Source organism: Leuconostoc carnosum, from assembly GCF_014207505.1.
GTDB classification, from domain to species: Bacteria; Bacillota; Bacilli; order Lactobacillales; family Lactobacillaceae; genus Leuconostoc; species Leuconostoc carnosum.
Window position 1 is genome coordinate 108,029 of the sequence record NZ_JACHGL010000005.1, and the last position, 57,671, is coordinate 165,699.

Sequence of the window (57,671 nt, forward strand, 5' to 3'; positions counted from 1 at the left end):
TACCACCAATCATCTGAGCCAATGATTGGTTGGTTAACTTACCAACTGCATCCCACACCGCCATTTCAATACCTGCTTTGGCAAATGAAGCAAATGGTGTGAGCTGCTGTAAGTAACTGGCAAAATCTGGTGCTGAGTTAAAACTATAGGATTTGAGATACGGTAAAATCATCGTTTCGATGACAGTTCGACTCATTTGCTGATTTTCAGGTGCATATGAGAAATCAGCAAATGATTGTACTTCACCAAAACCACTAGCAACTTGATGGGTTTTCTCATCAAATACTTCTAACTTAATAAGCGTCAATGGACGTTCGAATGTCGTACTATGGGCAGTTTTAAAAGGATGTTTTAATTTGAGAGTAACTGGTTGCATGCTAAATTGCTCAACATGATACATGATTTAATACCTCAATGACTTGTTTAGGTGCTTCAAAATGAACATTATGACCTGCCTGAGCCACTGTAACAACTTTAGCATGTGGTAGTAATTGATTCATGTCACTTGCAATACGACGAAATTTAGTATCTAATGAGCCAACAAGTAATAATGTAGGGCATTTTAACATAACTAAATTCGGCCAAAAATTAGGTTGACTACCAGTTCCCATATATCTTAATGAATTGGCAACATTTTTTGGATGTTGCGATAAGCGCTGTTGTCTTATTGCTACTTGTTGTGTCACAGGCAGATGTTTTTGTGTGTTAAACAACGGTAGTTGTTCCCATTGTTTAACAAATGCTGGAAAATCGTATTCAATTTGTTGTGCCTTTTTTTCATCATTCAAAATACGTTGTTGACGTTCAACAGCGTATTGCAAGCCCGCTGTTGAACTTTCTAAATATAAATTTTTAACTAACTTAGGATATTTGACAGCAAAACCCAGCGCTAAACGACCGCCCATTGAGTATCCTAACAAATTAATATGTGTCCAATTTAATTTTTTAAGAATCAACTGTAAATCTGTTATTTGCGCAAACATATCAAAGCGCTTCGGTTCCTCAACATATGGTGCGCTCGAACCAAACCCTAACAAATCAAGCGTTAAAACTGTTCCTGACAAGTGTTCAACAATTGCATTAAAATCGTGATGCGATCCCATAAAACCATGAAGCAACACCCAGTGCTCTGACGCTTGACTATTAACATGACAAAAAATGTGGTAGTTGTAACCATTAATATTTAAAACTTGTTCATTCATGTGTTACACCCATAAATTGTTGATGGTCCACTACATTTTTAACACGATCTGCTTTAAATTCAATCAATCGTGCGCCAACTACTTCAGTTGATAATACCGTCAATAAATCGTTTCGATCTTCTAATTGAACATAAGGGATGTCATATAAATCCGCAATTTTTGATATATCTAATGTGAGCGGCGTGCCAAATAACGTTTCGAAATACTCATCAGCATGAGACTGTGGCAAAAAAGAAAAGATACCGCCACCATTATTATTAATGACAATAATATCCAATGGTAAACTATACTGTTTGGCCATCATCAGTCCGTTCATATCGTGAAAAAGCGTCAAATCACCGACTAATAAAACACTACGCTGAGTTGTTGTTGCACTCATCCCCAGTGCCGTTGAAATAACACCATCAATGCCATTAGCGCCACGATTAGCATAAATTTTTTGTGTCTTGAGTCCAGTGAATACATCATCCATATCTCGAATAGCCATACTATTAGCAACAAAAATCTGCTGATCGGATGCCACAACTTGATCTAATTCATATGGGACTGATATTTCACCAGTTATTCGACGTGGTACACGATTTAAGTTTTGCCATAACTGATAAAATTCAAAGTCGTTGGTCACCACTACTTGTTTCAGAAAAATAGCCGGCGTTACCGCGATTGCACGCGACACATGGCGTGAGTGGTCGGTACCCGCATGGCTATCAACATGCCAGACCGGAATATTTTCTATTTTCAACCACTGAAGTACACGTGCCGAAACTGGGGTTGCACCAAAACGAATGACCAAATCTGGCTGATAGGCTTCTGTCACCAATTCTGCATTAAGTAGTGCATCTATACCATAAATCGTTGTTTTAGAGCGTGCCCGACTCAATACATCAGCAATAACTGGTATATGATTGATACGAGCAAACTGAGACAATATATCTTGATAATCTTCGCCCTCATTTGGACCAGCCAAGATCAATACACGTGATTGATCTAAACGCATCACTGGAAAATCACTACTATAATTATCAAATACTAATGGTGTTACATTAATCGGTACCTGGTTATCTAATTGCGGCATCAATGGTTTTCGTAATGGTAAATTAACTTGCATTGTCCCCCTTGGTACTATCATAATCTCGTGTACCATCTTTTGTATCATAAAATCGATATATTCTGTCATATCTGGATGCTCATCTTGTAAACTAAACGTCACTGATTTTTTTGTTAGTGAGCCAAAAATATTTTGCTGAGGTAGTGTTTGCGGTGCACCATTGCTTTGCAATTCAGCCGGTCGATCCGTGGACAAAATAATCAAAGGTACATGCGATATACTGGCTTCTGCCACAGCTGGTGCATATTCAGTAATTGCTGTACCAGATGTTCCTAATAATACGACTGGCTCTCGCAGTGTTTTAGCAATACCTAGGGCAAAAAAACCTGCCGATCGCTCGTCAACATCCACGTATAGCTCAACATCTTTGTTATTACGTGCTAGTTCACCTAAGAGCAATGCCACCGGAGTACTACGTGATCCTGGTGATACGACAAAGTGATGAACACCACTCATATATAATGATTTTAATAAATGTTTTGTATTTTTTGTCAGTGCATTTACCGTCATATTGAATAATCCTTTAATAGTTGACGCATGGCTTTTAGTTTGAGTGCCGTTTCCTTGAATTCCTGAGCAGCAGTTGAGTCAGAAACTATACCTGCACCAGCAAATAATGTTGCTTGATGTGACCTTTGATTCACGTGCATTGCACGAATACCAACGACCAGCTCACCACCTTGTTCAGCATCTAAATAACCCATAGGAGAAGCAAAAAGTCCTCGTGGTGTGCGTTCATAATCCTGAATATATGCTAGTGCTTCTTTTTGTGGTACACCCCCAAGTGCTGGCGTTGGATGTAACTGGTTCATCAAATGAACTAAGGTATATTGCGAATCAATTTCCCCAATAATAGGCGTATACAAATGCTGAACCTGCTGAGTTTTTAATAAAATAGGGTCGGCCGGAACAGTTAATTTTTCAGTCATAGCTTGCAATTTCTGTTGGATATTCTCTACCACGTACTGATGCTCCTGCCGATTTTTATGGCTGGCTAATAATAATTTACCTAATGACATATCGTCTTGCTCATTATCGCCACGCTGAATCGTGCCAGCAACCGCCCCTGTTGTCAAATGACCATCTGCTACTTTTATTAAACGTTCTGGTGTCGCTGAAATATAAAATTCATCTTGATGCTTTAATATAAAATGGTAGGTGTTACTCTGTGACGATAACCCTCGAATCAATCGTGATAAATACAGTTTATTGGATAGTTTTAATATTTGTTGACGACCAAAAACTACTTTTTTCAACGTTTGCTTAGACTTCAAAGTCGAAATCAGTTTTTCTGTTCGGTCAGCCCAATCAGTTTCATCATCAACGCTGATTACGCGCACCATCTCTGCTTTCATGTTAGGAATCTGTGCCAACCATGTATCAAAATCAAGACTTTCATCTGATGAAAATGTAATCGTAGTCTGCGTCATTGTAACAGCAATACGTGGTACAAACCAAAAACCATTCATCAAGGTAGAGTTTTTGATTTTCTGTTCATCAAAAGAACGACCACCGAATGCAATATCAGCTTGCAGCAACTCCGCAGTATCAGTTGTTACTGTTGCGCCAAAACCAAATCGTGCCTCGCTCGCATCACGTGTCCTAAAATAAGCACTTGTCTCAAAACTGTCCAGTGCTTCATAAAGTTTCTGCTCGTCTTTATCATTTACAAGACGTGTATAATTATATTGCATAAAATTCAACCTCATAACATGAAAAAGCAACAGGCAGATACCTGTCGCTTTTTCATGTTAAATTTTTAAATCTACTTGGGGTATCCGTTTAAATACTGGCACCAAAACCATTGCCACAATCAACCCCATTACTACTTGTGCAAGGTTACCAATAATAGAAGCAAATCCTGCTGGCCAATTGTATAATAGAGCACCCGCTAAAACATAGCCAACTATCATAATAACTGACCCTAAAATTAAACCAACAGTTTGACTCACAATATGTTTTTTGTAACCAAAATATCCAACAATAAGACCTTCCAAGCCATGTATAATGAGCGAGAAAATCATCCATTGCGGATAACCGGCAAGTAAATCAAGTAATAGACCACTTAACCCTCCGACAATAAGCCCACTGCGAGCGCCTCCAAGTATGGCAGCGATAAATATACCAGCTTCAACCAAGTTTACGAAACCATTTGTAGCTGGGACAGGTATTTTTACAATGTAAGACAAAGCAACATTAAAAGCCACAATTAGCGCTAATACTGTTACTTGCTTTGTATGAAATTTTTGTTCCATCATACACTCCTTCGCGCGCCTTGCCAAACATTACCGACATGAAATGCTTTATTTAAAATAATACCATGTTTAATCCCATGCCAAACAAAATCTTTTGCATCAGCGACGGCTTCTTCAATTACTTGTGCTTGTCCTAAATTCGCTGCAATGCTCGCTGCGAAGGTGCATCCTGCCCCGTTGTTATATAAATGATCAGATACAATTTTGTCTTGTTGGAAAATGTCAAACTTTTGACCATCATATAGCACATCGATGGCTTGGTTCCCAGTGATAGCTATACCACCTTTAACAACAACATGATTAGCACCCAAATCGACAATTTTTTGAGCAGCAAGCTTCATATCATCGATATTTTGGATGACTTGATGCGTTAAAATTTGTGCCTCATTAATATTCGGGGTAACCACAGTTGCTAATGGTATCAGATATTTCTTCAATGCGTCAGCGATTTGCTGAGTATCAACATTAGTTGTTTCCTTAAACACCATCACAGGATCCACAATAACTGGTATATCAACTGCTTTTAAATATTTGGCTACTAGCTCAATCACATGGACATTCGGTAATAAACCAACCTTAATCGCAACAATATCATCTAATGCCAATATAGACTTTAATTGTGATTCAATAACATCATTAGATATAGGGAAAATTTTAAAATCATCCGCTGTGACTGTCACAATAGATGTGATAACACTTAACCCGAAGTAACCATATTCAGTGAAAGTTGCCAAATCAGCTTGAATCCCGCCGCCGGCTAATGAATCTGAACCAGCAATCGTTAAAATTTTATGTGGCATATTTGGGTTATCACTCCTTTACTAATTACTGAGCAGATGCGATGAAGTTAATATGACTACCATCATCAGTAACAGAAGTTACCACAGCATCATTACCACCAGAGGTAATTGACCATGAATAGTAGCGTCCATGTGCTTTGGCCCAAGCAATTGCTTCTGAAATTTTTTTACCTTTTAATTGCGCTGATTCTTGAATGCTATCTTTTTTCTTCGAGTCATCACTACTTGAAGATGATGAGGAAGATTTAGATGACGACGTTGACGCATCACTAGATGACTCACTATTTGAGCTTGCACCATTGGATTCAACAGTTTCATCAACCGTTCGATTGGTTACTTTCTTTTCTGATATTGGTTCACTTGGTTTCGCTGATGATGAGTAACCAACATAAATAAACACACCTAGTGCGATAATAATGATTACAGTGAGTGCTATGAAGAAGTTGCGTATCGGGTGCTTCTTCTGATAAAATCTGGGACGTTGATTTTCATTAGGGGATGTCATAATATACCTCTCAATACATATCATTATATCAAATATATACCGACTTCCGCCAATTGATTTTATGGTAAGATAGAAAGAATGAACTCTTGGAGAAAATGCCTATGATGAAAACTAATTTGGAGCGCATTACCATAAAAGATATTATTATGATTGCCCTTGGTACAGGTATTTATGCTTGGGGATTAATCAACATCAATATTCCAAATGAACTTGCTGAAGGTGGTATTTCTGGTATTACTTTAATCTTACGTGCACTATTTAATTGGAACCCTGCTTACACAAACTTAATTTTAAATATTCCATTAATTATTATCGGCTATCGTATTCTTGGACGAAGATCGCTTATTTATACCTTGTGGGGTATCGCTACACTCTCCTTCTGGTTATATGTGTGGCAAGCTTTCCCAACACCACCGGCTTTACACCACGACATGTTAATTTCTGGTTTACTTGCTGGTTTACTTGCTGGTTTTGGACTTGGTTTAGTCTTTCGTTTTGGTGGTACATCAGGTGGTACAGATGTCGTAGCGCGTATATTAGAGCAAAAATTTGGGATCCAAATCGGCCGCTCGATGTTTATCTTAGATGCCATGGTTTTGTTATTGTCCCTGGTCTATGTTGATTTAGTGAATATGATGTATACATTAATCGCTTCATTTGTTTTCGCCCAAGTCGTTGGTGTTGTGCAGCAAGGTAGTTATACAGCCCGTTCATTTATGATATTTACTGATTATCCTGAAGAAATTTCTCATGCTATTATGGATCAGCTGGAACGTGGTACAAGTTTAATCAAATCTGAGGGTGGCTATTCACACCGTGAACAACGCATTGTTTATGCTGTTGTTGACCCTTCGGAAGTTAATACAGTGCAACACATTATTGAAGAAATTGATGCCAAAGCTTTTGTGTCAATTTTCACCGCACAAGAACAACTAGGTGAAGGTTTCTCTTACTTAAGACCTAAAAAAATGTTTTCTTTCGATAAAAAATAACGGACAAACAATATTGTTTGTCCGTTATTTTTTATATACTTTTTTGCAGGTGTGTATAATGATGATTTTCAAGTGTTAAGGCGCCAACAGCACTAAAACCTAAAGATTCATATAGTTTACGTGCTCTCGGATTAACATTATCAACATTGAGTCCTAAAACTTTTTGCCCATCCCGCTTAGCCTTGGCTTCAATATATTTTAACAACTGTGTGCCAATACCCTGTCCACGGGCTGCGCTAGTCACAACGATAGAATCAATATACCATTCATTAGAAAAAGCTTCAGCATCTTCAAACATCCAGCGATGGTAGCTAAACTTATCGGCTAAAATTGATTGAAAAGCATGATCTACCTGTTCTTCTTCACTGTCTGGGAAGCCAAACAATACACCTAAAACTTCGTTATCATCTGATTTTGCAACTACAGCACGACTAAAATGGTAACGACTTTTTTCAGATTTAGCTACTGCTAAAGCCATAGCTTGCTGTACATCATCAACAGATAATTCATCATAAATCGGTAACGCCATATCATCAAAAATTGTTTGTTCTAACTGTAGGATGGCCGATTGATCAGCCTGAGCTGCTGATTCGATTCTCATTATTTTTCCTCCTGTGGCTCAAGCATTGTCAAGCCAATACGTTGTCTCTTTTCATCAATGTCAACTACCCAGACATTCACGATATCACCTACTGCAACTATTTCAGAAGGTGACTTAATTCGGCGTCTTGCTAAACGTGAAATATGCACTAGCCCATCATGTTTGACACCCAAATCAACAAATGCACCAAAGTCAACAACGTTTCGAACTGTTCCCTGTAATTTCATACCTGCTTTTAAATCTTCAATATGCAATACATCTGATTTCAACAAAGCGCCTACCATATCTGAGCGTCCATCACGGCCAGGTTTTTGTAAACTAGTAATCATATCATGTAATGTTTGTCTACCAGTACCTATCTTATCAGCGATTACTTGATTATCTAAGGTACGCAATGCTTGGTTAGCAGTTTCTGTTGCAAGTTTGCTGGCTACAATATCAGCTAATGCTAACAACTTTTTAGCAGCTGAATAACTTTCAGGATGAATGTCCGTATTATCTAAAATATTTTTACCATCCAAAATACGTAGAAAACCGGCAGCTTGTTCATAAGCTTTAGGCCCTAAGCGGGGTACTTTTTTCAGTTGTGCACGTGAACTAAATTCACCTACTGTGTTTCGATAGTCAACAATATTTTGTGCTAAGGTTTTATTCAACCCAGCAATGTGCGTTAACAAAGCCGGACTGGCTGTATTTAAATTAACACCTACTTGGTTAACTGCTGTTTCAACAACATGATCAACCTGTTGATCTAATGCTTTAGCATTCAAATCATGTTGGTATTGACCTACACCAACTGACTTAGGATCAATTTTAATCAACTCCGCCAAAGGATCTTGAATACGTCGCCCAATTGAAATTGCAGAGCGCTCCTCAACATGTAAATTTGGAAATTCTTCGCGTGCTTCATCTGATGCAGAATATACCGATGCCCCGGCTTCATTCACAATACTATATGACACACCTTGTGATAGGTTTTTTGCCACAAATTCTTCTGATTCACGTGAAGCTGTACCATTACCTATAGCAACCAGTTGTACATGATACTCTGCAACCAATGCTTTAAAAATATCAGCTGCTTCTGCACGTTGTTGCGCATTAGCAGGCTTATGTGGGTAAATCACTTGTTTCTTTAAAAATTTACCCTGTGCATCAATAATTGCTAACTTTGATCCCGTACGAAATCCCGGATCAAATCCCATCACAATTTTACCTTTGAGTGGTGCTTGCATCAACAAATGGTATAAATTATCACCAAACACTCGAATAGCTTGTTCTTGTGCTTGTGTCGTTAAATCTTGTCTGAGTTCACGTTCAACAGCTGGTTGTATAAAACGCTTGTATGCGTCTTCGATAGCGCTACGCAACACTTGGTATCCGTCACCGGTAGTTAATTGTCCTTTAGACGCTTTTGTTTGAATAAAATGAATCATTCGTGCGGAAGCAAAGTCAATTTTAACTGATAATACACCATCTTTTTCACCACGATTAACAGCTAAAATACGGAATTTATTATTTAACAACGACTTGATTGATTCGCTATAATCGTAGTATCCAGCGTAAACTTCTTGCTCATCCTTGTCTTTACCACCACGTTTCAGGCTGGACACAAGTACGCCATCTAACGCCATTCGTGTACGTAACCATTGACGATATGCAGCATTTTCACCAATTTGCTCTGCAAGAATTTCGTGCAATCCAGCCAAAACATCCTCTTTTGTGGGTAGTGCTTCATTCACATAGTCAGCTATTGGTATTTTAGCATTGAGATTTGCCATAACAAAATCAGCTAATGGTTGTAGCCCTTGTTCGCGAGCAATCATGGCTTTCGTACGACGCTTTTGCTTGTACGGTAAGTAAAGATCTTCTACAACTGGCAAACTAGCTGCTGACATGATGTGCTGTTGTATTTCTGGTGTTAATTTATCCTGATCATGAATTGCCTTTATGACCGTATTTTTACGATCAGCTAGTTCTTGAGATTTTTTAGCCGTCAGTTGAATATCACGAATCTGTACTTCGTCAAGTTCGCCAGTCATCTCTTTACGGTAACGTGAAATAAAGGGTACTGTAGACCCATCATTGATCAAGGTTAGCGTTGCATCTACTTGTTTCAAACCAATATTAAGCGCTTGAGATACCTGCTTAGCAATTTCAATTTGTGTTGGCTCATTTAAAACTAAATTTGTCATGTGTAATCAATATTTCTCCAATGTATTTAAACCTATTATACCACCTAAACTAAAAACGCCACCTACTCCGAAGAATAGGTGGCGGGTAGGTAGATAGATTCTACCCAGTTGGTCCTCATTAGTATACCTGAAAAAATAATACAAAGCAACTCTTTTTTATAAAGCTCTGGACAAATGTATCAAATTATTACTTGGCCTGTTCTCGCGCCAGTCGCCAAATTGGATATGCGACCCCACTATTGACAATATAATAAATATATTTACCAATATTTGCAAAATTACCCTGAGTTATTGCTTTTGCTAGTTGAACAATATTATAAAATATCCAAAAGAACCATTGATCTTCAATTTTAAAAATATTAAGCATATTTGGTATGAGTGATAGCGTAAACACTGCACTCGCTAACCAAAATAACGGACTCGTATTCCTAAATGCAAGGTAATTGAGTCCTAGACTCAGTATAACCGCGCCACCAATCATCACTGGTAGCCATTTTTTAAAATCTAACGCACGATTAACACGCCCTTCACCGTAATGTTGCCATCCTTTAACAGAAGCTGCGTTAATCAGAAAAGAAACAGGGTAAGTCAACACAGCACCACTGTTACCAAGTATAAAATCAATAGCACCTGATATGACAGTATTGATAGTCCCGATAATATTACCAAATTTATTCAGACGTGCAGTTAATCGCGTTGATAAAATCGATAAACTAGATGATACGACTGAAATTATGCCAAATGGTATATATTTTGCCCAAGACACACCTGAAAATCGTATTGTGCTACCTAAACTATCAAACAAATAACCTGATGTATAGGCGGCTATCATCACCAACAAAACCCCAACTAAATCGAACACCCAAGATTGGTTCAATTTTTTTAAAATCATCAGCATGATCTCATGCCCTCCGTTTGTTTTTTATGAGCCGGTCTTCCGGGAACGCTCGCATGCAATGCGCTTATCAACACTACAATTTATATTCTATCAAATAAACTTACCTCATTTTGATTTAATATAAAAAAGATATTGAATTTTAAGTTATCCAATATCTTTTTAATCTTTAAACAATTAGCGAGTTATAGCTACAAACTGTTTAATTATAGCCGCCCCCTCAGGCGTACCAATGGATTCTGGGTGAAACTGTAATCCAAAAATTGGTAACGTGTCATGTTGCATCGCCATGATTTGATGGTCATCTGCTGCAATACCGGTGATTTTAAAATGTTTAGGAACATTGTTTTTGTCAATAATTAATGAATGATAACGCATGACATCAATGCTTGCTGCTGTCCATAATTGAGAAGCTTTAGCCGTTAACATCTGTGATACTTTACCATGTTTAACTTCTGATGCATGAATTATTTTCCCGCCAAAGACCTCGCCTATTGCTTGATGTCCCAAACAGATACCTAACATCGGTTTACTTTTTGCATAATGTCTCACCATATTTTCCATTTCACCTGCTTTATCAGGTGTTCCGGGACCTGGCGAAAAAATAATACCAGCAGCTTGATCAGCAACTTCATATAATCGCTTATCATCATGTCTTAAAACAACTAAATCGGTGATTTGCCCGATGATTTGCGCTAAATTGTAAGTGAATGAATCGTAGTTATCAACTAATAAAATCATCATACATCCCCCATGTTTAATAAAGCAGCCGCTTTATTAAATGTTTCTTGATATTCATTTTCTGGTATCGAATCATAAACTATTCCTGCACCTGCTTGAACATAGCCCTGCTTATTTTTGACGATCATCGTACGGATAGCAATCGCAAAATCCATTTGATTATCTCGCGATAAGTACCCAATCGCTCCTGCATAGACACCACGTTTAACTGGTTCCATCTCATAAATACGCTGTAAAGCACGCACTTTCGGTGCACCACTCACTGTTCCTGCAGGTAGTGTCGCTTTTAATGCTGCAATAGCCGGTGTATTTGGTCGTAATTTTCCTTGTACTTCTGATACTAAGTGCATAACATAGCGATATCTTTCAACCGCTAGCAATTTAGTGACTTTAACGCTACCATATTCAGATACTTTTCCGATATCATTACGTCCAAGGTCCACTAACATTTTGTGTTCGGCTAATTCCTTTTCGTCATGTGCAAGATCATTTTCATTTTTTAAATCTAATGCTGAATTGGTGCCACGTTTTCGAGTCCCAGCAATTGGGTTTGTTGTCACGATGTCACCGCGGACAGTTACTAGACTCTCTGGGGATGAGCCAACTACCTGTGCCTCGCCAAAATCCATGTAATACATGTAAGGTGACGGATTGGTACGACGTAGTTGACGATAAAAATCAAAGGGATCATCGTTAAAATCAAAATTAAAACGTTGTGATGGCACCATTTGAAACATATCACCGTCTGTAATCAATTGCTTCGTACGATCAACAATCGCTGTAAACTGTGCTTGCGTTAAATTAGATTTAGGTTCAATATGCTGCAATTTTACATGTGCTAATTCAGCATCGACTTGCTGGTGCAATCGTCCTTCTATTTCTGCTAATCTGCGATGTAACTGTACTTCATCACATTGAGAATAGACATTGTTTGCCACCATGGTTATTATTTCTTTTTGATGGTCAAATACAATAAATGTTTCGTACAAAAACATATGAATATCTGGCATATCTAAAGTATCTTTTGGTATTTTACCTAACATTTCATAGGTGGCTATGGTATCAAAACCAACATACCCAATTGCCCCCCCATGAAATGGCAAGTCATCACCAATTGATGCTTCATTAACTACTAAATCGTTCAGTGCCTGCAAAGGATCTTGGTTAGCTTGCACTTGGCCATCAATAACGATTTTTGTCCCGGTTGCTTGAAACTCATGTTCAGGATTCAAGGCAATAATTGAATAACGCGCTTTCTCATTCATGTCAGGCACTGACTCTAGTAGAAAGGTATGCTTCCCTCTCAGACGTAAGTAGGCGCTGATCACACTAATCGTATCTGAATTAATTATTTTAGTATATTGCATGCTTTTATTCAAAATGTATGTTGATTTCAACATACATTTTTCCTCCACTCTTATAGTTACTCGCCTAAATTGACAAATATTGTCACCTTCAGTTCATTGGTGGATATCAAGTATTTTTCATTCTTTTCACAAAATCAAATAATGGCTGCTCAGCATCATAAGGATGTTGTTCAATGATTTTAACGATTGCTGAACCAACAATTACCGCTTCGCTGTCATGAAATTGTGCAACTTGCTCTGGCTGACTAATGCCAAAGCCCACCGCTGTTGGGATATCAGTGTAACGCCTAATTTGTCTAATTACCTCACTAGCTGCTGTCGTAATTTTATGACGCGCCCCTGTAATACCAAGAGAACTCACTACATAAATAAATCCTGACGCCCGTTTCACAATATCGGAGATACGTTCACCAGATTTGAGTGTCACTAATTGAATAAATGAACGGTCATATTTTTCCGCTAGCGTCACAAATTCTGACTGTTCTTCAAGCGGCATGTCTGGCATAATAATACCTTGAACATCCAATGCCTGCATTTTCGTTAAGAAAGCCTCGTAGCCATATTTATACACAGGATTAGTGTAGGTCAGAAAAGCAAGTGGGACTTGTGTCCGTTGACGAACCGCTTCAACTAATGAAAATATTTTTTCAGTAGTTGAGCCAGATTGAGCAGCCCGCAGATCAGCCTGCATAATAGTTGGTCCATCAGCTGATGGATCAGAAAAAGCAATTCCTATTTCTACAACATCAGCCCCAGCTTCTGCTAGAGTCACAATATAATCCACACTTTTATTAAAATCAGGATCACCAGCTACAGTAAATCCTATGAATCCCTTCCCTGATTTTAAAACATCTTCTATTCTTTTTACTGTCATTTTTTTCTCCAACAATGTCTAAATACATTTCTAACAAAGCCTCTCTAGCTCACAACGCCATATTCACACATTCTTATGTGCAATTTGTACCAGCGTACGCATCTTATCTAAATTTTTAATGCCATTGGTTTCATCACCACTTGATATATCAACGACATCAGGATGAGTTTGATCAATGATTGCCTGTAAATTAGCTGGTGTTAAGCCACCAGCTAGGATTAATGGTTGTTGACGAAGAGACTTTGGTGGTACCATTCGCCAATCAAATACTTTTCCTGATCCGGCACTCTCATCTAACAATAAATAATTAGCAGATGTTGGTAATAACGCTTGCTCTGGTGTTCTAACTTTGATAACAGGAATATCTTTTTTCTGAAGCAACTCAACATCCAATTCTGACTCATCGCCGTGGAGCTGGACACCTTGAATCATATCTGTCTCAAAAATGCTTAATATATCATCAATATTCTGATTCTTAAATACCCCAAACAATGGGATATTGCTATCCAATCTTGCACGTATCGCTAGAGCTGCCTGAATATTGACAGTTCGTCGCTGGTTTGGAACAAAAATCATGCCAGCCATATCTGGTTGAACAAGATTTAATAAATCAGTATCTTCTGCTCGAAAGTTACCACAAAGTTTGATTTTCGTCATACTCATTCTCTCCTTTATCCTTGAAATAATGACCTAATTTTTGCAATTTTGTCGTTGGCTCTCATAAGGGTTTCGCCGACTAAAATACCATTCACATGTACTAATTCTAATTGCTCGACATCATGACGTGTTTTAATACCTGATTCAGCTATAAATAAAACATCTTTTGGTATCAATGCTCGCAAACGTTGTGTATGGTTAAAATCAACTGTGAAATCTTTCAAATTACGATTATTAACACCAATGATTTTGGCATGTGCAGCAATTGCTCGTGCAATTTCGTTTTCATTGTGGGTTTCTACAATAACCGATAATCCTAATTTATCAGCCAGATCTAAATACGCTCTTAATTGATCATCATCTAGAATAACTGCAATCAATAATATAACTGATGCACCTGCCATCTTTGCTTCATAAATCATATATTCGTCAATAGTGAAATCTTTGCGGAGAACAGGTGTTGCGACAGACTGAGAGACAGATGTTAAGATAGCAAGAGATCCTTTGAAATATGCTTCTTCTGTTAATACACTAATCAGGTCCACTTGAGCTGCTTCATAATCTTTAGCAATCGATATGTAATCAAAGTCCGATGCTGGAATGATTTGCCCTTTTGATGGGGATGCTTGTTTAATTTCAGCAATAACAGACATATGTGGTGCTCTAAGCGCTTGCTCAAAAGGAAATACGCGAATAATGTTGAGTTTATCAACTTGTAATTTTAAGGCTTCTAATGGTATCAATTGCTGTCGTTTTCGCATGTTGCGTCTTGTTGTTGCTACTAATTCGTCCAAAATCATATAAATACCGCCTGCGTCACTTTTTGCATTTTAATGAGTTGTTGGTAGGCTAAACCACTTTCCAATACCTCACGTGCTAACGCAATGTTCTCTGATAATGTTTCTCGTATGCCAGCATTATATAAGGCCACTCCAGCATTTACAATAACAATATCTTTCTTAGCTCCTTGTATTTCCCTGCGTAGAATACGCTGCGTAATAATTGCGTTCTCAGCTGGACTACCGCCTTGCAATTCACTAGCAGTCACATACTGAAATCCATAATCATACGGATCAAATATCGTCTCTGTGATATTACCATTATGGAGTCTAACCATATCAGTTTTGGTTGTCATAGTGACTTCATCTAAACCATCTTGACCGTGAATCAGAATAGCTTCACTCACACCTAATTCAGATAAAACATGAGCCAGTGGTACTAGTAAATGTTTTGAATAAACACCTAGTAACATTTTACGTGGTCTTGTAGGGTTCGTCAGAGGACCAAGAATATTAAACACCGTACGCACACCCAGAGCCTTTCGAATCGGACCAACAATTTTCATCGATGGGTGAAAAGATTGCGCAAACAGAAAAGTTTGCCCCACTTGATTTAAAACAGCTGTTGCTTGTTTTGGCGTTAAACTGATTTTAATATCCAAGTTCTCCAATACATCTGCCGTACCAGATTTTGAACTGGCTGCACGATTACCATGCTTAGCTACCGGAACACCTGCAGCTGCCACAATAAAACTTGATGTGGTTGAAATGTTAAATGTATGAGCAAAATCACCGCCAGTGCCTACAATGTCCATTGCATCAAACTCTGGCGCAATTTTAACCGCGTGACTTATCATCGCTTTAGCTGAACCAACAATTTCAGGAATTGACTCATTTTTTACCGACAATCCCATCAAATACGCAGCAATTTCATAATTAGAAACATGACCATCCATCACGTCATTCATTACGCTTTCCGCCATTTCTGCGGATAAATCTCGACGCAATGATAATAATTTGAGTGCTTCACTTATATTACTCATCAATATTAACTCCTTTATATCGAGCAATAGCAGCTACATCTTTGTCACCGCGACCGCTGAGATTAACCATAATTTGTTGATCTGGTCTCATTGTTGGGGCAAGTTTCATAGCATAAGCAACAGCATGTGTACTTTCAATTGCTGCTATGATCCCTTCGGTGCGTGCAATATATTCAAATGCAGTTACTGCTTCATCATCTGTAATTGGCACATATTGTGCACGTTGACTGTCTGCCAAATAGGCATGTTCTGGACCGATACCAGGGTAATCTAAACCAGCTGAGATGCTATACACAGCATCAATTTGCCCATCATTTGATTGTAAAAATTTTGATTTCATACCGTGAAAAATACCGTCAGAACCATTAGCGATTGTAGCCGCTGTTTCCCTAGTATGAATTCCTTTCCCAGCTGCTTCAACACCAATTAGTGTGACATCTGGATCATCAATAAATTTTGCGAAAGCACCAATGGCATTAGAACCACCACCGACTGCAGCAATCACAGCATCCGGCAATTTGCCAGTCTGATCTAAAAATTGTTGACGCGCTTCTTCACTAATCACTGATTGGAAATACTTAACCATTTCAGGAAAAGGATATGGTCCAACTGCTGACCCAAGTACATAAAATGTATCATCAATTCGCTTCGTCCAGTCTTGAAATGTTGCGTTAACAGCATCTTTTAATACCTGTGTTCCAGTTTCTACGGCATGTACTTTAGCACCAAGTAACTTCATACGATAAACATTTAAAGCTTGTCTATCCGTATCTTCTTTACCCATAAATATTTCAGCATCCATGCCAAACAATGCAGCAGCAGTAGCTGTCGCAACACCATGTTGCCCAGCACCAGTTTCAGCTATTAAACGCGTTTTTCCCATTTTTTTAGCAATCAAAGCTTGACCCAAAACATTGTTAATTTTATGAGCGCCCGTGTGATTCAAATCTTCACGTTTAAAATAGATTTGTGCACCACCAAGATCATCGGACATACGCTTAGCATGATAAAGTAATGATGGGCGGTTGGCGTAATTATCAAAAAGATCTTGTAATTCTGCTTTAAATTGCGGATCATTTTTATAATGATTAAATGCATCAGCAACAGCTTCCACTGCAGGCATTAACAATTCAGGAATGAATTGACCACCATATTGCCCGTAATAACCGCGTTTGTTGTGTATCGATAAGTTGTTCGCCATCAGATTCTCCTTTTAAGAACACGTAATCAAAGCAAATAAAAAACCGTCCTGAAAATATTTGCTCATCACAATATTTTCAGGACGGTTTCCCGCGGTGCCACCTGATTTCGATATACTAAGTAAACAAAAAGACTTGGTATATCGCCCTCCACAACTTGCTAACACAAATCTGACAACTCACGTATGCCTCACGTTCTCGCCTACTCGCAATAAATGCTTTCAACGGACCCTCGATGGTCCATTTGCCAACCTGCGTTCGACCTAGCTCTCAGTATCCTAGGTTCCCTGTACGCGCACAATTGGTTTGATCTCCATCTCATCGGTTTATTTGGACGATTAAATTGTTATTAATTATATTAAAACTAAATTAGCATTATGTCAATACTTTATCTTAAAATACCTTTATTTAGATAATTAAAATCTAATATTATTCTCACATATATCAGTTTAGAAGAATTGCATGCTATAAGTACCATTAAAAGTATCGCCTGCAGCCAAAACATTGACACCAAACTTCTCTTTAAAATTACCAGTTGAATCAACAGTATCAGCAATTCCCCACCAAGGCTCAAGTGCAATAAAAGGCGCTTCTTTTCCAGCTGGTGTCCAAATGCCTAAGAATTGTGCATTATCGACCGTCAACCGTAAACCATGTTGATTTGCTAACCGAGCTAACAAGAATGATGTTTTTTGTCGTTGTAATCTTAAAATAATCGCATCATCATGATAATCTTCTTGCTTAAGACGTAGCGGAATACTGGCATTAAAGTCAGTTGGTGTATTCGGATTAGAATACGGTCCTGTTAATCGTACTCGCTCATACAATTTTTCCGGTTCAATTGATACATAGTAATCCGAGAATTTCCCACCATCTAGTGGCAAGTTAAATGCCGGATGTCCACCTACACTAAAGAATAGTGACTCTTCTGTATCTGTATTTGTAACGATGTACGCAATTTTAAGTTCGTTATCATCTGTTAAATCATATTGAATATCAAATCGGAAACTAAATGGATAGATACGCTTTGTCGAGTCAGTATCGTGAATACGAAAAAGAGCGTGATTGTCACTGTGTTCAATCACATCAAAAAGTGTATTCCGAGCAAATCCATGTTGGTTCATGAAGTATGTTTCTCCATCAACCTTAAATTGATCACCACGTAAACGGCCGACAATTGGGAACAAATTAGAGGCATGACGCCCCCAATATTTGGGATCGCCAACCCAAATATATTCTAGTTCTGCTTTTTTGTGCCAAACACTAGTCAGTTCAGCACCCTCTTCGTTGATCTGAATTTTTAAATCATCATTTTCAAGTATAATCATAATATCTATATTCTACCAAATTTTTAACTAAAATGTTACTACTGTTAAATCTTTATTGCTATTTTTTTGCACGTGGAAAAAAGGAACGGTAATTTTTCTGTAAACTTTCTCGCGTAACATGTGTATACATCTGTGTGGTTGATAAATTAACATGTCCTAGAAGCTCTTGAACTGTACGCATATCAGCGCCGTGGTTGAGTAAATGCGTAGCAAAAGTATGTCGTAACATGTGAGGATGAATTTTTCCAGTTAATGTTGACCGTTTCATTAACTCATTTAAAATGTATGTAATCCCCGCAGCTGTTATCGGCTCTCCTCTATGATTCACAAAAACGACATCATGCACTTTCTTAGCTGTTAATTCTGGTCGTAATGTGGTTAAATACTCACGCATAGACTGTGCAGCAAAGTGACCAAAAGGTACGTATCTGTCCTTATTACCTTTACCATGAATCAAAACAAGTCGTTGATCGAAGTCTAATTGAGATATCTTTAAGGTGGCAATCTCAGTCACACGGGCACCTGTGGCATATAAGAATTCTAATAAAGCCGCATTTCGTTGCCACAGTGCATCATCAGATTGATATGCCACATCAAAAAGTGCCGTCATTTCTGTTTCATAAAAGAATTCTGGTAAATGATTTTGATGCTTGCGCAGCGCAACATTTTCAAATGGATTATCATCTACAAATTGATTTGTCACCATAAATTGATAAAACATCCGCAGACTGCTAATTTTTCGAGAAATGGTTGTGCGTGCTAACGCGCGATTATACAGATCATTTAAGTAAACGCGAACATCTAAAGACTGAACATCATTAAAGGTCGTAAATCCACCATTGTTCTCTAAAAAAACTAGAAACTCTTCAATGTCTGTTAAGTATGCCTTTACAGTTTGTGGTGAGTACTGTCTTTCCGAAACCAGATAATCATGATATAGTTGTTGTTCTCTTGTTAACATAACTTTATTATACGCGCGACCACTCGAAATATAAATATTAAGAACACTTTAATTTCCTTATAATCCCGCAAACATCCACATTAACACAAGTTTTTTTTATATTATTATATTAGGAGTAACTATATTACAATATTTCAAAATAAATAGCACATAGGAGACCTCTTATGAAGATACCTGTACAGACACCAATCGAACGACTTTACGATAGCTTTTTATCATTACAACATGCTGTGTTGGTTCATATTGCTGACTTTCGACAAAACATTTTATCTAACCGCGATCAATATCACGAGTCAGTCGCACCAACACAACAAGTAAAAACACGTGATATCGCACTTGTACCCTATGAATCATCCGCTAAATCAGTTGATTCTGAAAGTTTTGCGTATGCTGTTAACGCATCAATTTCTGAAGGAAATGATGATAGCTATACTGTTCCCAGTCGCTTAAAGTCAATAACACAATCTTTTTTTCATCATCCTGCACGTGTATTAGCAGCCACCATTATCATTATTTTGTTAGGTTATATTATCATTATGACAATACAAGCTAACTCAAATAACAATCAACCCATTACAGCAGTGAAACAGCAAAAGTTACAATAATAAAAAAAGCAAATTCATAATGAATTTGCTTTTTTATTGATTAATTTTTAAATGAATGAATTGGTGCTGGAATATGACCACCACGATTGATAAAGTTAGCACTTGATTTTTCGACAACTTGCATCACAGGTGCTGTTCCTAGCAACCCGCCATAATCGACCATATCACCAACTTTTGTACCATTAGTTGGCAAAATACGAACAGCAGTTGTCTTATTATTTTGCACACCAATGGCGGCTTCATCAGCAATCATAGCAGAAATGGTTGTGGCTGCTGTATCTCCTGGAATGGCTATCATATCTAAGCCAACCGAACACACAGAAGTCATTGCCTCTAGTTTAGCCAGTGACAGAACCCCAGCCTTTACAGCATCAATCATACCAGCATCTTCTGAAACTGGAATAAAAGCACCAGATAAGCCACCCACACGCTGTGAGGCCATCACGCCACCCTTTTTAACAGCATCATTCAACAACATGAGGGCGGCCGTTGTACCATGAGTTCCGACCATCTCTAAGCCAATTTCTTCTAGAACTTCCGCAACAGAATCCCCACGTGCTGGTGTTGGTGCCAAACTGAGATCAACAATGCCAAACTCAACACCTAATCGCTCAGCAGCTAATGTGCCAACTACCTGACCGACTCTAGTAATTTTAAATGCTGTTTTCTTAACTGTTTCTGCAACAATCTGAATGGGTTCTCCTTGAACCTTTTCAAGTGCGCGTTTAACTACTCCAGGGCCTGAAACACCAACATTTATCACAACGTCTGGTTCACTCACACCATGAAAAGCACCTGCCATAAAAGGATTGTCCTCAACAGCATTAGCAAAAACAACCATTTTAGCATTAGCCGTATCAGATTTATCCGTAATAGCTTTAATTGTTTCACCCATAAGTTTGATAGCATCTAGATTAATGCCTGCTTTGGTTGACCCAATATTGATACTTGACATCACAAGATCTGTTTCAGTTAAGGCACGAGGAATCGATTTAATTAACGCTAAATCACCGTTCGCAAATCCTTTTTGAACAAGAGCAGAATAACCACCGATAAAGTCAACACCAACCGCCTTAGCTGCATCATCGAGCGCGTGAGCATAGTAAAGCATGTCGTCTGGAGATGCCTTTCCAGCAATGAGCGCAATGGGCGTTACACTAATCCGTTTATTTGTGATTGGAATACCAAATTCTCGTTCAATTTGCTGTGCAACTGGTACTAATTTTTCTGCATAAGTCGTAATTTTAGTATAAATATTTTTAGCAGTCTCTTGTGGTGTGCCGGCAATAGTATCTAATAATGAAATACCCATTGTTACCGTACGAATATCTAAATGTTCTTCAGCAACCATATTAATAGTTTCTGTTATTTGATTTGTTTCCATGTTTACTCCTGATGTTTATTTATTAAAACACTAATAAGGAAATATAAAAAGGACTTTAGACACGACTCATCGCATCAAAAATTTCCTCACGTTGTGTGTGAATTGTTACACCAAGCTTGTCACCAACTGCATTCAAATCATCCTGCAAAGCATTGAACTCTTCATCTAATTTTTCCAAATTCACTAGCATACTCATAGTAAAAATATCCGACATAATTGTCTGGGAAACATCTAAAATATTAATGTTATGAGTTGCTAAAGTTTGCGCTACACCAGCGATGATACCTGGTTGGTCTTTTCCTACTACGGTTACAACAGCTTTTGCCAAGATTTCTTCCTCTTTATAAGTTATTTGAAAATATGCAATATTTTTACAGTAACATTATTTTATCATACATATACTGTCTACATGTCATAAATATGACATTTTATGCATAAACACGCTCACCATTCTGCCATCCCAAAAATTGAAATTGTGTCACACCAGATACAGCTTCTGATTTAACATTAACATGTGAATCAAATAATTGTGAATTAAACACTGCTTCATACTCACTAACAGATAGTTTTTGGCGACCTTCAAGTAATTGTTTGACAGACTTTCTTGGCACATATTCGGTAAAATTTTCTTGTAAAGTGATAGAATACAGTTCAGCCTCTGCACCTGATCCATAACTAAAAATTGCTATTTTTTCACCAGATTGCAACTTATCTGAATAACTCAGCAGTGATAATAGACTGAGATATACTGATCCTGTATATATATTGCCTACTTGACGGCTCAATTGTTGACTCGCTTTTAACTTTTCCATTAAGTTAACTTGTTGTTCTGCAGTTGCTTGATCTAGCACCTCATCCAGCGCCTTCTTCCCCATCTTTGTATAGGGTAAATGAAAAGCAAAACCAGAAAAATCACTGATTGTTTGTTGCGTTTTGGTGCAATAGCGTTGCCATAATGTTAGAAACATTTCTTTGTAAATATCTGTTGATAAATGTCCATCAACTAGCGCCTGCGTCCGATCTAAAGGTCGCCAAAAATCAGCACGTTCAGCACTCATATAAACTGAATCTGTGTTTATAGATGCAATTTTTGGATTATCTGAGATAATCATTGCGATAGCCCCAGCACCTTGTGTGACCTCGCCAGGTGTCACTAAACCGTAACGCGCAATATCTGAAGCAATAACTAAAACTCGTCGTCCTGGATGTACCGCCACATAGTCACGCGCCTGCATTAAGCCATAAGTCCCCGCATAGCAGGCTTGCTTGAGTTCAATTGTCCGTGTAAATTCTGATAAATTTAAAAGCCTCTGAATATAAATGGCACCAGATTTGGAATTATCAATACCTGATTCTGTGGCTAAAATAACACTATCAATTAATTGGCGATCAGTATCGTCGATAATTTGGGATGCTGCATTTGCCCCCATAGTAACAATATCTTCATAATTTGGAACAACTGATTGTTTATCTTGACCAATGCCAATAGTATATTTCTCTGGTTCATCGCCACGTACTTTTGCCAATTCGATTAAATCCAATACATATTTTGGTGTATAAAACGCTATTTTATCAATACCAATTGTCATATTTTAAATCCTCTAGTTGATATTATATCATGAGAAAAAGCGCCATTAGACGCCCTCATAAACCGGTTACAGATGGTTAGTATAATTCTTTGACTTTTTCTTGAATACTTTCAGTTGAAATAAATTCGTCATAAGTCGTATCTACACGATCAACTGCGCCTTTACCAGACACCTCAATGACATGATTAGCTGTCGTTGCTAAGAATTCATGATCGTGTGATGTTATGATAATACCACCCTTAAAGTTAACCACCGCGTCATTTAATGATTGAATTGATTCTAAATCTAAATGATTGGTTGGATCATCCATCAATAAAACATTAGCCTTCAACAACATCATTTTAGCTAATGTAATACGGACTTTTTCACCACCTGAGAGTACTTTTATTTCCTTGAGTGAATCATCACCGCGAAATAACATTTGTCCGAGCATGCCACGAAGACTTGTGTTGTCCTTTTGTTCTTCTTCGGCAAAATCTCTAAGCCAATCTAAAATAGTCAAATCCTGATTATCAAAATTATCATTCAAATCTTTGGCAATATAAGATTGTGACGTTGTCACTCCCCAAGTTACAGTACCTGTATCTGGCGTTAGAGTACCAGCAATAATTTGCATTAATGTCGTCGTCGCTAAATCAGATTGTGATAAAATAGCAATTTTGTCGCCCGGACGTCCAATAAACGAAATATTACTTAATACTTGTTCACCATCAATTGTCTTGGAAATATTTTCAACACGTATCATATCATTTCCCATTTCTCGATTGATTGGGAAACTAATAAATGGATATTTACGTGACGAAGGTTTAATATCATCCAACGTGATCTTATCTAATTGCTTTTTACGCGCAGTTGCTTGCTTAGATTTTGAAGCATTAGCAGAAAAGCGTGCCACGAATTCTTGCAATTGTTTAATTTGCTCTTCTTTTTTAGCGTTTTGTTGTGACGCCAAACGTTGTGCTAATTCAGATGATTCACGCCAAAAATCATAATTCCCCACAAATGGTGTGATTTTACCAAAGTCCACATCCAAAATATTCGTTGACACTGCATTCAGAAAATGACGATCGTGGGATACAACAATCACTAAGTTAGGAAAATCAGCTAAAAAGTCTTCTAACCAATTAATTGTTTGCACATCAAGTCCGTTTGTTGGTTCATCTAAAATTAAAATATCAGGATTTCCAAATAATGCTTGGGCTAACAAAACCTTAACTTTATCATTTTCTGTCAGCTCACTCATCATGGTATACTGCATATCATCAGAAATACCTAGTTTATTTAAGAGTTGACCTGCTTCAACTTCGGCATTCCACCCATCTAGTTCTTCAAATTCTGCACCTAAATCTGCTACGCGTACACCATCTTCATCGTTAAAATCAGGTTTAGCATAAATAGCGTCCATTTCTGTTTTCACTTCATATAAGCGCTTATGACCTTGAATAACCGTATCAAGAACTGTAAATTCATCAAAAGCAAAATGATCCTGCTGCAAAGATGACATTCTCTCACCGTCACCAATCGCGATAACGCCTTCTGTAGCTTGTAATTCACCTTGTAATAACTTTAAAAATGTTGATTTCCCGGCGCCATTAGCTCCGATAATACCATATGTATTACCAGGCGTGAGCTTTAAGTTCACGTCTTGATATAATTTAGGACCAGCAAAACTAAAACTCATATCTGATACTGTAATCACTATTTTCTCCTCCAATTTAAAACATATTCAATATTAATAAACATGATTTATGTAAAAATACCTTCTATAACTATACCAGAAAAAGCGCGAAACGTCGCGCTTTTTAACTACTACTAATCAAACGAGTAATATAAATTAAGCCTGTTAAGATTGAAAGCCACCATCAACAGGGACTGTATATTTTTCATCACCTGCTTCTGTCAACCCATGAAAACCGCCTTCAACTGGAATCATATTTTCATCTGGATCATCACGTGTATCTCCTAAAAATGTGAATAAACTAAGAACAATATACAGTAGACCAAAATAAAAACCATATTGGTGGGATACTAACCGTAACCAAAAAGTTGAAATCAAAGTAAAAAACACTGGCATTGTCAGCAAGACTAGCGGAAATAAACCATTTTTACGCGTAATATAGCCAAGATACAACATGTATGAACTATTGACAACTAAATAGAGCCAGATAACTTTATTTAAACCACTAACATTGAGTAATTGAGCACCAAATGGTACCAAAACCCCCAACACTATTGCTACGAGCCATTGATTACCATAGTATTTTTTAAACTTTTTTTGCATGCGCGACCGCCCTTTGCACAATTTATGAGAATACTATAATCACAAAAAGTTATTCTAGTGACAAAGTATTTATTTTAATTATTATAAACTATTAATTTAATTCTCGCAAGACACTCATAGCACTTAATACATACAGTGGCGCAGTTTCAGCACGTAATATACGCGGACCTAATCCGGCTGGCTGATAGTCAAATTTTTTAAGTGTGTTGATTTCAGTCATTGACAAACCACCTTCTGGCCCAAAAAGAACCGTCATAACTTCGCCATTTGGCACCTGGTTAACGGCCTGAACTAGTGTCGCCACTTCACCATCTCGTGCTGATTCTTCCCAAGCTACAAGCCCTTTTGTTTTAGGTAGTGACAATATTTCCCGCCAAGATAAAAATGTAATTTCAGGAATTAATAACCTATGTGACTGTTCAGCAGCAGCTTGAGCAATTTTTTGTAAACGATTTTGTTTCTTTTCTTGCTGTTTATGCCAATTAGATACTGTACGTTCCATATAAGTAAACACAATCTTATGGACGCCGAGCTCAGTTGCCTTTTGGACGAACCAATCAGAACGATCATTTTTTAAGGGGGACACGATTAATGTCACTTGAATTGGTAACTCAACTTGATTATTCAACTCAGAAACTACTTTAAGCGTTATTTTTTCTGAATCAATTGCCGTAACTTCCCCAATGACAACTTTTTGATTCTGACTGACAAATTCCGCCTGAGATCCAATGCGTGCCCTTAAAACTTTACCAAAATGTTTAAAAGCATCTTGTTCTGATGTTAAAACAATCTTGTGCCCAATTGTTTGTTGTAAAAAATAACGTTGCATAACTAATCTTCCCCGAATTGTGTGATATAGCTATGCCATTCGCCCATTTGTGAGGATTGAACAATTTGATAGCCATTTTTGAGTAACTCATCTTCTATATGTGGTGCAATAGCATCGTAGATACCAGATACTAGAAAATAACCACCTTTTTTCAATAGTGGTATCGTTTGCGGTATTAAGCGTTCAATGACATCTGCTAAAATATTAGCAACGATAATATCGACCGGTGTTGTCTCAATATCTGCTAATAAATCACTTGTTAAAACAGTTATATCACTAGCAACCAGATTCAAAGCCAAATTTTCTCTGGCGACTGATACAGACATGTCATCAATATCTGTTGCCAAAACTTGAGTCACGCCTAGTTGTTTAGCCGCAACAGCTAAAACCCCGGAACCAGTACCCACATCAATCATTGATTCTCCGCCGCGAACAACAGTTTCTAATGCTTGCATCATCAATTTTGTCGTTTCATGTGTTCCCGTACCAAAAGCAAGTTTAGGATCCATGATAATGGGCATTTCATCATCTTGCTGTGGTTTAAAGTTTTCCCATGATGGTACTACAGTCAAATGTCGCGTTATACGTTGCGCATGATAATATTGTTTCCAATTATTTTCCCAATCTGCCTGCTCCACACCACTAATCAATATTTCTGCTGGTGAAGGATCTACGTCAAATGATTTTAAATTGAATAAATCAGTTTTGATTCGTTTGATCGTTTTCGGTAAATTAGCGTCATCTTCATAATATGCGATAACTTTTATTTGATCACTATCATCAATTTGAACGCCTTCAGCACCAGCTGACATTAAAATATTTGAGACAGCTTCAATGGCATCATTTTGTGTTGTGATTGTTATAGATTGCCAGTTCATTGGATTGCCTCATATGTGACAACTACTTTTCCAGTCATATGATTCGCTTCAACATCTCGAGTTGCCTGTTGGATATTCTCAACTGTTAAGCCATTATATGTTTTATTTAATGTTGACTGGATGACTCCTCTGTCAGCTAATTCACTCATCCTATTTAAAGCATCACCTTGTGTCTGCATTGAGACACCATAATTTCCCTTAGCAAACATAAATACCCAACTAAATTGCGCGCCAATATTTTTCAAAGGTGCAATATCAACCGCCTCCGTTGTATCAACAATTGATGCGATACGACCAAATGGCTTGATTGCTTGTAAAACCAGTGGCCAATAAGCATCTGTATTTTGTAATATGGCAATATGATCAACTTTATCATGCTGTATTTGAAGTAATTGTTCATGTAAATTTTGATGATAATCTAAAATATAATCAGCCCCTAAATTTTTCACCCAAGCCACTGACTCTGGACGCGATGCTGTCGTAATGACAACCATGCCTAAATATTTTGCTAATTGAATTAATATTGAGCCAACACCACCTGCGCCATTTAAAATTAAAATACTTTTACCTTGTGCCGCATTTTCAGTGATGTCGTATCCAAAAGCATCGGTCAAAATTTCTGATGCCGTAATTGAAGTTAATGGCAGCGCCGCAATTTCCGCAGTCGTCAATGATTTTGGTGCTTGCCCAACTAATGCTTCATTGACTACTTGATATTCAGCGTTAGAACCGGGTTTGATTTGTACACCAGCGTAATAAACACGATCTCCAATCGCAAATTGAGTTACTTCTTCACCGGTTGACATTACTTCACCAGTTGCATCAAAACCTAAAATACGAAATTCACCATCATTTTGATACGTTGCGCGCATTTTAGTATCAACCGGATTAATTGCGCTTGCTGAAACCTTAACTAACAATTCGTGAGCTTTTGGCTTTGGACGAGCAACACTTTTTTCAATAAAAACATTCGGAGCATCAATCAATAACGCATGTTCAATACCAATGGCACGCATCTTACGGCTTGGGCGAAGCGACCATATTTTTTTTAATTTATCTAAAAAAGCCATAACTACTCCTTTATTCTGATAATCCTGTATTCAAAATTTGATTTAAGTTTGCTTTAGTTGCTTGATAACTTGGCGACCGCCACTGACTAGAATAAAGTAAGTTAAACTGACCTGACTTTTTATCAGCTGTTGGTACTTTGCCTTGTAAAACACGATCCCAATTATCAGATATCATGCCATATTCGACTAATCTAATTTGTGAAGATTTTAATTTTTCAAGTGATCCAACATCATGCTTTAAAATCTTGTCAACGTCATTTTGTACCTTTTTTTGTGCAGCTGGCAAATCAATTGGCGTCACAATATAATTAACCTTAGCATTATGGTACTTATCAAATGACACTTTTTGGATACTATAGTCACGATCGGTTTGCAATGTTTGCATATAATGATTAGCTAAATCAGACATTACCGTCTTTTTATCATAAGTTTTACCAGCAAAATTGACCTGATTAGCAACCGTTCGTGTCGTGCTTAGCGTATGCTGAATACTAGCAGATATTTCGCTTTTCCAAGCCGCGTTAGATAGCAACACAATTGACTGAGCATTTTTAGCACTTGTCTCTCCAGTCAAACCAAAATCCAATACAGTTCGAGCGTCTTTTTCAACCAACTTCTCACGTGTATTTTGACTCACACCATCATAATTAAAACCAATAATTGCCACGGCAAAACCAATCACAGTTAACATAATCAACACTGAAACTATAGCCAATATTTTAGTATATCTGCTCATTTTATGTTTACTGGTGGACCAATTACGTTCCATACGAGAATGTGGTTTTTCACTAATTTCCTTTGGCATATTGTGCATCATCCTCCGTTTTCAACACTGCCATAAAGGCTTCTTGTGGCACATCTACGGTACCCACAGACTTCATACGTGCTTTACCACGTTTTTGTTTATCCAGTAATTTAGCACGTCGATCTGGATCACCTGTGTGAATTTTAGAAGTAACATCTTTACGATATGCCTTGATATTAGTACGTGCCAAAATTTTAGCACCAATTGCCGCTTGTACTGGAATTTCAAAGTTTTGACGTGGAATGATTTCTTTTAACTTCGATGTAATAATGCGGCCACGTTCAGTGGCAAAGTCACGATGCACAATAAAACTTAAGGCATCCACTTTTTCTGAATTAAGTAAAATATCAATTTTAACCAAATCTGATTGACGATAACCTGAAATGTCATAATCTAATGAAGCATAACCACGGGTACTAGACTTTAATTTATCGAAGAAATTAAAAATAATTTCTGACAAAGGTATTTTGTATTTCACATTCACACGCGTATCGTCTAAGTATTCCATAGTATCAAATTCACCACGCTTACGTTGTGCCAACTCCATAACCGCACCAACATAGTCATTAGGCACCATGATTTGTGCATCTACATATGGTTCTTCAATTGACTTTATTTTTGAAGATTCTGGTAACTCAGATGGATTTTCAATAGCTATAATTTCATCATCATTGGTGGTCACACGATAAGTAACAGAAGGTGCAGTCGTTACCAAATCCAAATCAAATTCACGTTCTAAACGCTCTTGGATAACGTCCATATGTAGCAAACCCAAGAAGCCAACGCGATAACCAAATCCCAATGCTTGTGAGGTTTCAGGTTCAAATGCCAGTGCGGCATCATTTAGTTGTAACTTCTCTAAAGCATCTCTTAAATCTGTGTATTTCGCATTATCAGATGGATATAAACCAGAATAAACCATTGGTGTCATTTGTTTATATCCTGATAATGACTCGCTAGCAGGATTGTTAACCAAAGTAATCGTATCACCGGAATGCGTTGTATGAATATCTTTGATTGCAGCTGTCAAATAGCCAACATCCCCCGCCATTAAATAATCACGCTTTTGAGCTATTGGCGACATCACACCAACTTCATTCACTTCGTATTCTGCACCAGTATTCATCATGCGAATCTTGTCACCGGGTTTAACAATTCCTTCCCGTACACGCAAATTAACAACTACGCCTCGATAAGCATCATAGGCGGAATCAAAAATCAATGCACGTAGCGGTGCTTCAATATCACCAGTTGGCGCTGGTAAATCTGTCACAATTCTTTCTAATAATTCTGGAATTCCAATATTTTTTTTAGCAGAAGCCAATATGGCTTCTGAGGCATCAATACCTATCACATCCTCAATTTCTGCACGAACTTTTTCAGGATCAGCTGCTGGTAAATCAATTTTATTAATTACTGGTAGTATTTCCAAGTTATTATCCAAAGCCAGATAGACATTGGCTAAAGTTTGGGCCTCGACACCTTGCGCAGCATCAACAACCAAAATAGCACCTTCAGCAGCAGCTAAAGAGCGAGAAACTTCATAAGAAAAATCGACATGCCCTGGTGTATCAATTAAATGAAAAATGTACGTTTCACCATCTTTAGCATCATAATGTACCTCAACAGCATTTAATTTGATAGTAATACCACGTTCACGTTCCAGATCCATCGTATCAAGCAATTGGTTCTGCATGTCACGTTCTGCTACGGTATGTGTTTGTTCCAAAATACGGTCCGCTATTGTTGATTTCCCATGATCAATGTGAGCTACAATGGAAAAATTACGGATATGTTTTTGGCGATCATTAAGTTGTTTTAAATTTAGGTCTGTCATATTTTTTAGCGCTAATCAGCGCGCACTTTCAATTAGTATTTCTATAATCTATTTTATCATGAAAGCGTATTAAAAAAGCGTGCCTTATACCAAAAATAAAAAAGCTTTCTAAAATACAAAGCTTTTTTATTTTAATCTTTTATCATGAAAAAAATTCAGTATGTGGACTTATATGTTGCTGACCCACATCTAATAACTGCATAACTGTTAACATCTGCTCATCACTGACGAGCTTTTTGCTTCCCGTAGTCAAAGTGTCAAAGATATTGTCATAAATGCGACCATAATCACCTGATACGCTTGGTATATATTTTTCGATGCGATCACCACTTTGATTGAAGTAAACGAGTTTACCATAATTTTGCGGTACATCCAAACCAAAGCCAGGTTCTCCGGGTAGTATACCAGTTTTCAAATCATTCTCTTGTTCATCAACTTGATATTTAATAAATGTCCCTTTGGTGCCACGCAACTGCCATTTTGGATACTGTATTGCCGCTACTTCCGTAGTTTGAACAGTTGCTTTGAAAGCTTTGTCATAAAACAAATTGACTTCAATTTGGTCAGTGACTTGACTATCCAAGATACGTGCTGAGCGCAAATCATAAGTGGCAGCTTTTGGTTTACCAAATAAACTAACCACTTGATCGATTAAATGTACACCATGATCGTACAATGCCCCATCAATTGACGAACCGTTTTGTAGCCCATCATTGGGACGATAATGATCCATGTGTACTTCAAGATCCACAAGACGACCCAAATAGCCATCAGCTAGTACTTTTTTCACAGTTAAGAAATCACTATCAAATCGACGACTCTGATAAGGCATTAACAAAACATTATTTTTATTAGCAAGATTAACCAATGTCTTGGCTTCGTCATAATTAGTCGCCATCGGCTTATCAACTATCACGTTTTTCCCAGCAGCTAATAATGTCTTTGCTATTTGATAATGGCTGGCTGAGGGTGTGACAACAACAACTAAATCAACTTTATCATCATTAACAATGTCTTCAATGTCAGTGGAGAAAATTGTGCCTGTCGCTTCCCAAGCAGCCTGTTCAACTGCTCTTTTACCTAATGTAGGTGTAATAATACGACGTACATTAAAATGATCTAAACGCAACTTTAAATAAGGTAAATGATAACGATTTGTACTTTTACCAAAACCAACGTAAGCAATATTTATCATGACGGATCCTCACTAGATTTCTATTCAACCGTGTGGTGTTTCAGTTTACAATGTTACCCCCTATTTAATAACAATCAACGATAAGTCACCCAACTCATTAATCACTCGATTAATCATATTCAACTGCGCATAGCGGTTATTTTTTACAACAACTTGCTCTGTATTAACCATTGTAACATCAAAATAATTTGCAATTGGTTTTTGTAACTTAGCTAACACCTCGTAAATTGCTTCTGCACCTTGTAATACCAGTGCAGATACATCAATATTTTGCGTTGCTTCATACAATGTTTTTTCAGCAGTATTTTCAAAAAGTGTCTCATCAACAGCATCATTCGTCACTTGCTTAACAGCTAAACGTGATACACGAGTTAATGCCTCAATAACATCACGGAAATTATCGTCTTCAGCATGCTGTGATAAAACTTGAATACGATCTGCTACAGCAACAACATCACTTGTCGTGGTATGAGTGCCAGCAGCTACAAGATCTTGGCGGATACCACTATCAATAGCTATTTTACGCACACGGTCTAAAATAAACATATGAATAGCTGACAAATCAGCTTGATTTGTCACATCAGAAGTATGCGATACGAAATTTTCCAATAGAGGTGTTAGCGTAACATGCCATTTTTTATCTTGTAATGTGCGCACAATACCAGTGGCTGCACGACGTAAGCCATAAGGATCATTTGAACCTGATGGAATCAAACCAGCTGAGAAAAATGTCACAATTGAGTCAAGCTTATCGGCAATTGCTAGTACAGCGCCAATGTCGGATTGTGCAACTTCCCCATTAGCCGAAGTAGGCATATAATGTTCACTCATTGCTTTAGCAACATCATCTTTTTCACCGAATAACTTGGCGTAATGTTCACCCATAACTCCCTGCAACTCATCAAATTCACCGACCATACCTGTCATTAAATCAAATTTATAAATATCTGCCGCACGAGCTAAATCAAGTTTTTGTTCTGAAGTAAATGCTAAATGTTCTGCCAAATATTCTGAAAGCTGGCTAACACGTTGCATATGTTCATACACTGTCCCTATTTTTTCATGAAAAACTAATTTTTTCACTTTGCCCATATAATCAGCAATTGTCTTATTTTGATCTTCATGGTAAAAGAATTCAGCGTCTTCTAGACGTGCAACCAAAACTTTTTCATTTCCAGCAATAACATTATCTAAGTGCTGATCATTTCCATTACGTACCGACAAAAAATGAGGTAGAAGTTTCCCTTCATGATCTGTCACAAAAAAGAAACGTTGATGTTCACGCATTGAGGTAATCAGTACTGCATCAGGTATCTGCAAATATTTATCATCAAAACTACCTGAAAATGCCGTTGGCCATTCAACAATATTATTAACTTCTTCTAGTAAATCTTGTGCTGCTGATGTATCAAGCTGCAGTACCCAATCATGTTCAGAAGCAATTGTCTCTAATTGCTGACGAATTTGTGCTTTTCGTTCATTAGCATTGACCATCACTGAAGCGGTTTGTAATGTTTTTTCATATACATCTGCATTAGCAAGTTCAACATTTTCGTTAGATAAGAAACGATGTCCTCGCGTGATACGACCTGTAGACACGTCTAAAATATTGAAATCAATCACTTCTGAATCAAGTAATGCTACAAGCCAGCGAATTGGTCGAACATACAGGAAATTGTTATCAGCCCACTTCATATAAGTTGAAAACTTCATTTGTGATACAACTTCATCACCAATTTTTTTCAGAATTACTGCAGCATCTTCCCCTGCAGTTTGCTTAGTTAACCATATGTAACCATCACGTTCTTCAAAATCTTCTGGTGTGCCACCTTGTCCTCTTGCAAATCCTTGTGCTGCCTTTGTCCAATCACCATTGTCATCTTTTGCACGATCAATTGAAGGCCCACGCTTCTCTTCTGATAGAGATTCCGATTGAGAAGCAACCTGGATTAACTGTACAGCTAACCGACGTGGCGTAGAATACGGCTTGATTTCACCAACAGATAAGCGGTGATCTGCCAAAAAAGTTTGAACGCGCGCAATTAATTGTGCTTCTGAACTACTAACCAAATGTGCGGGCATTTCTTCCAAGCCAATCTCTAATAAAAATGTTGACATATTACTTTGTCTCCTTCACTGCGTATTTACCATTTTCGCCAATATATTTATCACGTAAGTCAGTGTCTTTTAATAACGGGAATCCTAGTTTTGCACGTTCTTCGATAAATACCTTTGATACTTTACGTGCCATTGTTCGAATACGGTGTAAATATCCTGCACGTTCGGTCACTGAAACTGTACCACGTGCATCCAACAGATTGAACGTATGAGATGATTTCAAAATATAATCATAAGCTGGGTGAACAAGACCCAGAGAGAGCAAATGGGTTGCTTCTGCTTCAAACTCATCAAAATGTTTTAATAACATTTCTTGATTAGATTCTTCAAACGCATATTTTGAATGCTCAAATTCAGGTTCTTTGAAAATATCACCATAGAGGACACCGTTTCCCCATTCAAGATCGTACACAGTAGGTACATCTTGAATGTAGGATGCCAAGCGTTCTAATCCATAAGTTACTTCAGCAGTTACCGAGTCAACTTCAATACCACCAACTTGTTGAAAATACGTGAATTGGGTCACTTCCATACCATCGAGCCAAACTTCCCACCCGATACCAGCAGCACCCATTGAGGGATTTTCCCAATTATCCTCAACAAAACGAATATCATGCTCAAGTGGCTTAATACCTAACGCTTCTAAAGACCCTAAATATAATTCTTGAATATTTGATGGTGATGGCTTCATGACAACTTGAAATTGGTGGTGTTGGAACAAACGATTTGGGTTATCTCCGTACCGACCATCAGCTGGACGACGTGAGGGTTGTACATAGGCAGCATGCCATGGTTCAGGACCATTAGCACGTAAAAATGTATACGGTGACTGCGTTCCGGCCCCAACCTCATTATCATAAGCCTGCATCAAATTTGCACCTTGATTTGCCCAGTACTGTTGCAAATTTAAAATAATATCTTGAAGTGATAGTTTATTATTTGTCATTTTATTTTCCTTTTCTAAATAATTGTGCCATTGTAGCACCATCCATCAGCTTTTTACAGCATCAAAAAAACCGCTGTAAACTATCCAATGTCAAAATGATTGACATCAGGACGCTTACGCGCGGTTCCACCTGATTTCCTGCATATACTGCAGACACTCGAATTGTCTGCTAACTCCATCATCGCCACATGACTTCAACGTTTACAAACTTTAATATCTATTATTATGCACTGTAACCATCAGTACGTCAAGCACTGATAAATAACAGTAATACTCATTACAATCTAGAAATCAAATTGTTAATAATTCTTTTTCTTTCTCAGTAGCAATCATATCAATTGCTTTGATATTATCATCTGTCAACTTCTGAATATCATCTTCTGCATTGCGAGCATCGTCTTCAGGAATTTCTTTATCCTTTTTAACACTATCCATTGCATCACGACGTACATTACGGACAGAGACTTTTGCCTTTTCTCCTTCAGCTTTTACTTGTTTTGCCAAGTCTTTACGACCTTCTTCAGTCATTTGTGGAATTGCTAATCGCACAACGTTACCATCTGATGCTGGATTCAACCCCAAATCAGAAACATTTATTGCTCGAATAATTTCATCTAAAACTGTTTTATCAAAAGGTGTGATTAGCAAAATACGTGCTTCAGGTACTGAAATTGAAGCAACCTGGTTTAATGGTGTCATTGCACCATAGTATTCTACTTCAATACGATCCAAAATGTGCGGATTTGCACGTCCCGTACGAATACTGCCTAATTCCCGTTGCAATGCATCTTGTGCACCTTGCATACGTATCTTAGCATCTGTTAAATCAAAAGCCATTACTTTCCTCCTGTAACTGTTGTACCAATATTTTCACCCAAAACTACTCGTTTTAGGTTGCCAGTTTTGTTTAAATTAAAGACCACAAGTGGCATATCATTATCCATTGACAATGAACTTGCCGTTGAATCCATAACTTTTAAGCCTTTTTTCAAAATATCTAAATGTGTCAATTCAGTAAACTTAACAGCATTAGTATTTTTGTTAGGATCAGAATCATAAATGCCGTCAACACCATTCTTACCCATTAAGATAGCATCCGCATTAATTTCGTTTGCTCGTAATGCGGCTGTTGTATCTGTTGAGAAATAAGGTGAACCCGTACCTGCTGCAAAGATAACAATACGTCCTTTTTCCAAGTGACGAATAGCACGACCACGGATATATGGTTCAGCAATTTGTTGCATTGTAATTGCTGTTTGCACACGCGTATCTACACCAGTACGTTCCAATGCATCCTGTAGTACGAGCGCATTCATGGTTGTACCTAACATCCCAGTATAATCAGCACGTGAGCGTTCCATACCAATTTTTGAAGCAGGCTCCCCACGCCATAAATTACCACCACCAACTACGATAGCAATTTGTGTACCAAGGTCGTGCACCTCTTTTAAAGCCTTCGCAATTTCAGAAACCGTTTCCAGATCAATCCCTTGACCTTTCTCGCCAGCTAATGCTTCGCCAGAAAGTTTAATCAAAACGCGTTTGTACTTAATATCAGTCATGATTTACCTCATTTTCTATCTAATCAATTATACCAAAAATTGCCACAAAAAAAGTACGTTATTTTATAACGCACTTTTCAGGAAATACCATTTCCGAGTCGCTGCGCTTTTTTACGTTAACGACGCATATTACCAGAAAATTGGTCACTTACGTCTTAACCTAATTGCTTAGCAACTTCTTCAGCTAAATCAGTCACTGTTTTTTCAATACCATCACCAACTTGATAACGAACAAATGACTTTACTGAACCATTTTTTGATTCGATAAACTGTGCAACAGTTTGATCACCATTCTTAACGAATGCTTGATCTAATAATGAAATCTCGGCCAAGAACTTCTTAATACGTCCTTCAACCATCTTTTCTTTGATATTATCAGGTTTACCAGCTAAGTCTTCAGAAGCGAGTTGCACTTCCTTTTCCTTATTAACTACTTCTGCTGGCACTTCTGAATCTGATACATATTGTGGTGCAATAGCGGCAACATGCATTGCAATATCTTTAGCAGCTTCTTCTGAAGCACCATCAACTACAACCAAAGCTGATATTGAACCGGCCAAGTGAGAATAGGCACCAAAGTTTTCTGAATCTGACTTTGTAACGAGTTCAAAACGACGCAACGTAATTTTTTCACCAGTGATTTGTGTTGTACCAATGATTTTATCATTCAAAGTTTGACCTGATTCAACTTCTAATGCTAAAGCAGCTTCAACATCAGCAGGTGCAAATTCAACAATTGTATCCGCTACACACTTCAACAAATCATTAAATTCAGCATTACCCGCAACGAAATCAGTTTCAGAATTCAATTCAATAATTGCAGCTTTGTTACCTTGTACAGCAACATGCGTCATACCTTCAGCAGCAACACGGTCACCCTTCTTAGCGGCTTTAGCCATACCTTTTTCGCGGAGAAGGTCAATTGCCTTATCCAAATCACCTTCGGCCTCAACCAAGGCCTTCTTAGCATCCATCATACCAACAGATGTTTTATCACGTAATTCTTTTACTTGTGCAGCAGTAATTGCCATTGTATTGCTCCTCTAAAATATTGATATTTTTATTATAACATGTTCTGATCAAACAAAAATGCCGCTCCGCGTCCCAAACAGGTCCGCAGGAACGGCAAGTGTCATTAAAATAATTAGTTATTGCCTTCTTCAACAATGTTAGCAATTTCTTCGATAGATTCTGTGTTTTCGTCACCTTCAACAAAAGCATCTTCAGGTGCTGAATCTTCACCTTGACGACCTTCAACGATAGCGTCAGCCATCTTTGCAGTGATCAAACGTACAGCACGGATAGCATCATCGTTTGCAGGAATCTTAACATCAACAACGTCTGGGTTAGCATTCGTGTCAATCATAGCCACAACAGGAATATTCAACATGTTGGCTTCCTTAACGGCAATTTCTTCCTTCTTAGGATCAACAACAAACAATACATCTGGCAAACCAGGCATATCCTTGATACCACCCAAGAACTTATTCAACTTTTCACGTTGCTTATTTAGCAACACAACTTCTTTCTTAGGAAATTGTTCGAAAGTACCATCTTCAGCCATTGCTTCCAAGTCCTTAAGACGTTGGATACGTGACTTGATTGTATTCCAGTTAGTCAAAGTTCCACCCAACCAACGGTGGTTGATGAAGTATTGACCAGCACGCGTTGCTTCTTCAGCAATAGCGTCTGAAGCTTGCTTCTTTGTACCAACAAACAAAACGTTGGCGCCATCAGCTGATGCGTTACGAATAAAGTTATAAGCTTCGTCAACCAGCTTAACTGTTTTTTGTAAATCGATAATATGAATACCATTACGTTCTGTAAAGATGTATTCATCCATCTTTGGGTCCCAACGACGTGTTTGGTGACCGAAGTGAACTCCTGCTTCGAGGAGTTCTTTCATTGAAATAACTGCCATGTTATGGCCTCCTAGGTTTTTCCGCCGACAAATTCGACATTCATATTGACATTTCTGCACCTATATGAACTCGTCTGTCGTGTGTATTTATTGCAATTTGCAACAGCTAAAATTATACGTGATTTTCAAATTAAACGCAAGTATTTTTGTTAAATAAATTCAGTCACGACGCCAAATACTTGGACTAATATCATGCATGATTAAAAATACTTCTTTTTTCGGTCGTGTCAATTTTTTGAAATTGGCTTCAGCATGTAGCGCCTCACTCTTTGTCTCAAATTGTTCTGAATAAATTAATCGTAGTGGATGCCTTGATTTTACACGCGTAAACTTGGCCCCTTTTCTTGCTTCGTGAACTTTAAAACGACGAGACACATCATCGGTAAAACCACCATAAAAATAGCCGTCAGCAGTATATAAAACATAAAAAAAGTAAGGTTTCATTTAGTCCATGACGCTCCGTACAAAATTTCTTTTACTTCTGCAGTGTAATCATTGGCCATCGTATAAGCTATAATTGGTGGTAAAATGCGAACGCCACCAGGGCGTCCAGATTTAATAGCTTCGACTAATACCATATTAGCTTCGCGATCAACTTTACCATAGACAAACCTTATGCGCTTAATCATCAATTTGCGTGCCGACAAGGCAGCAAATATATCACTTAATCGTTCTGGTCGGTGTACCATGTAAAATTTACCATTGTTTTTCAATAACTTATTAGCAACTTGTGCTAATCCAGGTAAATCAATCGTCAATTCATGTCTTGCTAATTCATAGTGTTCATCCTTATTTGTTTTTGTGGTTTCATTTAGCGGAAAATAGGGCGGATTCGAAAGTACAGTTTCCGCAGATCCGGGTGCAATATCATCGAAAATAGCTTTCATATCTGACTTTAAAACACTGACACGTTCTTCTAAACCGTTCATGACGATACTACGTGCTGCCATATCAGCTAATTCTGGTTGGATTTCTACTAGCTTAATCTCCCCAGTGACTTTTGGTGCGTAAAACAGACCAACTGCGCCAGTTCCAGCACCGAGATCTACTGTTAATCCAGCACCTTTTCCTTTAATTCCTGCAAAATGCGCTAGTAAAATGGCATCTAAAGAATACGAAAACATATCTGGATTTTGAATAATATGAATATTTTGTGCAGGCAGTCCATCAATTCGCTCGCCTTTGTTAAGAATTGGTTCAATCATTGTGAATTTCTCGCTTTATCGTGTAAAATACATAGAGATAGTTGATATGAGGTGAATAAATAATGAAGTTTTATGATTTTCTACGTGGTATTGCAGTTGGTCTGATTTGGTCAATTAACGGACGCATCAAATATATGAATCGAGACCGTATACCAGTAAATGACAATTATGTCTTAGTCGGTCCACACCGTAGTTGGTGGGATCCCATATGGTATGCTATTGCGGCATATCCTAAACATTTTATTTTCATGGCAAAAATTGAATTATTCAAATTTCGGCCATTAGCTTGGTTGATTACGTCTGCTGGTGCATTTCCAGTTGACCGCAAAAACGTTAGCCCTAGTGTCATTAAAATTCCTGTTCGTGAACTGAAAACTGGGCAACGATCATTGATCATGTTCCCGTCAGGTTCCCGTCATGACAAAGACTTAAAATCTGGTTCACTACTTATTGCACGTATGTCTGGTAAAGCTATAGTTCCCGCTGTTTATCAGGGTCCTGTGTTATTCCGTCAATTATTTAAACGTAATAACACAACAATTAATTTTGGTGAACCAATTGTATTTGATAAAAGTGAAAAGTTTAATGCTGAGAGCATTGCCAAATACACAAAAAAGATGCAAGATGCTTTTGATCAATTAGACCGTGAAATTGATCCCGATTGGCAATATGTCGATCCAAAAGAACAATCATCATCTGAAAAAAAATAAGCCACTAGGCTTATTTTTTTTGTGATTGAGCACTTTGTTGCTTCATTTGAGCCATCATTTGATTTAACTTCTTTTGTGATGGTTTCTGTCCCATTGACATCATCATTGACTTCATCATTTCTTCAGAGATGGGCGGATTTTTTGCCAAATAATTCTTCATTGAATTACGTGCCAGAAAGAAACCAGCCACTAACCCAAGAGCCAAAGCCAAGACAGCAATCAAGATCACAAATCCGATACCTATAGTCATAGTTTTCCCCTTAATTATTGTCTAAAAAGTATTATAACATAATTCAAGTTGTAGATACACCGCTAATTATCATCTTAATTTTTAATATTTCATGAAGGAAAAGTTGATATATTTTCACTACTTATGAACGACAAAATCGTTCAAATTACATGTTTTATAAAGAAAATGTAAAGATTTAAAGTGAAATATTTATTAAAATATAAAATTAGCGAACAAACGTTTGATTTATATGATAAAGTTCGGTACAATACAATAAGAATATAAATAAATCAAGTAGGTAATTTAACCCATCATGGCAAACAATATTAAAGAAAGTAAACAACTACAAGTATTGCGCTTCATCCATGAAGCACAATTATCAAATGGTTATCCACCAACAGTGCGTGAAGTTGGTGAAGCAGTTGGTTTATCCTCATCATCTACAATTCATGGGCACATCGAACGTTTGGTTAAAAAGGGCTACTTACTCAAGGATGCTGCAAAACCACGTGCACGTGCAATTGAAGTAAGTGATGCCGGATTGGAAGCACTAGGATTATCAACAACTCCTGGTCGTATTCCTGTTCTTGGGCTTGTTACAGCAGGTACACCTGTTTTAGCAGTTGAAGAAGAAGCGACGGAGTTCTTCCCAATTCCCGATAATTTAATGCAATTTGATGGCGACATGTTCATGTTAAATGTTAAGGGAAACTCGATGGTCAATATCGGGATTCTAGATGGTGACAAGGTAATTGTTCGTAAGCAAGACAATGCCGACAACGGTGATGTTGTCGTTGCTATGAATGAAGATGACGAAGCCACTGTCAAACGCTTTTTCAGAGAAGCAGATCATTTCCGTTTACAACCAGAAAATGACGCCATGGCACCTATTATTTTAAACAATGTCTCAATTCTTGGTAAGGTCATTGGCCTTTACCGTGACGCTATTTATTAATATATTATAAAAAGAGGCTCGTTCAAAATTGAACGAGCCTCTTTTTATTTAATAACTGTACCAATCAGTGGGATTTTCTCGCCACGCTTGTAAACTAGTATATTGTGAGGCATCAAGATGTCCACTATTAATAGCTTCTGTCACCATTTGTGAATATGTTGTTAGTGATTGATATGTTAATTTCGCAGCCGCGAAATTAACATCCGCGGCATCTAATTCATAAGAAAAGATTGCAATAACACCTATAACTTTACCACCTTCTGCTCGAACAGCCTCAGCTGCTTGCAAAACCGAACCACCGGTAGAAATTAAGTCATCAATCAAAACAACTTTTTTTCCTGAAACCGCTGCACCTTCTGTTTGTCGACCAGCCCCGTGATCCTTAGGTTTAGAACGAACATAAATCATTGGTTTTTTCAAAAGATCCGCTACCCAAGCAGCATGAGGTATTCCTGCAGTAGCAACACCACCGATTACCTCAACATCATCATAGTGTTCCTTAATTAATGTAGCTAATCCGTTATAAATGTTTTCCCTAACTTCCGGGAAACCAATGGTCATACGATTATCAGTGTAAATCGGACTTTTAATACCTGAAGCCCATGTGAATGGTGTTGTTGGCGCAAATTTAACCGCCCCAATTTTTAATAGATCTCGTGCAACTTGTTTTGCATATTCGGTCATCTAGATACTCCATTCTGCTAATACACGTTGATAGGCTGCAACTGGTGTTTCAGCCTTGGTTATTGATCTGCCAACTACTAAACCAGTGGCCCCAAATTGGCGTGCTTGCGTTGGTGTTGTGATGCGTGCTTGATCATTTCCATCATCTCCAGCTAAACGAATACCTGGGGTAATTCTTAAAAAATCATCATGTGTTTGCTGCTTTATAATCTGTGCTTCAAAAGGTGAACTAATCGTACCATCAACACCTGCTTTTTGCGCCAATTTTGCTAAATGTAAAACACTTTCATTTAATGAAGCTGTTGTCAATTGTGTTTGTTGCATGTCTTCTTCAGAAAATGATGTTAGCTGTGTCACAGCCAATAATTTTAAATCTGCCCCTTTATTTTCAACGGCTCGACGCAACATTTTTTCACCGCCAGCTGCATGTAAAGTTAAATATTGGACATCCAGCTTAGCAATACTAGCTACAGCTTGCCCAACCGTATTTGGTATATCATAGAGTTTCAAATCTAAAAAGATTGTGTATCCTCGTTGACGTAACTCTTTAACAAAATCCGGACCTTCAGCATAAAATAACGCCATACCAACCTTTAGAGCTGGCTTAGGAGAAATATCTTTAAATTGTGCTAAAAATTGTCGTGCCGTGATTGCATTAGGAAAATCTAATGCGATAAATACAGGATATACCATAACTTCTCCCACCATCCAATTGATTATTAGTCCTGTTTTGAACAGGACTTATGTGATGTCGTTGCTGAATATTGAACTCATGTTAATAAATTACTTCATTTCACTTACCGTAAAACTTCTACTTTCCAGAACATCTAGAAAAGCACTGACCGTATCTAAAGCTGTAAACAATGGTACAGCATTTTCGATTGCAACTTGGCGAATTAACAAACCATCTGATTCTGCATGATCATCGGCTTGGGTCGTATTAACTACAACTTGAAGCGTCTGGCTGCGCAAAGCATGAAGTGAATTATTTTCAGATTCTGATATTTTATCTAGGATAGCAACTGGCAAATTTTCTGCCAATAAGGTAGCACCAGTTCCAGAGGTAGCATATAATGAGAAACCTAAATCAACAAAGCGTTTAGCCAAAGCAATTGTTTCATTCTTATCAGCATCGGCAACTGTAAATAATACATTTCCGTACTTTGGTACCTTAATATTAGAAGCTACAAATGCTTTATATAGCGCCTTGGGTAAGGTCGTATCAGATCCCATAACTTCACCAGTAGACTTCATTTCTGGTCCAAGTAACGAATCAACTTCTGGCAACTTTGTAAAGGAGAAAATAGGCGCTTTAACATGAACCATATCATCTGCTGGTACTAGCCCTGTTTCAAATCCCATATCTGCAAGCTTTTCACCTAACATCACACGTGTAGCTAATTGTGCTAATGGTAAATGTGTTACTTTTGAAATAAAGGGTACCGTACGTGATGCACGCGGGTTGACTTCAATGACATAGGCTTTGTTTTCATGAATAACAAATTGCACATTCATTAGTCCAATCGTATTCATAGCTTTTGATAAAGCAATCGCAGCTTGAACAATCTGGTCTTGCACACGTTGTGATAAATATTGTGGTGGATACACCGACATTGAATCACCAGAATGCACGCCTGCCCGTTCAATATGTTCCATAATACCAGGAATCACAGCCGTTTGACCATCTGACAAAACATCGACTTCTGCTTCTTGACCAACCAAATAAGAATCAATCAACACAGGATGATCATTTGATACTTTGACTGCGCGCTGCATATAATCTTGCAATTCGTCATCAGAAGCAATAATTTCCATAGCTCGACCACCAAGTACATAAGAAGGTCTAATTAATACAGGATACCCAATCATTTGAGCAGCGGCTAAAGCACCTGCTACTGTTGTTGCAGTCTTCCCAACTGGCTGTGGTAATTGTAGTGACTTGATGACTTGATCAAAAGCTTCACGATCTTCAGCACGATTCAAGTCTTCTACAGTTGTTCCTAATATGTGTACCCCGTTATCTACTAAAGGTTGGGCTAAATTAATAGCTGTTTGGCCACCAAATTGAACAACAACGCCCATTGGCTGTTCAACATCAATAACATTCACAACATCTTCTAAAGTTAGTGGTTCAAAATATAATTTATCTGATATTGAGAAATCTGTTGACACCGTTTCAGGATTTGAATTCATAATAATAGCTTCATAACCAGCACGCTGAATTGCTTTCACTGCATGAACAGTTGCATAATCAAATTCAACACCTTGTCCAATTCGAATTGGACCTGAGCCTAGAACCAAAACCGACTTTTTATCTGATACAATCGATTCATTTTCATGTTCGTAAGTGGCATAATAATAAGGTGTTTGCGATTCAAACTCAGCTGCCACCGTGTCAACCATTTTATAAACTGGCAACACATTATTTTCTTGGCGCAAATCACGAATATCTTTAGCAGTCATTTCCCAAAAGCCAGCGATTGTTTGATCAGCAAAGCCATTTTTCTTAGCGTACTTTAAATAATCTAGATCACCAATATGTTGTTTTAAATCTTCTTCAATTTCAATAATATGAACAAGTTTATCCAAGAAAAATTCGTCAATGCGTGTTTTTTCATGAATAACTTCATCCGAAATTCCACGCCGTAATAAGTCAGCAATCATAAACAGACGGTCATCTCGTGCTGGCATTAAAGCTTCAAGTAATTGTTGATCAGTCATATCACTAAAAGTAATATCATTAAGACCAATAGCACCAATTTCTAGTGAACGAACAGCTTTTAAGATGGCCTCTTCCATATTACGTCCGATAGCCATAACTTCGCCTGTTGCTTTCATTTGTGTACCCAAACGACGATCAGCAGTAGCAAATTTATCAAATGGCCAACGCGGAATTTTGACAACGACATAATCTAATGCTGGTTCAAATTCCGCTTTAGTTGTACCAGTAACTGGATTTGTAATTTCATCTAATGTCAAGCCAATCGCAATCTTAGCTGCCATTTTTGCAATTGGATAACCCGTTGCTTTTGATGCCAATGCTGATGAACGCGAGACACGCGGATTTACTTCAATAATGTAATATTTATACGATTCTGGATCAAGTGCCATCTGAATATTAACACCACCTTCAATCTTCAAAGCGCGAATAATTTTTAATGCAGCATCACGCATCATTTGCACTTCACGATCTGACAATGTTTGTACCGGAGCAGTAACAATTGAGTCACCAGTGTGAATACCAACTGGATCAAAGTTTTCCATCGAAGCGACAACTAAGGCATTGTCATGAGAATCACGCATGACTTCAAATTCAATCTCTTTAAATCCGGCAATAGAGCGTTCTATCAAAACTTGCGTGACTGGCGATAAATCTAAACCATTTGCTGCAATATCAAGCAATTGCTCATGTGTATCAGCAATTCCTCCACCTGTCCCACCTAAGGTATAAGCTGGTCGAACGATGACAGGATAGCCTTGCGTATCGGCAAAATCCATTGCTTCGTCCAAGGTTGTAGCAATCGTTGATTCAGGAATCGGCTCATTTAGTCGTTCCATTAATTGTTTGAATTCTTCCCGATCTTCTGCTTCTTCAATGGCGGATAATTTTGTACCTAATAACTCGATATTGAGTTCATCAAGTATGCCAGCTTCAGACAAATCTTTTGCCATGTTTAAGCCGGTTTGGCCACCCAAAGTTGGTAAAATAGCTTCTGGTCGTTCTTTACGCAAAATGCGTTCAATAAAATCAATGGACAAGGGTTCAATATAGACTTTATCCGCAATTTCTGCATCAGTCATAATTGTAGCTGGATTCGAGTTAACCAAGATGACTTCGTAGCCTTCTTCTTTAAGGCTCAGTGCAGCTTGCGTCCCAGAATAATCAAACTCAGCTGCTTGCCCAATAATAATTGGGCCAGAGCCAATAACTAATACTCTTTTAATATCCTCGCGTTTAGGCATGTTGTGTGGTCTCCTTGCTCGTTTCCGCAATCATTTTCAAAAAGTCATCAAACAAATATTCAGCATCATGTGGTCCTGGTGCTGCATCGGGATGAAATTGAACTGAAAAAGCTGAATGATTTTTTAATCGTAGTCCTTCAATTGTTTGATCATTAATTTCTTCATGTGTCACAATCAAGTTAGTCTGATCTAATCCATCACGATCTACTGCGTAGCCATGATTTTGTGAAGTAAAATCTAAACGATCTTTTGAAAGCGTACGGACTGCGTGGTTAAAGCCACGATGTCCAAATTTCATTTTATATGTTTTAGCACCATTAGCAAGCGCAAATAATTGATGTCCTAAACATATACCCATCAACGGCAACTGCTCTTGCAGCGTCTGTATCATCGGTAGTGCATAAGCAACATCTTGTGGATTTCCTGGGCCATTAGAGAGCAGAATACCATCTGGATGTGCAGCTAAAACTGTTTTGGCATCGGTGTTTGCTGGGAAGACAATGACATTCACACCACGCTTCGACAAAGAACGTAGAATCGAATTTTTCAAACCAAAGTCAATCAATGCAATTGATACACCATCTGTTGGATTTTGATATTGCGTTTTGGTGGTTGCATCATGAACTAACGTTTTATCTGTCTCAAATGATGCTAATTTTTTCAAAACATCATCAGAATACGCATCAACTAGAGCAGCCTTCATTGCACCTTTATCACGTAATTCTTTTGTTAAAGCGCGCGTATCAACGCCTGTAATTCCAGGCATACCTGTGCTCTCTGCCCATTCAGGCAAACTCATCATTTGTCGCCAATTACTTGGACGTCGAGCAATTTCATGAACAACAATCGCTGCAGCGGCAGGTCGGAAACTTTCAAAATCATCTCGATTAACACCATAATTACCAATCAAAGGATATGTAAAGACAATCATTTCACCACGATAGGATAAATCAGTAATCGACTCTTGATAACCTGACATACCAGTGTTGAATACCAACTCTGCCATAACCTCAATGTCAGCACCAAAAGCTTCGCCTTCATAAACTGAACCATTTTCAAGCACTAAATAACGTTTTTTCATTTTTCCATTATCCCCATTAACATGTTTTTCAAGTCATCAAGACAGTGTCTAATTATTTTTTGTTGCATGGTCGTACACAATTTGACCATCAACCCAAGTTACCAGTGTCGTACCAAAAACTTTCCAACCAATAAATGGTGTATTCTTACCTTTTGATGCCATTTGATCAGCCGAAATGACTGTACTATGCTCTAAATCAAATAACGCAAGATCCGCTGATTGACCAACTGCTACAGACGCTGATGCCTCAAGATTAAACGCCTGAATAGGCGCTTTAACCATACGATTAATCAATGTTTCTAACGTCATAATCCCAGACTTAACCAGTTTTGTGTAAAGTAATTGGAAACTCGTTTCAATACCAGTAATACCAAAGGGTGCTTCAAGAAAGGACTTTGCTTTTTCTTCAGCACCGTGCGGTGCATGGTCTGTGGCAACCATATCAATCGTGCCATCCAACAAACCAGCAACAACTGCTTCCCGGTCTTCCGATGTACGTAACGGTGGGTTCATCTTAAATAATGCATCGTCGGTTAGAATATCACTATCTGACAATAATAAGTGATGTGGTGAAACTTCAGCCGTTACATGAACGCCCTTTAACTTAGCTAATCGGATTAACTCCACTGAAGTTTTCGTTGACACGTGTGCAACATGGTAATGAACACCCGTTGCATGCGCTAAAACTAAATCTCGTGCAAGTTGTGTACTTTCAGCCAAGCCAGTAATTCCAGGCAAATTCAAACTTTCCGCCTGCTTCCCAGCATTCATCACACCGCTATGTATCAAAGAATCATCTTCGAGATGCGCTACAAGTGGTTTATTGACTTTAGCCACTGCAATCATCGCTTGTAACATCGTATCAGCTGTTTGAACGCCTTTTCCATCATTACTAAATGCTATTGCGCCTTGATGTGCCATCTCTTCAATATTGGACACAGTATCAGAGACCAAATCACCTGATATTGCACCATATTGTGCAATATGAACAACACCATTATGATCATTCAAAGTCATTTGTTTGGCAACACGTTCTGGGGTGTCTGGTACTGGATTTAAATTAGGCATCGCTAGTACTGTTGTAAAACCACCACGTGCTGCTGCTTGAGATCCTGTCGCAATTGTTTCCTTATATTCAAATCCAGGTTCTCTAAAATGAACATGTACATCAACTAACCCATTTGATAAGAAAGCACCCTGTGCATCATAAGTCGGCACCTCTGATGTGATGCTTTCTTCTACTTGAACAATTCTTTTGCCATCAATTAAAACATCGCGTTTAACAAGTTTGCCATGAACTAATATTTTTGCATTTTTAATCAGTTGCATTGTGATCCTCCATTGTATACTCCAAAATTGCCATCCGCGCAAACACACCGTTAGTCATTTGTTCAAATATACGAGACTTGGGTGCTTCAACTAAATCATCAGCAATTTCTACATCCCGATTAACTGGCGCTGGATGCATAATAATTGCGTCAGATTTTAAGTGATCATAACGTGATTGGTTTAAGCCAAATTGTTCATGATATTTTTTAGCAGAAAAATTTTGATTTTCCGTTTTTGTAATCCGCTCATGTTGTACCCGTAAAAACATAACAACATCCAACTTGTCCCAATCAGAATCCATCGCCACAAAATCTCCGAACTGTTCGAATCCTGTTGTTTGCCACTGTGCTGGTCCAGAAAATGATACCTGAGCACCAAATTTTTTTAAAATTTCTGCATTAGAACGCGCGACCCGCGAATGCGCCAAATCACCAATAATGCGAATTTTCAAGTTTTCTAAATGTCCAAACTGCTCATAAATTGTCACCAGATCTAGTAGACTCTGTGATGGATGTTGTCCACTCCCATCACCGGCATTGACAAGTTGAGGCATATCATGACGACTATCGGTTAAGATTTGATCGTACCAATTTGTCATTGAATGACGAACCACAACCAGGTCCACACCAATTGCTTTCAAAGTTTTCAATGTATCAGTTAAACTCTCACCTTTTGACATTGAACTATTTTGCGGATCAATGATTATCTTTTGTAAGCCTAAGTGGTTTTCAGCCATTTGGAAACTACTGTTTGTCCGAGTCGAATTTTCAAAAAACAAATTAGCAACGGTTAAATTTTTCTTGATTGGTCGTACACCTGACTTCAAAGCTAATGCACGTTGCACTAAGTTTAACACATCTGATTTTTGAAGTGCATTTATATTCAGAAAACTACGCATAAATCTCCTTTTTATACAAAAAACCGTGTAAGTCAGGAGACTCACACGGTTCTAGAAAATTACAGTAAAAGTATACACTCCTACCCTGAATATCTAGTTGCCTTGCAAGCCTCTCTGGACTTAAATTAAAGGTACTATCGTTTCAAATATATTATCATTTTTTTAACACATGTGCAAATCATTTGTCAAAGAAATGTTTGTTGTGCTGATTAATGTTCGCTTTTGCTGTTTTATTTGTATTCCAAAACGGTACGACTACCTTACCGGAAATACTCGATTTATCAATAAAACCAAAGTAGCGACCATCGTTAGATACTGAACGATGATCTCCCATCACAAAATATGTGCCCTTTGGCACCGTAGTATGATTACGATCCTTTGCTTGCCATGCACGATTTGCAGATAGCGTCTTCAATGACCACTCACTACCAAAAGACATTTCTGTTCCCTGGGTACGTTCGTTAATACCAATAAAATTTTGATTAATAACTTTACCATTAACATATAAATCAGAATTTTTATATGATACAGTATCACCCCCGACACCAATAATACGTTTCACGTAATCTTTCTCACCAGTTCTAATCCTTGGATCTTCATGGCGCGCATCAAAAACGACTACATCCCCACGTTTATATTTTGAAACTTTACTCACGCCAACGAATTCTCTATCTTGTAAATTAGGTTGCATAGAATCACCACTAACACGAACAAATGTAAAAACAAATGATCTAATCAAACTGACTATAATAATAGCAGTGACAATGGGCAAAACCCACTCTTTTAGAAATTGCACGATTTGCTTTGTCATAATACTTCTTTCTCTTATATGTACAAAAAGCGATCATTAACTGATCGCTTAAAATTAAGGACGTAAAGTTGCATAGGCATCAGCAACTGGTTTTGTAACAATATCATTTAATTCTGTGAGCAATGTATTTAATGCCTGTTCGGCAGATAGTAATACTGTAATTAAATCATTTTTTTGAACTCTGGCAGCCACTTCATCCCATGCTTTTTCTTGTTCTGGATTAGGTTGTTGCTGAGACTGCATCATTTGTTGTACAGCCATTTGAATACTTTGAAACTCAGTAAATAATGTTTTTGCTTCATTATCGTTTTGAATGGCATCAAAAGCTGATTGCCAAGCCACATACTGCTGTGTTTCTTTCAAAACTATCGCCATTTCATTAGCGTTGTCATAAATATTAACTGTCATGTATATCAGTTCCTTTGTTTTATAGTTGATAACCATTCATCGCGTTATCTAGAGAATTAAACAGACGACGACGTTTACTGTCCAAATAATCCCTTTACAGTATCCCATACTTTGCCGGCACCATCAACAGCTTTACCAACACCATTTGAAAAGTCTGAACCGATCTTTGACCAATCCATTCCCCCTGTTGACGATGAACCATCACTTGTATTATTTGGATTAGTAACGGTAAAGTTTGTACCTGGTGTATTAGGTAAGATTTGCTCTAAAGAAGTTTTCACAAGTGGTCCCATGGTCGCTGTTAAACCTAATGGTAAGCTTTTATTCTCACTCTTCGAATCTAGTCCCATCCATGTTGACGTGACAACATCTTTCGTGTACGCAAGCGCCCACGAATCTTTAGACGATTGTGAATTATCTGTATCATTAGGATTTTCAGTAGTCCCTGTCTTACCAGCAATAGTGAATCCAGCTGGCGAAGTTCCTGCACCTGTACCGTTTGTATAAGTACCAAGCATCATTCGTGTCATGTTATCAGCTACGCGTGAACTAATTACCCGCTTTTGCTTAGACTTTGGTTCCTTAACAATTACTTTCCCTGTTGCATCAACAATTTTGGTAATAAAGTGTGTTTGACTCATAACACCATCATTAGCAAATGCTGTGTATGCTTGAGCCATTTGCATTGGCGAAACACCTGTCGTTAACCCACCCAATGACAAAGCCAAACTCTTATCTTTTTCAGATAAAGTCAAACCAAATTTTTTGGCGCTAGCAAAACCAGCATTAACACCAATTTTGTTAAGTAAGTAAACTGTTGGTACATTATAAGAGTGCGCCAGTGCCGAATACATCGGTACATTACCTGTCTCTACATTTAAGGCGTTATGCACTTCCCAGTTATCTGTTCCAAACGTACGCGTGGTATTTGGTAACGAAGTATCAATACTATACCCTCGTTCCAAAGCTGGCGCATATACAACAATCGGTTTAATTGCAGAACCTGGAGATAGTTTTGATTGTGTGGCATAGTTGAAGCCTCGGAAAGTATGTGTTGCTTCACGACCACCAACTACCGCACGTACACCACCATTTTTTGCATTAAGTACAACACTGGCAGCTTGCGCATCCGTATCATAATTAAATAATGCGTTATTCTTAAAATCTTCCTGCAAATTTGTTTGATCTTGCTGATTCAGTGTTGTATATATCTTATATCCACGATTCATAACATCACTTTCAGTTAGACCATACGTATTAATCGCTTCATGAATAACTGAATCAAAGAACCATGGATATTTGTAATTACCTGAATCATCGTAGGTATCATTCAATATAATATCTGTTGCTTTGGCTTCACGCGCTTGTGACGCTGTTAATTTTTTGTTTTCAACCATCGTATTCAACACAACATTACGACGATTTTTAGCATTTTCTGGATGTTCAATTGGATTATAGAGTGCTGGGCTCGGCAACATTGCCGTTAAAGTAGCAGCTTGAGATGTTGTTAACTCACTGGCATGGACCCCAAAATATTTTTGAGAGGCATCTTCAACACCCCAAACACCATGACCAAACCAAGCATTATTCAAATACATTGTAATAATTTGTTTTTTTGTATAATCCTGTTCAACCTGCATAGACAGAAATATTTCTTTTGCTTTACGACTAATCGTTTGTTCTTGCGTCAAGTAAGCATTTTTAACCAGTTGCTGAGTTAATGTTGAACCGCCACCTGCAATCACACGCGATCCAGTTAACTTATTTCTCAAGTTCAATAAAGCTGCACGCACAATACCTTTGAAAGAGAAACCATACTCTCGATAAAAATTACGATCCTCACTCGATATAACCGCATCACGCATATTTTGTGAAATATGATCATATTGAACATATGACCCTTTTTGTGAATATAACTCACCTGCCTTAGCACCAGAATCATCAATAACTACTGCAGTGTTTGACAACGTTGCTTGTAAATTTTTCACCTGTGCTGTTTTAGCGACAACAACTAAATAAACACTCATCACTAAAAAGGATGTCAAAAAGAGCACAATTAATAAACGACCAAACTGCCATCTTTTTGAAATGGGTTTAAATTTTGCATATATAGACTTCATTGTATTTTTAAACCAAACCATAGATTAGCCTATTAATGTTGACCAATGTGCAGTTAATTTTGAGGCACTTTCTTCATCTGGGCTAGTCACATATATTGTATCAAAACCAGCTAAAGTGGCAACAACTTCGGGTAAATTGGCATCATCAATAATACCAGCAACAGTATTACCGCTAGAATCCGTTGTTTTAACAATTGTCATAAATTGAACTTGTTGAACAAAAATAGCATACTCAGATAACGCGCTATCAACCGCATTTTGTGTCACTACTGGATCCACAATTGGATCAGAATCAGATAACTGTTGGTATCTTAATTCACCATTCTCATCCTTAATACGTACAATACCCAGTGAACGGATATCACGAGAAATAGTTGTCTGTGTCGTTTCGACACCTTGTTCTAGTAATTGACCTAACAATACATTCTGACTAGCAATTGGTTTATTTCTAATAATTTCAAGAATTAGTTCTTGACGTTGTTGCTTTGAAATCATTACTGTCTCCTAATTAGACATACCCCAAATTATGTTGACACAATTCGAGTTACATCTCTTCTGGTGCCTGAACACCTAACAGACGCAAACTTTCTGACAAAACAATCGTCACCGATTGTACCAATGCCAAACGTGCATTTAATTGCGAATCATCCGTTAAAATTTTGGAATTAGCATAATATTTGTTAAATGCACGAGATAGTGTCAAAGCATATTTTGCGATAATGCTTGCTTCACGTTGATCCCATGCACGTCTAACAGTAGCTGGAAAATTATTTAGTATGGTAATGATATCCCAAGTTGATGAATCTGTCAAACTCAGGTCGCCAGTTGTTATCATCTGACCTGCCTTACGCAAAATAGATTTGGCACGCGCATTTGTATACTGTACATATGGACCGGTATCGCCTTCGAAACGTACAACTTCATCCAAATTAAAGTCAAAGTTATTTGTGCGATCATTCATTAAATCATGAAAAACAACCGCGCCAGCGCCAACTTGCTCAGCAACCATGTCTTTATTATTTAGTGTTGGGTTCTTTTCTTCAATTTGCTTCAATGCCAAGTCATGTGCATCATCCAAAACATCTTTCAATAGGACCACATCACCCTTACGTGTTGACATTTTTTTGCCATTAAAAGTAATCAATCCAAAAGAAATATGTTCAATATCATCAGCCCAATCAAATCCCATCAAGGATAGAACGGCCTTCATTTGCGTAAAATGTTCACGTTGTTCGCCACCAACAACGTAAAGTGACTTAGTAAAATGATAAGTATCTTTACGATAGATAGCTGCTGCCAAATCACGTGTCATATACAACGTTGCACCATCTGACCGTTTAATCATAGCTGGTGTTAGGTTAGGATTAATTCCTGATAAATCAACAATTTGTGCACCCTGTGAGCGAACAAGAAGCGCTTTATCTTCCAATAAATCAATCACTTTGTCCATTTTATCATTGTAAAATGCTTCACCATTGAATGAATCAAAACTAATCCCTAAGCGATCATAAATTTCAGTAAATTCCTTCAATGATTCCTCACGGAACCATTGCCATAAGTTATGTGCTTCTTGATCGCCATCCTCTAGCTTTTTAAACCAAGCACGGCCTTCATCATTTAACGTATCATCGACCTTAGCTTTTGCATGAAACTCAACATAGTAGCGCAATAATGTCGCAATTGGATCGGCTTTCACTTCGTCAGCAGATCCCCATGTCTTATAAGCATAAATTAATTTACCAAACTGCGTGCCCCAATCACCTAAATGATTAATCTTAACTGGCACGTAACCGTTTTTAGCAGTAATATTTGCCAACGCATTACCAATCACTGTTGATCGCAAATGACCCATAGACATAGGCTTAGCGATGTTTGGCGAAGACATGTCAATAGTCACATTATTGCCTTCACCATCATCATTATGACCAAAATGAGACTTTAAATCAATAATTGTCTGCAAGGTTTTAGCTGACGTTGCCACTTTATCCAAAAAAAAGTTAACATATGGCCCTGTTGCTACAACTTTTTCAAACTCATCCTGATTAATTTGTGCCACAATATCAGTTGCAATTTGCTGTGGTGCTTTATGAAGTACTTTAGCCAACGTAAAAGTTGGAAACGCTACATCACCGAGATCCGAAGACTTTGGTGATTCTAATTTTTCTGAAATTTGTTCTGCTGTTAGGTCAGTCAACACATCCAAAAGTGCTACAACAACCTTTTTATTTCCTGTCATTTGCTCTTATTCCTTTATTTGTTATTATACCGTATTTTTTAATTACGATATAAAAAAACTCATCCCCTGTTTAACATTAACAAGAGACGAGTTTTAACCCGCGGTACCACTCTAATAGCTTCAATATTCACCACTCATTATTCTATTAAAGACTCTGAGTATGCGACCGTTTCTATTCAAGACCTGACTTTCATCGCCACAGGTTCGCTAAACTCGAATATTTGAAACATATTTACTCTTCTTCGTCTGCATCAGCTTGCTGAGGTGCTGGTGCGTGTTTAATCACTTCTATTTCATCCATACGAACCACAGCACGATGATTCATTTCATTCACTGCTGGTTGGTCTGAAGGATCATTTTCTGTAATCTCGACTAATAATGCATTTTCATATATTTTTTCAACTTGGCCCGTGAATGGCTTTTCTAAATTACCGTATGCTGGTGCAAGTAAAACATCGCCAACATTATATTTTGAGGCTTTAGTTTCTTCTTCGTCTACCATATTATTTGTTAGTGCACAATCGCGTAACAAAAAATCATGATTCATATCAATTTTTGTCCGCTACCTTGTACACAATTCCTCCTATAATCGATGTGTAACACCATATTCTATCATAAAATCCGCATTAATTCAACGTAATCATTCGTTCTATAATTTCACGTGCAATAGCAATTTTAGACGCTTTTGCCAATGTTTGCGCACGCTCATCACGAGTCAAAATTGTTACTGCGTTATTATCTGATGAAAAACCTGCGTCTTGCCGGCTAACGTCATTTGCAACTAACATATCAGCATTTTTGGATACTAGCTTTTCTTGTCCAGACTGGATAATATGCTGTGTTTCAGCAGCAAAACCGACAACACGTTGCCCCGCTTTTTTACTTTGCCCAATCGCTTTTAAAATATCAGGATTTTGTACTAAATTCAATGTCAATGTACTATCGGCTTGCTTTTTAATTTTATGCACTAATTCTGCCGTTGGTTTGAAATCAGCTACCGCAGCAGCAGCAATAAAGTAGTCAGCATCTTCGAATTCGCTCATCGACATATCGTACATTTCTTGTGCAGATTTCACCATAATTTGACGGACACCGAAAATTGTTTCGCGATTGATCGTCGTAATCAAGGTCACATGAGCGCCATGTTCTGCTGCTGCACGCGCCAAAGCATATCCCATTTTACCGCTTGATCGGTTAGTTAAATATCGCACTGGATCAATCGCTTCACGTGTACCGCCTGCTGTAATCACAACTTTTTTGCCTTGTAACTTACCAGACCGGCTGCGTAATCGAACATCAGTTTGACTCAAAATAGTTTCGGGTTCAGGTAGTCTACCTTTAGCATCATAACCTTCTGCCAAAAAACCAGTTTCGGGTTCAATCACAAGCCAGCCATCTGTCTGTAATTGCTTAATATTGCGGGAAACAGCTAAATTATTAAGCATGTGATCATTCATAGCTGGTGCGATAACTTTATCTGCAGCCGATGCCATTATCGTTGCAGTTACCGCATCATCAGCAATGCCATTTGCTATTTTACCAATAATATTAGCAGTAGCTGGTACCACCAAAATAATATCTGCCCATTTTGCCCAATCAATGTGTACAACAGCTGACTCTGGAGCATTAAATAAATCAGTTAATACTTCGTGCCCTGATAAAATCGCTAAAGTACGGCTTGTAATAAATTCTTGTGCCGATTTTGTCATTCCCACGCGTACTTGAGCATCATTTTTAACGAGTAAACGTACAAGAGTTGTTGCCTTATAGGCTGCAATGCTACCTGTTACAATTACTAATACATTTTTATTAGTGAACATACTTTCCTCAACTACTAATACATGTTAGAGATCGCTTTTCATGACATTTTCTTGTCAAATATCACTTTCATTTAAAAACCTTTTTCAAGCAGTTTCCCAGCAACTGGCAATTGGCCTAATTGATCTACCTTTTGACCATCGACGACTACCAAATTAGCAGGTGATTGGGCTAATGATGTGAAAGCATTGATTGATTGATTCTGGAAATATTTATCATCAGCACCAGCTAAACCAGCTTGCACTGTATCAATACGATAGCGTTCAGCATTAGCTCGTGTCTTTGTTGCGTCAGCTTCAGCAATAGCTGTCGCCATTAATGCATCATTTTTTGCTTTAGTAGTTAATTCAATTGAACGTGCTTCACCTTCAGCTTTAGCGATTGTAGCCACACGTTCACGATCGGCTGTTAGTTGTTTGTCCATGGCTTCTTGAATAGAAGCTGAAGGACGTAATTCATCAATATTAATACGGTCAACATTAATCCCGTATGTATTTGTCAAGTCACCAATTGCCGTTGCTAATTGCACATTAATCTTGGTAGTTGACCCTAATGCTTCATTTAATTCCATACGCCCAATGATATCACGAAGATGACCACGAACTAATTGTGCCATCGATTCTACTGAGTCAGTATTTTCATAGCGATACTTAACAGCATCAGTCACATGATAATTTAAGGTAACACTTGCTTTTATATCAGCGT

57 protein-coding genes (2 of these 57 running past the window's edge) are annotated in these 57,671 nt (G+C 37.9%); 4 read left to right on the plus strand and 53 right to left on the minus strand.

Annotated features, from left to right (window positions below):
* The 7 genes in view from menC to HNQ98_RS06625 are tightly spaced (at most 57 nt apart) and all read right to left on the minus strand, a layout consistent with a single transcriptional unit that may run on beyond the window.
* Positions 1-400, minus strand: the 5' end (the start) of a protein-coding gene (gene menC / locus HNQ98_RS06595) for an o-succinylbenzoate synthase (protein ID WP_135197399.1). The gene continues 692 nt to the left of window position 1, outside the view; only the first 400 of its 1,092 coding nucleotides appear in the window; it begins with the start codon at positions 398-400; its stop codon lies beyond the left edge, outside the window.
* A complete protein-coding gene (gene menH / locus HNQ98_RS06600; RefSeq protein ID WP_135197398.1) occupies positions 387-1,202 on the minus strand; it encodes a 2-succinyl-6-hydroxy-2,4-cyclohexadiene-1-carboxylate synthase in 816 nt (271 codons plus the stop codon). Before menH ends, menC begins: the two co-directional genes overlap by 14 nt.
* Entirely contained in the window at positions 1,195-2,820 is a 1,626-nt protein-coding gene (gene menD, locus HNQ98_RS06605) for a 2-succinyl-5-enolpyruvyl-6-hydroxy-3-cyclohexene-1-carboxylic-acid synthase (RefSeq protein ID WP_135197397.1), read from the minus strand. The genes menH and menD overlap by 8 nt, the downstream gene beginning before the upstream one ends.
* Complete coding sequence (locus HNQ98_RS06610) at positions 2,817-4,004, minus strand: isochorismate synthase (RefSeq protein ID WP_135197396.1); 1,188 nt, start codon at positions 4,002-4,004, stop codon at positions 2,817-2,819. The genes menD and HNQ98_RS06610 overlap by 4 nt, the downstream gene beginning before the upstream one ends.
* Before the next feature lie 57 nt (positions 4,005-4,061).
* Positions 4,062-4,565 carry an ECF transporter S component gene (locus tag HNQ98_RS06615; protein WP_135197395.1) on the minus strand — a complete coding sequence of 168 codons (504 nt, stop codon included), beginning with the start codon at positions 4,563-4,565 and terminating at the stop codon, positions 4,062-4,064.
* The gene (locus tag HNQ98_RS06620) at positions 4,565-5,365 is read right to left on the minus strand and encodes a bifunctional hydroxymethylpyrimidine kinase/phosphomethylpyrimidine kinase (RefSeq protein ID WP_135197394.1); all 801 of its coding nucleotides are present in this window, start codon (positions 5,363-5,365) and stop codon (positions 4,565-4,567) included. The genes HNQ98_RS06615 and HNQ98_RS06620 overlap by 1 nt, the downstream gene beginning before the upstream one ends.
* A 25-nt stretch (positions 5,366-5,390) precedes the next feature.
* Positions 5,391-5,870, minus strand: a complete 480-nt coding sequence (locus HNQ98_RS06625; protein WP_135197393.1) for a hypothetical protein — start codon at positions 5,868-5,870, stop codon at positions 5,391-5,393.
* A gap of 101 nt (positions 5,871-5,971) precedes the next feature.
* On the opposite strand from HNQ98_RS06625, the gene HNQ98_RS06630 reads away from it, so the two are divergent.
* Entirely contained in the window at positions 5,972-6,862 is an 891-nt protein-coding gene (locus HNQ98_RS06630) for a YitT family protein (RefSeq protein WP_014974256.1), read from the plus strand.
* Positions 6,863-6,893: 31 nt separating this feature from the next.
* On the opposite strand, the gene HNQ98_RS06635 is transcribed toward HNQ98_RS06630, so the two are convergent.
* From HNQ98_RS06635 to xerC, 12 genes are all read right to left on the minus strand, one after another.
* Positions 6,894-7,463 carry a GNAT family N-acetyltransferase gene (locus HNQ98_RS06635; RefSeq protein ID WP_135197392.1) on the minus strand — a complete coding sequence of 190 codons (570 nt, stop codon included), beginning with the start codon at positions 7,461-7,463 and terminating at the stop codon, positions 6,894-6,896.
* Complete coding sequence (locus HNQ98_RS06640; protein WP_135197391.1) at positions 7,463-9,655, minus strand: Tex family protein; 2,193 nt, start codon at positions 9,653-9,655, stop codon at positions 7,463-7,465. Before HNQ98_RS06640 ends, HNQ98_RS06635 begins: the two co-directional genes overlap by 1 nt.
* Before the next feature lie 187 nt (positions 9,656-9,842).
* Positions 9,843-10,553, minus strand: coding sequence for a nicotinamide mononucleotide transporter family protein (locus HNQ98_RS06645; RefSeq protein ID WP_014974253.1), 711 nt, complete (start codon positions 10,551-10,553; stop codon positions 9,843-9,845).
* Positions 10,554-10,727: 174 nt separating this feature from the next.
* Positions 10,728-11,291 carry an anthranilate synthase component II gene (locus HNQ98_RS06650; RefSeq protein WP_014974252.1) on the minus strand — a complete coding sequence of 188 codons (564 nt, stop codon included), beginning with the start codon at positions 11,289-11,291 and terminating at the stop codon, positions 10,728-10,730.
* Positions 11,291-12,658 (minus strand): anthranilate synthase component I, encoded by a 1,368-nt coding sequence (gene trpE, locus HNQ98_RS06655; protein ID WP_135197447.1) that lies wholly within the window; start codon positions 12,656-12,658, stop codon positions 11,291-11,293. Before trpE ends, HNQ98_RS06650 begins: the two co-directional genes overlap by 1 nt.
* 106 nt (positions 12,659-12,764) lie before the next feature.
* On the minus strand, positions 12,765-13,532 hold the full coding sequence (gene trpA / locus HNQ98_RS06660) for a tryptophan synthase subunit alpha (RefSeq protein ID WP_135197390.1): 768 nt from the start codon (positions 13,530-13,532) through the stop codon (positions 12,765-12,767).
* A gap of 63 nt (positions 13,533-13,595) precedes the next feature.
* Positions 13,596-14,189 carry a phosphoribosylanthranilate isomerase gene (locus tag HNQ98_RS06665; RefSeq protein ID WP_135197389.1) on the minus strand — a complete coding sequence of 198 codons (594 nt, stop codon included), beginning with the start codon at positions 14,187-14,189 and terminating at the stop codon, positions 13,596-13,598.
* A gap of 14 nt (positions 14,190-14,203) precedes the next feature.
* Positions 14,204-14,989 (minus strand): indole-3-glycerol phosphate synthase TrpC, encoded by a 786-nt coding sequence (trpC, locus tag HNQ98_RS06670; protein WP_135197388.1) that lies wholly within the window; start codon positions 14,987-14,989, stop codon positions 14,204-14,206.
* Positions 14,986-16,011, minus strand: a complete 1,026-nt coding sequence (gene trpD / locus HNQ98_RS06675) for an anthranilate phosphoribosyltransferase (RefSeq protein WP_135197387.1) — start codon at positions 16,009-16,011, stop codon at positions 14,986-14,988. Before trpD ends, trpC begins: the two co-directional genes overlap by 4 nt.
* The gene (trpB, locus tag HNQ98_RS06680) at positions 16,004-17,212 is read right to left on the minus strand and encodes a tryptophan synthase subunit beta (protein ID WP_135197386.1); all 1,209 of its coding nucleotides are present in this window, start codon (positions 17,210-17,212) and stop codon (positions 16,004-16,006) included. Before trpB ends, trpD begins: the two co-directional genes overlap by 8 nt.
* A gap of 447 nt (positions 17,213-17,659) precedes the next feature.
* A complete protein-coding gene (locus HNQ98_RS06685) occupies positions 17,660-18,538 on the minus strand; it encodes an aldose 1-epimerase family protein (protein ID WP_014974245.1) in 879 nt (292 codons plus the stop codon).
* Between the two features lie 58 nt (positions 18,539-18,596).
* A complete protein-coding gene (gene xerC, locus HNQ98_RS06690; protein WP_135197385.1) occupies positions 18,597-19,499 on the minus strand; it encodes a tyrosine recombinase XerC in 903 nt (300 codons plus the stop codon).
* Between the two features lie 164 nt (positions 19,500-19,663).
* Between xerC and HNQ98_RS06695 the strand changes: the two genes are divergently transcribed.
* Positions 19,664-20,104, plus strand: a complete 441-nt coding sequence (locus HNQ98_RS06695; RefSeq protein WP_135197384.1) for a hypothetical protein — start codon at positions 19,664-19,666, stop codon at positions 20,102-20,104.
* 40 nt (positions 20,105-20,144) lie between these two features.
* On the opposite strand, the gene HNQ98_RS06700 is transcribed toward HNQ98_RS06695, so the two are convergent.
* The 19 genes from HNQ98_RS06700 to HNQ98_RS06790 all read right to left on the minus strand — a co-directional run bounded on the left by HNQ98_RS06700 (position 20,145) and on the right by HNQ98_RS06790 (position 39,724).
* A complete protein-coding gene (locus tag HNQ98_RS06700; RefSeq protein WP_135197383.1) occupies positions 20,145-21,488 on the minus strand; it encodes a PFL family protein in 1,344 nt (447 codons plus the stop codon).
* Positions 21,489-21,543: 55 nt separating this feature from the next.
* On the minus strand, positions 21,544-21,816 hold the full coding sequence (locus HNQ98_RS06705; RefSeq protein WP_014974241.1) for an ACT domain-containing protein: 273 nt from the start codon (positions 21,814-21,816) through the stop codon (positions 21,544-21,546).
* Positions 21,817-21,916: 100 nt separating this feature from the next.
* Entirely contained in the window at positions 21,917-23,077 is a 1,161-nt protein-coding gene (locus tag HNQ98_RS06710; RefSeq protein WP_135197382.1) for a hydroxymethylglutaryl-CoA synthase, read from the minus strand.
* A 76-nt stretch (positions 23,078-23,153) separates the two neighbouring features.
* Positions 23,154-24,776, minus strand: coding sequence for an ABC-F family ATP-binding cassette domain-containing protein (locus HNQ98_RS06715; RefSeq protein ID WP_135197381.1), 1,623 nt, complete (start codon positions 24,774-24,776; stop codon positions 23,154-23,156).
* Between the two features lie 144 nt (positions 24,777-24,920).
* The gene (locus HNQ98_RS06720) at positions 24,921-25,358 is read right to left on the minus strand and encodes a hypothetical protein (RefSeq protein WP_135197380.1); all 438 of its coding nucleotides are present in this window, start codon (positions 25,356-25,358) and stop codon (positions 24,921-24,923) included.
* A 91-nt stretch (positions 25,359-25,449) separates the two neighbouring features.
* The gene (locus HNQ98_RS06725; RefSeq protein ID WP_135197379.1) at positions 25,450-26,187 is read right to left on the minus strand and encodes an RsmE family RNA methyltransferase; all 738 of its coding nucleotides are present in this window, start codon (positions 26,185-26,187) and stop codon (positions 25,450-25,452) included.
* A 2-nt stretch (positions 26,188-26,189) separates the two neighbouring features.
* On the minus strand, positions 26,190-27,065 hold the full coding sequence (prmA, locus tag HNQ98_RS06730) for a 50S ribosomal protein L11 methyltransferase (protein ID WP_135197378.1): 876 nt from the start codon (positions 27,063-27,065) through the stop codon (positions 26,190-26,192).
* Positions 27,062-28,135: a zinc-binding alcohol dehydrogenase family protein gene (locus tag HNQ98_RS06735; protein ID WP_135198108.1), complete on the minus strand. Its 1,074-nt coding sequence runs from the start codon at positions 28,133-28,135 to the stop codon at positions 27,062-27,064. The genes prmA and HNQ98_RS06735 overlap by 4 nt, the downstream gene beginning before the upstream one ends.
* A gap of 10 nt (positions 28,136-28,145) precedes the next feature.
* The gene (locus tag HNQ98_RS06740; RefSeq protein ID WP_135197376.1) at positions 28,146-28,940 is read right to left on the minus strand and encodes a GTP-binding protein; all 795 of its coding nucleotides are present in this window, start codon (positions 28,938-28,940) and stop codon (positions 28,146-28,148) included.
* Positions 28,924-30,777, minus strand: a complete 1,854-nt coding sequence (gene lepA, locus HNQ98_RS06745) for a translation elongation factor 4 (RefSeq protein WP_135197375.1) — start codon at positions 30,775-30,777, stop codon at positions 28,924-28,926. The genes HNQ98_RS06740 and lepA overlap by 17 nt, the downstream gene beginning before the upstream one ends.
* 142 nt (positions 30,778-30,919) lie before the next feature.
* On the minus strand, positions 30,920-31,972 hold the full coding sequence (locus tag HNQ98_RS06750; protein ID WP_135197374.1) for a Gfo/Idh/MocA family oxidoreductase: 1,053 nt from the start codon (positions 31,970-31,972) through the stop codon (positions 30,920-30,922).
* A 60-nt stretch (positions 31,973-32,032) separates the two neighbouring features.
* On the minus strand, positions 32,033-34,090 hold the full coding sequence (glyS, locus tag HNQ98_RS06755; protein ID WP_135197373.1) for a glycine--tRNA ligase subunit beta: 2,058 nt from the start codon (positions 34,088-34,090) through the stop codon (positions 32,033-32,035).
* 1 nt (position 34,091) lies between these two features.
* Positions 34,092-35,036: a glycine--tRNA ligase subunit alpha gene (glyQ, locus tag HNQ98_RS06760; protein ID WP_041773199.1), complete on the minus strand. Its 945-nt coding sequence runs from the start codon at positions 35,034-35,036 to the stop codon at positions 34,092-34,094.
* Between the two features lie 291 nt (positions 35,037-35,327).
* A complete protein-coding gene (frr, locus tag HNQ98_RS06765) occupies positions 35,328-35,873 on the minus strand; it encodes a ribosome recycling factor (RefSeq protein WP_135197372.1) in 546 nt (181 codons plus the stop codon).
* Complete coding sequence (gene pyrH / locus HNQ98_RS06770) at positions 35,873-36,598, minus strand: UMP kinase (protein WP_014974228.1); 726 nt, start codon at positions 36,596-36,598, stop codon at positions 35,873-35,875. Before pyrH ends, frr begins: the two co-directional genes overlap by 1 nt.
* Before the next feature lie 155 nt (positions 36,599-36,753).
* Positions 36,754-37,629 carry a translation elongation factor Ts gene (tsf, locus tag HNQ98_RS06775; RefSeq protein ID WP_019041572.1) on the minus strand — a complete coding sequence of 292 codons (876 nt, stop codon included), beginning with the start codon at positions 37,627-37,629 and terminating at the stop codon, positions 36,754-36,756.
* Between the two features lie 113 nt (positions 37,630-37,742).
* Positions 37,743-38,519, minus strand: coding sequence for a 30S ribosomal protein S2 (rpsB, locus tag HNQ98_RS06780; protein WP_184285025.1), 777 nt, complete (start codon positions 38,517-38,519; stop codon positions 37,743-37,745).
* 159 nt (positions 38,520-38,678) lie between these two features.
* On the minus strand, positions 38,679-38,963 hold the full coding sequence (locus HNQ98_RS06785) for a GIY-YIG nuclease family protein (RefSeq protein ID WP_135197370.1): 285 nt from the start codon (positions 38,961-38,963) through the stop codon (positions 38,679-38,681).
* Positions 38,960-39,724: a tRNA1(Val) (adenine(37)-N6)-methyltransferase gene (locus HNQ98_RS06790; RefSeq protein WP_135197369.1), complete on the minus strand. Its 765-nt coding sequence runs from the start codon at positions 39,722-39,724 to the stop codon at positions 38,960-38,962. The genes HNQ98_RS06785 and HNQ98_RS06790 overlap by 4 nt, the downstream gene beginning before the upstream one ends.
* A gap of 62 nt (positions 39,725-39,786) precedes the next feature.
* Here HNQ98_RS06790 and HNQ98_RS06795 point away from each other — a divergent pair, with 62 nt between their 5' ends.
* A complete protein-coding gene (locus HNQ98_RS06795; protein WP_014974223.1) occupies positions 39,787-40,434 on the plus strand; it encodes a lysophospholipid acyltransferase family protein in 648 nt (215 codons plus the stop codon).
* 10 nt (positions 40,435-40,444) lie between these two features.
* Here the strand turns inward: HNQ98_RS06795 and HNQ98_RS06800 are convergent, their stop codons facing one another.
* Positions 40,445-40,678 carry a YneF family protein gene (locus HNQ98_RS06800; RefSeq protein WP_172600968.1) on the minus strand — a complete coding sequence of 78 codons (234 nt, stop codon included), beginning with the start codon at positions 40,676-40,678 and terminating at the stop codon, positions 40,445-40,447.
* A gap of 298 nt (positions 40,679-40,976) precedes the next feature.
* On the opposite strand from HNQ98_RS06800, the gene lexA reads away from it, so the two are divergent.
* Positions 40,977-41,618, plus strand: coding sequence for a transcriptional repressor LexA (gene lexA / locus HNQ98_RS06805; protein ID WP_014974221.1), 642 nt, complete (start codon positions 40,977-40,979; stop codon positions 41,616-41,618).
* Positions 41,619-41,666: 48 nt separating this feature from the next.
* Here lexA and pyrE read toward each other — a convergent pair whose 3' ends face one another.
* The 14 genes from pyrE to HNQ98_RS06875 form a co-directional block, all read right to left on the minus strand.
* Complete coding sequence (gene pyrE / locus HNQ98_RS06810; protein ID WP_135197368.1) at positions 41,667-42,302, minus strand: orotate phosphoribosyltransferase; 636 nt, start codon at positions 42,300-42,302, stop codon at positions 41,667-41,669.
* Positions 42,303-42,995: an orotidine-5'-phosphate decarboxylase gene (gene pyrF / locus HNQ98_RS06815; protein WP_135197367.1), complete on the minus strand. Its 693-nt coding sequence runs from the start codon at positions 42,993-42,995 to the stop codon at positions 42,303-42,305.
* A gap of 90 nt (positions 42,996-43,085) precedes the next feature.
* Positions 43,086-46,265: a carbamoyl-phosphate synthase large subunit gene (carB, locus tag HNQ98_RS06820; RefSeq protein ID WP_135197366.1), complete on the minus strand. Its 3,180-nt coding sequence runs from the start codon at positions 46,263-46,265 to the stop codon at positions 43,086-43,088.
* Positions 46,258-47,346 (minus strand): carbamoyl phosphate synthase small subunit, encoded by a 1,089-nt coding sequence (locus HNQ98_RS06825; RefSeq protein ID WP_135197365.1) that lies wholly within the window; start codon positions 47,344-47,346, stop codon positions 46,258-46,260. The genes carB and HNQ98_RS06825 overlap by 8 nt, the downstream gene beginning before the upstream one ends.
* A gap of 48 nt (positions 47,347-47,394) precedes the next feature.
* The gene (gene pyrC / locus HNQ98_RS06830; protein WP_135197364.1) at positions 47,395-48,675 is read right to left on the minus strand and encodes a dihydroorotase; all 1,281 of its coding nucleotides are present in this window, start codon (positions 48,673-48,675) and stop codon (positions 47,395-47,397) included.
* Positions 48,662-49,573, minus strand: a complete 912-nt coding sequence (locus HNQ98_RS06835; protein ID WP_135197363.1) for an aspartate carbamoyltransferase catalytic subunit — start codon at positions 49,571-49,573, stop codon at positions 48,662-48,664. The genes pyrC and HNQ98_RS06835 overlap by 14 nt, the downstream gene beginning before the upstream one ends.
* A gap of 178 nt (positions 49,574-49,751) precedes the next feature.
* Entirely contained in the window at positions 49,752-50,384 is a 633-nt protein-coding gene (gene lepB, locus HNQ98_RS06840; protein ID WP_019040456.1) for a signal peptidase I, read from the minus strand.
* Between the two features lie 54 nt (positions 50,385-50,438).
* The gene (locus HNQ98_RS06845; RefSeq protein WP_135197362.1) at positions 50,439-50,792 is read right to left on the minus strand and encodes a YlbF family regulator; all 354 of its coding nucleotides are present in this window, start codon (positions 50,790-50,792) and stop codon (positions 50,439-50,441) included.
* 74 nt (positions 50,793-50,866) lie between these two features.
* Positions 50,867-52,933, minus strand: coding sequence for a PBP1A family penicillin-binding protein (locus HNQ98_RS06850; RefSeq protein ID WP_135197361.1), 2,067 nt, complete (start codon positions 52,931-52,933; stop codon positions 50,867-50,869).
* Positions 52,934-52,936: 3 nt separating this feature from the next.
* Positions 52,937-53,407, minus strand: coding sequence for an arginine repressor (locus HNQ98_RS06855; RefSeq protein ID WP_135197360.1), 471 nt, complete (start codon positions 53,405-53,407; stop codon positions 52,937-52,939).
* A gap of 49 nt (positions 53,408-53,456) precedes the next feature.
* The gene (gene argS, locus HNQ98_RS06860; protein ID WP_135197359.1) at positions 53,457-55,148 is read right to left on the minus strand and encodes an arginine--tRNA ligase; all 1,692 of its coding nucleotides are present in this window, start codon (positions 55,146-55,148) and stop codon (positions 53,457-53,459) included.
* A gap of 232 nt (positions 55,149-55,380) precedes the next feature.
* A complete protein-coding gene (locus tag HNQ98_RS06865) occupies positions 55,381-55,650 on the minus strand; it encodes a hypothetical protein (protein WP_041773198.1) in 270 nt (89 codons plus the stop codon).
* A 124-nt stretch (positions 55,651-55,774) separates the two neighbouring features.
* Positions 55,775-56,968, minus strand: a complete 1,194-nt coding sequence (gene coaBC, locus HNQ98_RS06870) for a bifunctional phosphopantothenoylcysteine decarboxylase/phosphopantothenate--cysteine ligase CoaBC (RefSeq protein ID WP_135197358.1) — start codon at positions 56,966-56,968, stop codon at positions 55,775-55,777.
* Positions 56,969-57,039: 71 nt separating this feature from the next.
* Positions 57,040-57,671, minus strand: partial view of an SPFH domain-containing protein gene (locus HNQ98_RS06875; protein WP_014974207.1) — the 3' portion only. Its footprint extends 181 nt past the window's final position; 632 of the gene's 813 nt are visible here — the last part of the coding sequence; the start codon falls outside the window, past its right edge — the gene reads right to left on this strand; it ends in the stop codon at positions 57,040-57,042.

Coding starts and splice junctions, on each gene's coding strand:
- HNQ98_RS06845 (WP_135197362.1), bottom strand. CDS start 50,792: ATGACAGTTAATATTTATGACAACGCTAATGAAATGGCGATAGTTTTG.
- HNQ98_RS06865 (WP_041773198.1), bottom strand. CDS start 55,650: ATGGTAGACGAAGAAGAAACTAAAGCCTCAAAATATAATGTTGGCGAT.
- tsf (WP_019041572.1), bottom strand. CDS start 37,629: ATGGCAATTACTGCTGCACAAGTAAAAGAATTACGTGATAAAACATCT.
- HNQ98_RS06790 (WP_135197369.1), bottom strand. CDS start 39,724: ATGATTGAACCAATTCTTAACAAAGGCGAGCGAATTGATGGACTGCCT.
- prmA (WP_135197378.1), bottom strand. CDS start 27,065: ATGAACTGGCAATCTATAACAATCACAACACAAAATGATGCCATTGAA.
- trpB (WP_135197386.1), bottom strand. CDS start 17,212: ATGGCGAACAACTTATCGATACACAACAAACGCGGTTATTACGGGCAA.
- HNQ98_RS06625 (WP_135197393.1), bottom strand. CDS start 5,870: ATGACATCCCCTAATGAAAATCAACGTCCCAGATTTTATCAGAAGAAG.
- HNQ98_RS06825 (WP_135197365.1), bottom strand. CDS start 47,346: ATGAAAAAACGTTATTTAGTGCTTGAAAATGGTTCAGTTTATGAAGGC.
- HNQ98_RS06855 (WP_135197360.1), bottom strand. CDS start 53,407: ATGATTTCAAAGCAACAACGTCAAGAACTAATTCTTGAAATTATTAGA.
- HNQ98_RS06635 (WP_135197392.1), bottom strand. CDS start 7,463: ATGAGAATCGAATCAGCAGCTCAGGCTGATCAATCGGCCATCCTACAG.
- HNQ98_RS06620 (WP_135197394.1), bottom strand. CDS start 5,365: ATGCCACATAAAATTTTAACGATTGCTGGTTCAGATTCATTAGCCGGC.
- HNQ98_RS06750 (WP_135197374.1), bottom strand. CDS start 31,972: ATGATAAATATTGCTTACGTTGGTTTTGGTAAAAGTACAAATCGTTAT.
- HNQ98_RS06850 (WP_135197361.1), bottom strand. CDS start 52,933: ATGGTTTGGTTTAAAAATACAATGAAGTCTATATATGCAAAATTTAAA.
- argS (WP_135197359.1), bottom strand. CDS start 55,148: ATGACAGGAAATAAAAAGGTTGTTGTAGCACTTTTGGATGTGTTGACT.
- trpD (WP_135197387.1), bottom strand. CDS start 16,011: ATGAGTAATATAAGTGAAGCACTCAAATTATTATCATTGCGTCGAGAT.
- HNQ98_RS06645 (WP_014974253.1), bottom strand. CDS start 10,553: ATGCTGATGATTTTAAAAAAATTGAACCAATCTTGGGTGTTCGATTTA.
- coaBC (WP_135197358.1), bottom strand. CDS start 56,968: ATGTTCACTAATAAAAATGTATTAGTAATTGTAACAGGTAGCATTGCA.
- HNQ98_RS06740 (WP_135197376.1), bottom strand. CDS start 28,940: ATGCCAAAGGAAATTAGTGAAAAACCACATTCTCGTATGGAACGTAAT.
- lepB (WP_019040456.1), bottom strand. CDS start 50,384: ATGACAAAGCAAATCGTGCAATTTCTAAAAGAGTGGGTTTTGCCCATT.
- glyQ (WP_041773199.1), bottom strand. CDS start 35,036: ATGACAAATAATAAACTATCACTTCAAGATATTATTTTAAATTTGCAA.
- carB (WP_135197366.1), bottom strand. CDS start 46,265: ATGCCTAAACGCGAGGATATTAAAAGAGTATTAGTTATTGGCTCTGGC.
- pyrE (WP_135197368.1), bottom strand. CDS start 42,302: ATGACCGAATATGCAAAACAAGTTGCACGAGATCTATTAAAAATTGGG.
- HNQ98_RS06735 (WP_135198108.1), bottom strand. CDS start 28,135: ATGGCTTTTTTAGATAAATTAAAAAAAATATGGTCGCTTCGCCCAAGC.
- HNQ98_RS06795 (WP_014974223.1), top strand. CDS start 39,787: ATGAAGTTTTATGATTTTCTACGTGGTATTGCAGTTGGTCTGATTTGG.
- HNQ98_RS06725 (WP_135197379.1), bottom strand. CDS start 26,187: ATGCAACGTTATTTTTTACAACAAACAATTGGGCACAAGATTGTTTTA.
- HNQ98_RS06785 (WP_135197370.1), bottom strand. CDS start 38,963: ATGAAACCTTACTTTTTTTATGTTTTATATACTGCTGACGGCTATTTT.
- HNQ98_RS06665 (WP_135197389.1), bottom strand. CDS start 14,189: ATGACGAAAATCAAACTTTGTGGTAACTTTCGAGCAGAAGATACTGAT.
- HNQ98_RS06835 (WP_135197363.1), bottom strand. CDS start 49,573: ATGCGTAGTTTTCTGAATATAAATGCACTTCAAAAATCAGATGTGTTA.
- pyrH (WP_014974228.1), bottom strand. CDS start 36,598: ATGACTGATATTAAGTACAAACGCGTTTTGATTAAACTTTCTGGCGAA.
- trpC (WP_135197388.1), bottom strand. CDS start 14,989: ATGATTTTGGACGAATTAGTAGCAACAACAAGACGCAACATGCGAAAA.
- glyS (WP_135197373.1), bottom strand. CDS start 34,090: ATGTCAACATTTTTATTAGAGATTGGCTTGGAAGAAATGCCCGCACAT.
- HNQ98_RS06720 (WP_135197380.1), bottom strand. CDS start 25,358: ATGCAAAAAAAGTTTAAAAAATACTATGGTAATCAATGGCTCGTAGCA.
- pyrC (WP_135197364.1), bottom strand. CDS start 48,675: ATGCAACTGATTAAAAATGCAAAAATATTAGTTCATGGCAAACTTGTT.
- pyrF (WP_135197367.1), bottom strand. CDS start 42,995: ATGGTATATCCTGTATTTATCGCATTAGATTTTCCTAATGCAATCACG.
- HNQ98_RS06650 (WP_014974252.1), bottom strand. CDS start 11,291: ATGATTTTATTAGTTGATAACTACGATTCATTCACTTACAATTTAGCG.
- menD (WP_135197397.1), bottom strand. CDS start 2,820: ATGACGGTAAATGCACTGACAAAAAATACAAAACATTTATTAAAATCA.
- HNQ98_RS06630 (WP_014974256.1), top strand. CDS start 5,972: ATGATGAAAACTAATTTGGAGCGCATTACCATAAAAGATATTATTATG.
- xerC (WP_135197385.1), bottom strand. CDS start 19,499: ATGTTAACAAGAGAACAACAACTATATCATGATTATCTGGTTTCGGAA.
- trpE (WP_135197447.1), bottom strand. CDS start 12,658: ATGCAATATACTAAAATAATTAATTCAGATACGATTAGTGTGATCAGC.
- lepA (WP_135197375.1), bottom strand. CDS start 30,777: ATGACAGACCTAAATTTAAAACAACTTAATGATCGCCAAAAACATATC.
- HNQ98_RS06695 (WP_135197384.1), top strand. CDS start 19,664: ATGAAGATACCTGTACAGACACCAATCGAACGACTTTACGATAGCTTT.
- HNQ98_RS06700 (WP_135197383.1), bottom strand. CDS start 21,488: ATGGAAACAAATCAAATAACAGAAACTATTAATATGGTTGCTGAAGAA.
- lexA (WP_014974221.1), top strand. CDS start 40,977: ATGGCAAACAATATTAAAGAAAGTAAACAACTACAAGTATTGCGCTTC.
- HNQ98_RS06640 (WP_135197391.1), bottom strand. CDS start 9,655: ATGACAAATTTAGTTTTAAATGAGCCAACACAAATTGAAATTGCTAAG.
- trpA (WP_135197390.1), bottom strand. CDS start 13,532: ATGACAGTAAAAAGAATAGAAGATGTTTTAAAATCAGGGAAGGGATTC.
- menH (WP_135197398.1), bottom strand. CDS start 1,202: ATGAATGAACAAGTTTTAAATATTAATGGTTACAACTACCACATTTTT.
- rpsB (WP_184285025.1), bottom strand. CDS start 38,519: ATGGCAGTTATTTCAATGAAAGAACTCCTCGAAGCAGGAGTTCACTTC.
- HNQ98_RS06615 (WP_135197395.1), bottom strand. CDS start 4,565: ATGGAACAAAAATTTCATACAAAGCAAGTAACAGTATTAGCGCTAATT.
- HNQ98_RS06610 (WP_135197396.1), bottom strand. CDS start 4,004: ATGCAATATAATTATACACGTCTTGTAAATGATAAAGACGAGCAGAAA.
- HNQ98_RS06710 (WP_135197382.1), bottom strand. CDS start 23,077: ATGACAATTGGTATTGATAAAATAGCGTTTTATACACCAAAATATGTA.
- frr (WP_135197372.1), bottom strand. CDS start 35,873: ATGGCTTTTGATTTAACAGATGCTAAGATACGTATGCAAGGTGCACAA.
- HNQ98_RS06685 (WP_014974245.1), bottom strand. CDS start 18,538: ATGATTATACTTGAAAATGATGATTTAAAAATTCAGATCAACGAAGAG.